The following is a 49,745-nucleotide window of genomic DNA, read 5'->3' as shown; positions in this document are numbered from 1 at the left end:
TCCTCCGCCTTGCAGCTCCACGCGCCAGGCCCCGCTCACCGGCGTTGAAAGAATCCGCCGATTCCCTGCGGCCTGATCCAAACGACAGGCCCTAGCTGCAGTACCCCGGAAGATGAACGCCGCGTGACCGGCTCCGGGCCGTATCCGGAGCGGGCGGCGACGCGCAGGGTAGTCCAAGATCCACGTTCGGTGATCGGCGCTGCGCGTTGCCGCCTCGTTCACGCCCAGGTCATTCCCGCTGCCAACGATCCAGTACGAGCGGGGTGTTCATCTCACGAACGCCCCGCGACCACTGCCGACGCGTTCGCACTCGGGGAGAGAAGCGCATGTCGCGCACACGCTCAGTCGCCGGCTCCGGCCAGGGCATCCACCGTCGTTCCGTCCTCGCCGCCACCGGCGCGGTCGCCCTGGCCGGGGGTGTCGGCTACGCGCTGCGGCCCAGCGACAGCCAGGCCGCCACGGGCGCTCAGCAGGCCACCGAGGCCGTCGCCGCCTCCTCGCGGCAGGCACCGGCCGCACCACTCGCCCCCTACACCAAGGGCACCACCGTGGCGTCCGTCGCCGCCCCGCGCGCCGGCTCCGGCTCCGGCTACCGGCGCCTGGGCGACGGACCCGGCTGGCAGCGGGTCGTCCGCTCCGACCTGGCCGCACCCAAGTCCGGCCGGGCCGGGCGCCGTACCGCGCTCGCCGCCTTCGTGCAGCTCACCGACCTGCACATCATCGACGCCCAGCACCCGCTGCGCCTGGAGTACCTGCGCTCGGCCGACATCCACGCCTGGCGGCCGCACGAGGCACTGACCGTGCAGGGCGCGATCGCGCTCGTGGAGCGGATCAACGCGCTGCGCGGCGCCCCCGTCACCGGCGCCCCGCTGCACTTCGCCATGACCACCGGCGACAACACCGACAACAACGCCAAGTCCGAGCTGGACTGGTTCCTGAAGATCATGAGCGGCGGGCGCATCACACCCAACACCGGGGACCCGCGCCGCTACGAGGGCGTCCAGAACAGCGGCCTCAAGCAGTACTGGCAGCCGGACGCCGCCGTCCGCGACAGCGACAAGCAGGCCGGCTTCCCCCACCTCGACGGCTTCCTGAAGGCCGCGATCCGCGAGGTGCGCAGCCCCGGCCTCAACCTGCCCTGGTACTCGACCGTCGGCAACCACGACTCCCTGCCGATGGGCTGCTACGCCTCGCACGGCGACTCGTACCTCACCGAACTCGCCGTCGGCGGCAAGAAGCTGATGGACGTGACCGCGGCCGAGGCGCAGCGGCTCCAGGCCCAGATCAAGAAGGCCCGGGACCCCCAGGGCGTCCGCTACCACGACTTCCTGAAGTCGCACGCCCGCTCCATGCGTTCGGTCACCCCCGACGAGAGGCGCGCCCCCTTCACACCGGCCGAGTACGTCGAGGCGCACCTGGACCCGGCCCACCGCGGCCTCGGTCCGGCCGGCCACGGCTACTCCTCCGCCAACCTGGACGCCGGCACCCAGTACTACGCCTTCCGCGTCTCCGACGACGTGATCGGCATCAGCCTTGACACCACCGACTCCGGCGGCCACTACGAGGGGTCGATCGGCACGGCCCAGCTGAAGTGGCTGGACAAGACACTGCGGGACAACAAGCACTCCTACGCGGTGATCTTCAGCCATCACACCAGCAAGACGATGACGAACCTGCGCAGCGACCCGGCCCGCCCCAACGAGCGCCGCCACAACGGCCAGGAGGTCCTCGCCCTGCTCGGCGGCCACCCCAGGGTGCTCGCCTGGGTGAACGGGCACATCCACAAGAACGTCATCACCCCGCACGCCCTGGCGAGCGGCGGCTCCTTCTGGGAGATCTCCACGGCCTCCCACGTCGACTTCCCGCAGCTCGCCCGGATCATCGAGCTGACCGACAACAAGGACGGCACGATCTCCCTGTTCACCACCCTCGTCGAGTCCTCCGCCCCGCACCGCACGGACTTCTCCGACCTCTCCCAGACCGGCCTCGCGGCCCTCTACCGCGAGCTGTCCCTCAACGCCCCCGGCGCGAGCACGACCCTCGGCGGCGACCCGGAGGACCGCAACACGGAGCTGGTGCTCAAGAAGAGCTGAAACCCGCTCAACCGTCCGGCGCCGGTCAACCCCCGCCGGGGCCGCCGCAGTCCCTCCTCCCGACACGACTCGACATGACGTGACAGGGGGAAACGGGGACATGAACAGACGCGCGCGTACGGCGGCCCTGACGGCGGCGACCGCGGTGGCACTGTCGGCGGCCCTGGCGGCTCCGGCGGTTGCGGCGGGCCCGGTCGCCGCACCCGGCGGCCATGACGCGACCCGGCAGGCCGTGCGGGCCGCCGTGGCCGACGGCGTCCCGGGGGTGACGCTGACGGTACGGCGGGGCCACGGCACCTGGGCGGCCACGGCCGGCGTCGGCGACCTGGAGACGGGCAAGCCGCGTTCGGCCCGCGACCACTACCGCATCGCCAGCATCACCAAGACGTTCGTCGCCACGGTCGTCCTCCAGCTGGAGGCGGAGGGGCGGCTGTCGCTCGACGACACGGTGGAGAAGTGGCTGCCGGGCGCGGTCCGTGGCAACGGCCACGACGGCGGCCGCGTCTCGATCCGGCAGCTCCTGAACCACACCAGCGGCATCTTCGACTACCTGGAGGACCCGGGGTTCCAGCAGACCTACATGACCCCGGACGGTTTCATGAAGCACCGCTTCGACGAGGCGGCCCCCGAGGACATGCTCGCCATCGCGATGAGGAACCGGCCGTACTTCGAGCCCGGCGCGTCGTTCGCGTACTCCAACACCAACTACCTCCTGGCCGCGCGGGTGATCGAGAAGGCCACCGGCAACGACTACGGCGACGAGATCGACCGCCGGATCATCGCCCCCCTGCACCTGACCTCCACGGCGGTCCCCACCACCCGGGTCACCCTGCCCCGGCCCGGCAGTCGCGCCTACTCCAAGCTCGCCAGAACGGACACGGGCCCGACCTACGACGTCACGGAACTGAACCCGCGCCTGGCCTACGGCTCCGGCCAGATGGTCTCCAGCTCGGCCGACCTGACCCGCTTCTACTCGGCCCTGCTCGGCGGCAGGCTGCTCCCGCCCGAGCAGCTGAAGCAGATGAAGACCACGGTCGAGTCCAGCCGGGAAACCAGCCGCTACGGCCTGGGTCTGGTCGACCGCAAGCTCAGCTGCGGCGTCCACGTCTGGGGCCATGACGGCGGGATCTACGGCTCGAACTCGGACGCGGTGACCACCGGGAACGGTCGCCACTCCCTCGCCGTCAACTTCAACGGCGACTGGTCGGGGAGCACCGACGCGGTCATCGAGGCGGAATTCTGCCGCACGTAGGGCGGTGCCGTCTGTTCGCATGATGAGAAACCCGCTCACCTTGCGAGAAGAACAGCCGGATGGTCCATCCCTCGGCTGCCCGGCTACGAATCCCTGGCGAAGGGCACGCGAGAGTCGCAGCCGAGGGGGTCCTCCCCATGACGGGACAGCAACTGGAAGAGGCGGCCAGGGGCGTCGTGAAGGGAGCCCGGCCCCGCGAAGCGCCGCCGCACACCGCGGTCGCCGCTGTGGCGCGGCAGCTCGCCGCCCTGCTGGCGGACGTCGCCCACCTGGACGAGGTGCCGCCCGACAGCGACTTCTTCGACGATCTCGGCGCCGACTCCCTGGTGATGGCGCACTTCTGCGCGCGGGTGAGGAACCGGCCGGATCTGCCGCCGGTGTCGATGCGCGACGTCTACCGGCATCCGACCGCCGGCAGCCTGGCCGCCGCACTGCTCGACAGCACCCCGCCACCACCCGCCTCCGAGACGCCCGGCCCGCCCGCACTGCCCACGAAACAGGCCCCGGCACCGGCACCGCCGACGGGCCGCCCCCACCGCGTGCTCTGCGGGGCACTCCAGCTCCTCGCCCTCCTCGTCTACGCACTGCTCCTCGCCGCCGTCACCGCCCAGGGCTACGAATGGATCTCCGCACAGGCGCACCTGCTCGACGCCTACCTGCGAAGCGTCGTGTTCGGTGCCGCGCTGCTCCTCGTGCTGTGCGCCCTGCCCGTGATCGCCAAGTGGCTGCTGTTCGGCCGGTTCAGACCACGCCGGTTTCGCGTATGGAGCCTGACCTACTTCCGGTTCTGGCTGGTCAAGACGCTGATCCGGTCCAGCCCGCTCGTCCTGTTCGCCGGGTCGCCGCTCTACCCTCTCTTCCTGAGGGCCCTGGGTGCGCGGGTCGGCACAGGAGTCACCATCCTGTCGCGCTCCGCACCCGTCTGCGCCGATCTGCTGACCGTCGGTGACGGCACGCTCGTCCGCAAGGACGCGCTGATCAGCTGTTACCACGCGGCCGACGGGGTGATCGAGACCGGGCCGGTCACCCTGGGCCGGGGCGCGGTCGTCAGCGAGGTGACCGTGCTGGACATCGGGACCCGGCTCGGCGACGGATCCCGGCTCGGACACGCCTCCTCCCTGCACACCGGCCAGGCGGTCCCCGACGGCGAGCACTGGCAGGGCTCTCCGGCCCAGCCCTCGGACGGCGACTTCCCGGAAGTGCAGCCCGCCCGGTGCGGCACCGCACGGCGAGCGGCCCACGGTGCCCTGCTGATGCTCACGGTGCTGCTGGTGTACCTGCCGCTGGCGGTGGGCTGCCTGGACGTGCTGCTCTCCCGGGTGCTGGAGGGCTCCGCGGTGGCGAAGGGCGGGGCGACGGTGGGCTACGTCGACCTGCTGGTGGTCACGGCCGTGGTCTTCTTCGGCGGCCTGCTCGCCGCTCTCGTGGTCCTGGCCACCGTCCCGCGGCTGCTGGGCAGGTGCCTCCGGCCCGGCCGGACGTACCCGCTCTTCGGCTTCCACTACTCCGTGCACCGGACGATCGTCCTGATGACGAACCGGAAATCCCTGACGCGCCTGTTCGGCGACAGCTCCTGCATCGCGCACTACCTGCGCTGGATCGGCTATCGCCTGACTCCCGTGGAGCAGACCGGCTCGAACTTCGGCACAGCGGTCAAGCACGAGAGCCCCTACCTGAGCAGGATCGGCACCGGGACCATGGTCGCGGACGGACTGTCCCTGATGAACGCCGAGTACTCCAGCACCTCCTTCCGGTTGTCGCCGACCGTGATCGGGGCGCACAACTTCCTGGGGAACCGGATCGCCTACCCCGCGGGCGGCCGGACCGGCGACAACTGCCTCCTCGCCACCAAGGTGGCGGTCCCGGTCAGCGGACCCCTCCGGCACGATGTGGGACTTCTCGGCTCCCCCTGCTTCGAGATCCCGCGGACTGTGGCCCGGGACAGCACCTTCGACGAACTCACGGACGCGAACGGCCTGCGCCACAGCCTCGCGGCCAAGAACCGGCACAACGCCGTCACCATGGCATGTCACCTGCTCACGGCATGGCTGTACTTCTTCTGCGTCGCCCTGCTCTTCGCGTTCGCCGCGAGCCGGTACCCCGCGTGGGGCACAGCGGTCCTCGCGCTCGCCAACGCCGTCCTGCTGCCGTTCACCCTCCTGTACTACGTCCTCCTCGAGCGGGCCGTGACGGCCGCGCACCCACCCGAGCCGTTGTTCTGCTCGATCTACGACCGCCGCTTCTGGATGCGTGAGCGGTACTGGAAGGTCCCGTCCGAGACCTATCTGCACGTCCTCGACGGCACCCCGTTCAAGAGCGTCGTCTGGCGCCTGCTGGGCGTCCGGATCGGGGCGCGGGTCTTCGACGACGGTTGCCATCTGACGGAACGCCCCATGGTCACCGTCGGGGACGACTGCACCCTCAACTCGGGCAGCGTCCTGCAGTGCCACTCCCAGGAGGACGGCACGTTCAAGTCGGACCGCAGCGCGCTCGGTGCCCGCTGCACCATCGGCGTCGGAGCGCTCGTGCACTACGGAGTGACGGTCGGCGACGGCGCCGTGCTGGCGGCGGACTCCTTCCTGATGAAGGGCGAGACGGTCCCCGGGCACACCCGCTGGGCGGGAAATCCGGCACACCCCCTCGACGAGAACGGAGGTGCGCGGTGATGGCGGCGACAGCGACCGACGCCCGCGTCCCCGGAAGCGACAGCCGGGTCGAGGGCGGCTTCACGGCCGTGCCCCGATGGGCGAAGCAGCCGGTGCCCGGCACCGGGGAGCACGTCAGGCGCGTCCCGGGCGACGTGACGGCGACCCTGCGCGTGCGGGCCCGAGAACTCGGCGTGCCGCTCACCGCGATCCTCCTCGCCGCACACGCGAAGGTGCTCGCCCTGCTCTCCGGCGATCCCGAGGTACGCAGCGGCTGTCTGCTCCCCGGCCGGACCGGGCCGCTGCCCTTCGAGCTGACGGTCGGGTCCGGCACCTGGCGCCGGCTGGTGCTCCGAGCCCGGCGGGCCGAGGCGGCGGTGCCGTCGTCCGGGACCGGCTCACCGTCCACGGCCGGCCCCGAAGCGGTGTTCGCCCCGGCCGGGCAGGAGGTCACCGTCCCGGCGGACGGCAGCGTGCTCCTCGGTGTCTCGGCGGACGACGAGGACGGCCGGCTCGTCCTGCGCCTGCGTCACCGCACGGACCTGCTGGACGCGGACTGCGCCGCCCGGATCGGGGGATACCACCTCGCCGCACTGGAAGCGATCGCCGCCGACCCCGACGCCCCCCATGACCGCCGTAGCCTGCTCTCCGCGGACGAACTCCGGTTCCAGATCGACGGGCTGGCCGGACCGCGCCGCGCTCTGCCGGACCGCCGGTTCCACGAACTGTTCGAGGAGCGGGCGCGCAAGGTTCCGGACGCCGTCGCCGTGGTCCACCGGGGCCGCAGCCGGACGTACGGGGACCTCAACACGCGGGCCAACCGGCTGGCCCGCGCCCTGCTGGCCGAGGGAGTCGGCCCCGAGGACACGGTCGCCGTGGCGACCGAACGCGACCTCCATTGGGCGGCCGCCGTGCTCGGCGTCCTCAAGGCCGGGGCCGTCTACCTGCCCGTCGACCCACGTCACCCGCCCGGCCGCATCGGCGCGATGCTCGCCCGCGCCGGCTGCTCGTACGTCCTCACCGAACCGGGCAGCACCGGGCAGCTGGACCGGGCGCTCGCGTCGCTCCCCGCAACCCGGCGGCTGCTCGTCCCGGACCTCACCGACCGGGCCGCCGACGGAACGGACCCCGGTCTGGACATACCGGCGGACCGGCTCGCGTACGTTTTCTTCACCTCCGGCTCCACCGGAGAGCCGAAGGGCGCGCTGTGCGAGCACGCCGGTCTGCTCAACCACCTGTACGCCAAGATCGGTGATCTGGGCATCGGCGAGGGCACCGTGGTGGCGCAGACGGCCTCGCAGTGCTTCGACATCTCGCTGTGGCAGTTGCTCGCGGGGCTGCTGACGGGCGGGCGGACCCTGCTGGTCGAGCAGGACGCCCTCCTCGACGCGGACCGGTTCCTGGACACGATCACCGAGGGCCGCGTCAACGTCATGCAACTGGTGCCGTCCTATCTCGACGTCATCCTGTCCGCGCTGGAACGCCGCCCCCGGGACCTGCCGGACCTGCGGTGCGTGTCCGTCACCGGCGAGGCGCTGCGCGGGGAACTGGTCCAGCGGTGGTTCACCACCGGTCCCGCCGTGCGACTGGTCAACGCCTACGGACTGACCGAGACGTCCGACGACACCAACCACGAGGTCATGGACCGGGCGCCCGGCGCCGATCGGATCCCGCTCGGCCGGCCCATCGCCAACGTCTACCAGTACGTCGTCGACGAGAACCTGCTGCCGGTTCCGCTCGGCGCGCCCGGCGCCATCGTCTTCTCCGGGGTGTGTGTCGGCCGCGGCTACGTCAACGACGCCGAACGCACCCGGCTCGCCTACCTGGCCGACCCCCACCGCCCCGGCCGACGGCTGTACCGGGGAGGGGACTTCGGCCGCTGGCGGCCCGACGGGAAACTGGAGTTCCTCGGCCGCCGGGACGCGCAGGTGAAGATCCGGGGGTTCCGGGTCGAGATCGGCGAGGTCGAGAACACGCTGCTGCGCGTACCGGGCGTCACGGACTGCGCGGTCGTGGTGACCGGCGCGCAGGAGTACGGCCGTCAGCTGGCCGCCTTCTGGACGAGCGAGTGCGCGGTGACCGCCGAGGAGCTGCGGGAGCGGCTCGCGGACCTGCTGCCGGCGTACATGATCCCGGCGTCCCTCCACCGGCTGGACCGCCTGCCGCTCACCGCCAACGGCAAGACCGACCGCAAGGCGCTGTCGGCGCTCGCCGAGGACCTCGGTCCGGCCCGGGATTCCCAGGGTGCCCCGCGGACGCCGGGCGAGCGGCGCCTCGCGGCGCGCTGGGAGGCGGAACTCGGCCTGCCGCCCGGGCGGATCAGCCGGGACGACAACTTCTTCGATCTGGGCGGCACTTCCCTGTCGGCGGTACGGCTCGCGGTCGCAGTGGACCGGGTGATCTCCCCGCGCGACCTCGCCGACCGCCCCGTACTGGCCGACCTGGCCCGGCTGATCGACAGCCGGACCGGCGCAGAACCGTGACGGACACCAGGAGCACGAGAGGAGATCGACATGCTGTCGGCACTCTTCCGCAAGAGCAGGGCCCCCACGACACCGGCTCCGGACGGCCTCGCGGTACTCGATGCCGCGGACACCCCGGACGTCGGGGACACGGCGGCCTGGGCGGCCGACCGGCGGGACACGCTGCGCGAACTCGTCGCCGAGCAGGGGGCGCTCGTCGTCCGGGGCCTCGGCCTGCGCACCCCGGCCGACGTCGGATCGGTCCTGCGCCAGGTGGCCGAGCACCCCGTGGTCGAACGCGAGGCGTTCGCCGCCCGTGACCGCCACGCGGACGGCGTGTACACGTCGTCGGCCTGGCCGCCCCACCAGCCCATGTGCATGCATCACGAACTCAGCTACGCCCTGGAGTGTCCCGGCCTGATGCTGTTCGCGTGCCTGGAGCCCCCCGTCGAGGGCGGTGCCACCGCGGTGGCCGACGCGACCGCCGTGCTGCACGCGCTGCCGGCCGACCTCGTCGAGCGTTTCGCCCGGGAGGGCTGGCTGCTCACCAGGGCCTACAACGAGGGGATCGGCGCGACACTCGGTCAGTCGTTCGGCACCGACGACCGGGGCGCCGTCGAGGCCTACTGCCGTGCCCACGCGATCGACTGGTCCTGGCAGCGAGACGGTTCGCTGCGGACGCGGCAGCACCGGCACGCCGTGGTGCGGCACCCGGTCTCCGGCCTGGACTGCTGGTTCAACCAGATCGCGTTCCTGAACGAGTGGACGATGACACCCGAGGTCCGGGAGTTCCTGGTCGACGAGTACGGACCGGACGGTCTGCCCTTCAACACCCGTTACGGCAACGGCGACCCGGTGCCCCCGGACGTCGTCGAGCAGATCAACAAGACCTACGAAGCCCTCACCGTACGCAGGCCCTGGCAGCGCGGTGACCTGATGCTCGTGGACAACATCCGCACCGCGCACAGCCGGGAGGCGTACCGGGGGCCGCGGGACATCGTGGTGGCGATGGCCGATCCGTTGCGTCCCGGCCTTCCCGGACCGCGGACGGGGAGGGAGGCGGCATGACCACCCTGCACACCGCCCCGCACACCGCCCGGACGGACACCCCGCTCGTGCCGTCCTTCGCCGTCGTCCCCGGAAGCCAGGTCAAGGAGGTGCTCCAGGGCAGGGAGAAGACCGTGGTGGAGGTCGTCGAGGCGGCCTACCGCCTGCACGGCGCCGGCCGTACGGTCAACCCGCCGTCCTCGTTCCTGCGCTTCCCCGACCGGCCGACGTCACGGATCATCGCCCTGCCCGCCTCGCTCGGCGGCGAGGGCCGGGTGGACGGCCTGAAGTGGATCTCCAGCTTCCCCGCCAACGTCGCCTCGGGCATCCCACGGGCGTCAGCCGTACTCATCCTCAACGACCCCGCCACGGGCTACCCCTTCGCCTGCATGGAGAGCTCGATCATCAGCGCCGCCAGGACCGCGGCGTCCGCCGCTTCGGCCGCCGACCGGCTCAGCAGGGGACGACCGCGCCCCGCCCGCCTGGGGTTCGTCGGGGCTGGTCTGATCGCCCGCTACATCCACACCTACCTGGAGGGCACCGGCTGGTCCTTCGACTCCATCGGTGTGCATGATCTGTCCCCCGAAAGCGCCGCCGGCTTCCGCACCTACCTGGAGCAGTCCGGAGCCTTCGGACGCGTCACCGTGCACCATGACGCCGAGGAAGTGATCCGCCTCAGCGATCTGATCGTCTTCGCCACGGTCGCCGACCGGCCGCACATCACCGAGCCGTCGTGGTTCCGGCACAACCCGGTGGTGCTGCACGTGTCGCTGCGCGACCTCGCGCCGCAGGTGCTGCTCAGTGCCACCAACGTCGTCGACGACATCGACCACTGCCTCAGGGCCGCCACCTCCCCGCACCTCACCGAACGCCTCACCGGCAACCGCGACTTCCTGCTCGGCACGCTCGACGACGTGATGGCCGGCCGCGTGACGGTCCCGGCCGAACGCCCGGCGATCTTCTCGCCGTTCGGCCTGGGGGTGCTGGACCTCGCGGTCGGCTCCTACGTCTACGACGAAGTGGCCCGCTCCGGCGAACTGCGGGTCATCGACCACTTCTTTCACGAACTGAGCCGGCACGGCTGAGGACGGCACCCGTCCACCGTCCGGCCCTGGACGAGGAGAACATCGTGCCAGTCATATCCGTACCTCACGCCTTCAACGAGGAGGACCTGTACGTCGACCTCGAGCCGATGGCGGGACACCGGCTCTTCCTCAAGTGCGAGGGCTTCAACTTCGCCGGTTCGATCAAGCTGAAGGCCGCGACCGAGATGGTGGAGTCCGCCGAGCGGAGCGGAACCCTCAGGCGGGACTCGATCCTGGTCGAGTCCTCCTCCGGCAACCTCGGTGTGGCGTTGAGCATGATCGCGGCGAGCAAGGGCTACCGCTTCGTCTGCGTGACGGACTCCCGGTGCAACCTGGCCACCCGGCTGATGATGGAGGCCCTGGGCAGCCAGGTCCACGTCGTCTCCGACGAGCACGCCACGGGCGGCCTGCTCGGCGCGCGGCTGGCGCACCTGCGCGATCTGTGCGCCTCGGACGCGCGTTATGTGTGGCTCAGCCAGTACACCAATCCCGACAACTGGAGGGCGCACTACCGCAGGACGGCACCGGCCATCGCCCGCTGGTTCCCGTTGCTGGACGTCCTGTTCATCGGTGTCGGCACGACCGGCACACTGATGGGCTGCGCCCGCTGGTTCCGCTCCTGGCACCGGCCGGTACGCATCGTCGCGGTGGACAGCGTCGGCTCCGCCATCTTCGGCGACCCGCCCGGACGGCGCATGATTCCCGGACTGGGCATGAGCGTCCGGCCTCCCCTGCTCGACGAGAGCTTCGTCGACGAGGCGGTCCGCGTCGAGGAGGCCGATGCCATCCGTACCTGTCAGAGCCTGGCGAGGCGGGGCTTCCTGTTCGGCGGCTCGACGGGCACGGTCGTCAGCGGGGCGACGAGCTGGCTCGCCCGGCACGGAACGCCGGGCCTCACCCCCGTCGCGATCGCCCCGGACCTGGGGGAGCGCTACCTCGACACGATCTACCAGGGCAACTGGGTGCAGGCTCTGTACGGTGACGACGTGCTCGCCCCGCCGGTGTCGCACGGCAGCTCGATCCAGGACGCCCGGGCCGCGCGAGCCCCCTCCGACTGAGGGCGGCCGTTGCCATGTGCCTCCTGCCCGCGAGGCCGCTCCAGCGTCCCGAACGGCTCACGCCCGCCGCCTGGGCCCGGCCCCCGCAGCCGCCCCGCCCCGGCCGGCCCCGACTGTGGCTGGCCCGCGTGGAGGACCTCCACGGTGCCGTGGCCCGGCTCGCGGACGTGGTGCTGGACAGCGGGGAAAGGGCGCGGGCCGCGGCACTTCACCGGGCGGCGGACAGGGACGGCTACCGGGTCGCCCACGTGTGCCTGCGCATGCTCCTCGGTGCCCACCTCGGCGTCGAGCCGTCCGACGTGCCGCTGGTACGGCAGCCCTGCCCCCTGTGTGGGGGCCCGCACGGCCGCCCCGACGTGCCCGGTGTGCCCTTGTGCTTCTCCGTCTCCCGTACCGCCGGGCTGTGCCTACTCGCCTTCGCGGACTCAGCGGTCGGCGCGGACATCGAGCGGCTGCCCGCCCCCGAGGTGGTCTCCGCCCTCACGGTGACGCTGCATCCCCGGGAGGCCGCCGAACTCGCCGCGTGTCCGCCGGACCGGCGCCCGGCCGCCTTCGCCCGTCTGTGGACCCGCAAGGAGGCGTATCTGAAAGGGCTCGGCACCGGACTGGGACGCGACCTGGGCCTGGACCACCTCGGCGGCTCCGCGGCCGGGCCCGGCCGGGTGCCGGGCTGGGCCGTCGACGACGTGGCGGTGGGTCAGGGGTGTGCGGCTGCCGTCGCGGTGGCCGAGCAGTGATCGTCATGAGCGGATGGGGATGACGCCGACCGGGTCGGTGGTGGGCTGGGTGGAGCCGCCGGCCGGTTCCACGGTGATGCAGACGGCAGTGGCCCCTGCGAGGGGCCCGTCCAGCACATGGGCCTGACGTCCGCCCGCCGAGGGCAGCAGTCCTGCCGGCCGGTACCGCCCCGATCGGGCGTACCAGAGTTCGTAGACCCGTTCGCCGGTGAGCGGCGGCAGTCCGGAGGCGATGAGCGCCGACCGGCCCTGCGCCCGGGAGGCGACCACGCTCGCTGTCCCGCCGCGCGCCAGCTCCCCGGTGCTGATCGTGGCATCGGGGGCGGTAAGGACATCGGCGAGATGCCGGTAGCCGGCACGGACCTGCGCGGACTGCTCGCGTGCGGTGTCGGCCTCGGAGCTCTGCCACCAGGCGACGCCTCCGAGAGCCGCGGCCGCCGCCACGGACGCCGCCAGCGCCGGCACCAGGCTCCGCTGAAGGCGGCGCCGGCGCCGGGACTCGACTGCGTCGGGCCGGTCCTGCCGGACGGTGCCGATCCGGTCGAGCACCCTGCGGCGCAGGTCCGCCGAAGGGGCGCTCGTCTCTGCCGCTCCCAGCCGAGCCGCCGCACCCGACAGCTGATCGACTTCCCGACGGCATGGGGCACAGACGGCCAGGTGCTGCTCGAAGACGGCTTCCTCACCGGCCGGAAGCGCGTGCAGTACGTACGCCCCGACTGCGAGGTGCGGGTCGTCGGCCAGGCTCACTCGGCGGCCTCCAGACAGTCGTGCAGGCGCCGCAGCCCCTGACGCATCCGCGACTTGATGGTTCCCGCCGGTGTCGAGAGCGCCTCGGCGACCTCCGCATACGTCAACCCCTCGTAGTAGGCCAGCACCAGGGGCAGCCTCAGCTCGCGGGCCAGCCGGGCCAGGCAGCGGAAGATCGCGCGCTGCTCCTCCCGCACCTCGACCTCTTCGGCGACGGCGTCGAAGGACCGTTCCTGCTCCATGACCGCGGCGCGCAGCTCGCGGGCGCGGCCCGCGGCGACGGACCGTACCCGGTCCACCGCGCGGCGGTGCGCGAGGGTGAGCACCCAGTTCCGGGCGGCTCCACGCGCCGGCTGGAAGCGGTCGGCGGTCCGCCACACCTCCACCATCACGTCCTGGGTCACCTCCTCCGCCTGGGCTTTGTCTCCCACCACCCGGCAGGCCAGTCCCAGCACCGTGTGCGCCAGGGCGTCGTAGAGTTCGGCGAAGGCCTGTTCGTCGCCGTGGGCGGCGCGAAGGAGCAACGTGTCCAGCCCGGGGTCGTCCGCCGGTCCCCCTCGCCGCCCTCGCTTGTCACCTTCCCTCCGAGCTCCGGCTTTTCGGTCCATCGCACCTCCTCGCCTCACCTAGACACTGGCCCGCTTCCGCGGGCGGCGCATCCGGTCCGAAGCCGTCCGTCTGACGGATTCACCTGCCTGCCGCAGCAGAGGGCCGGCCCCGCGGTGGGCGAGGCGGTGCGTCTCCCCCCACCTGTTGTTCGTAGCCACCGCCGCGACAGATCATGATCAGCCGCTGCCGGAGTGCGAGGAGGGGCCGCCGGTGCGTCCCGGCGGCCCCTCCTCTCCCCTCCTGGTCCTGCCCCGGTCCTTCACTACCGGGGCAGCACCACGACATACGCGGCCGGTTCCCGGTCGGCCGAGGCCATCAGGGCCGTGCGGATCACCGTCGCCTGCTGCTCCGGAAAGTCGCGGAGCTTCCTCGGCGTGATGTGGACGACCGTGATGCCCAGTCGCTCCAGGTGCTCGCGCTTGCGGGCGTACTCGGACCACAGGGCGTCGTCGTCCTGCCGGGGCGCCCGGGTGTCGAGCTCCACCGCCACCGCCTGGTCGGGCCAGTACGCGTCGAGGCCGCCGAGGTAGGGGCCGCCGGGCAGGCGCAGGTCGACGTTCCAGACCGGGTCGGGCAGGCCGTACTCGCCGATCATGCGGTACAGGCGGTCCTCCGCGCGGGCCCGGCCCTCGGCGAGCAGGGACTCCACCGCGTCCACGACGTGCGGGCGGCTCAGCAGCCGGGCCTGGTTCAGCTCGCGGACCACCGCCGTCGGGTCGCAGTGGGCGCCGCGGACCGCCTCCGTGAGCAGCCGGCGCACGGTGACGGCGTCGGCGAGTTCGGCCACCGCGTCGGCCAGCGCGCGGGCCACCGGCGCCACCGGCACCCCGGTGACCTGTTCCGGGTCGGGCATGACGGGCGTGCGGACGATGCGCGCGCAGCCCGTGGAGCGCAGCCGCCGCAGCCGCGGGACCAGGACGTCGATCGCGTCCAGGGACGGCAGCGGGGGAGTGGAGGAGAAGCCGTGCAGCGTCAGCGCGGCCAGGCCGGTGATCATCACCTCGGGGTAGGCGGGGGCGTGCGGCCGGCTCGCGCCGGGCTGCTCCGGCACGCCGGTGCCGCGCTCCCGCGCCGCGTACATCAGCACCGCGTGCAGCCGCTCCTCGCTCGTCGGCGGGCCCGGGTGGAGCAGGACGACGCCCGGGAGGAGTTGCTGCCAGGGGCCGCCCGCACGGCACTGCTCGTTCGTCTCGGCCGTGGAGACACCGTGCGAGCGGAGCTGGGCCGTCGTGAGCACGCGGGGGCGGCCACCGCCCGAGAGCTCGTGCAGGGGGCGGGGGGAGAGCGGGGTGTTGTGGGTCATGACCCGCAATTTCCCGCGTTCCGACCCACTTTGAACCGCTGTTACAGGGCCGTCGACAAATATGGACAACCCGGCACTAAAGGACGGATGTTCGGATGCCGAAAGCCCCTGGTCCGTTCGGGTGCGGGCCAGGGGTTACGGCTCGGGGGCACTCGTCTCGTAACGAAGGCGGAACGCCCCGATCTCAGGCCAAAGCTACTGGTCAGCGGCCTCGTCGCACGCCTGTCCACGCAACGCCCGTGCCAGGTCGTCACGGGCTTCCAGCACCAGCCGGCGCAGCGCCGGGGCCGCCTCCTTGTGGGCGTCCAGCCACGTGTCCGTGGCGTCCAGCGTCTCCCGCGACTGCTGGAGGGAGGGGAACAGGCCCTGCACCACGTGCATGCCGATCTGGATCGACCGCTCGGCCCACACCCGCTCGACAGCGGCGAAGTACTTCTCCGCGTACGGCGCGATCAGCTCCCGCTGCGAGCCCTGGGAGAAGCCCGCGATGGTCGCCTCGACCATGGCGTTGGACAGCGCGTCCGACTCCACGACCTGCGCCCACGCCTGCGCCTTGACCGCCTCGGACGGGCGGGCGGCCAGACAGCGCACCTGGTGGCGCTTGCCGGAGGCCGTGTCGTCCCGGGTCAGCTCCTCGGCCAGCGCCTTCTCGTCCACCACCCCGTGCGCGGCCAGCGGCTCCAGGAACACCCAGCGCAGCTCCTGGTCCAGGTCCAGGCCCTCGACCGTCGCCGTGCCCGCGAGCAGGTCCCGCAGCAGCTCGAAGTCGGCCTCGGCGGTGGCCGTCCGGGCGAAGAAGCGTGCCCAGGCGAGCTGGTGCTCGCTGCCCGGCCCGGCCGCGTACAGCTCGCGCCGGGCGCCCTCGGCGAGCAGCGCGGCGGCCGTCTCACGCCGGGCGGGCGCCGTGTAGTGCGTGATCGCCGACTCCGCCCACGCGTGCAGCATCTGCACGACGCCGATCTCGGACTCGCGTCCGCCGAACCGCAGCACCAGGTCCACGAAGTCCCGCGCCGGGAGCAGCGCGTCACGCGTCATGTTCCACAGCGCCGACCAGCACAGGGCGCGCGCGAGCGGGTCGGTGACCGCGCCCAGGTGCTCGCGCAGGGCCGCCAGCGAGGTCTCGTCGAAGCGGATCTTGCAGTAGGTCAGGTCGTCGTCGTTGACCAGGACCAGATCGGGCGCCTCGGCACCGGCCAGTTCCGCGACGACCGTCCGCGCGCCGTCGACGTCGGTCTCCACGCGCGCGTAGCGCTCCAGCGTCCCGCCGTCCGTCACCCGGTACAGGCCCACGGCCACCCGGTGCGGCCGCAGCTCCGGGTGCGACTCGGCCGCCTCCTGGACCACCGCCAGCTCCTCGACGCGGCCGTCCGCGTCCAGCAGCACCTGCGGGGTCAGCGAGTTCACCCCGGCCGTCTGCAGCCAGGACCGCGACCAGGCGCTCATGTCCCGGCCGCTGGTCTCCTCGAGCACCGACAGCAGGTCACCGAGGCGCGTGTTGCCGTACGCGTGCCGCTTGAAGTAGCGCCGGGCGCCCTCCAGGAACGCCTCCTCACCGACGTACGCCACGAGCTGCTTCAGCACCGACGCGCCCTTGGCGTACGTGATGCCGTCGAAGTTGAGCTTGGCGTCCTGCAGGTCGCGGATGTCCGCCGTGACCGGGTGCGTGGAGGGCAGCTGGTCGGCGCGGTAGGCCCAGGCCTTGCGGCGGTTGGCGAAGGTGATCCAGCCGTTGACGAATCGGGTCGCGCCGACGAGCGAGAACGCGCCCATGAAGTCCGCGAAGGACTCCTTCAGCCACAGGTCGTCCCACCACTCCATGGTGACCAGGTCGCCGAACCACATGTGCGCCATCTCGTGCAGGACGACATTGGCCCGGCCCTCGTAGGACGCCTGCGTCACCTTCCCGCGGAAGATGAACTCCTCCCGGAACGTCACCAGGCCCGGGTTCTCCATCGCACCCAGGTTGTACTCGGGCACGAACGCCTGGTCGTACTTCCCGAACGGGTACGGGAAGTCGAAGTGGTCGTGGAAGAAGTCCAGGCCCTGCTTGGTGACCAGGAACACGTCGTCGGAGTCGAAGTAGGGCGCGAGGCCCTTGCGGCACAGGGCGCCGAGCGGGATCTCCAGCGTCGTGCCGTCCGGGAACGTACGCGAGTAGGAGTCCGTCACGTAGTGGTACGGGCCCGCCACCACGCACGTGATGTACGTCGAGATCGGCTTGGTCTCGGCGAACCGCCACACCCCGTCGGTCTGCTCGCCGGCCCCGTTGCTCCACACCGTCCAGCCCTCGGGCGCCCGCACCTCGAAGCGGTAGGGGGCCTTCAGGTCGGGCTGCTCGAAGTTCGCGAAGACCCGGCGGGAGTCGGCCGGCTCGTACTGCGTGTACAGGTACACCTCGCCGTCCTCGGGGTCGACGAAGCGGTGCAGGCCCTCGCCGGTGCGGGAGTAGGCGCACTGGGCGTCGACCACCAGCTCGTTCTCCGCGGCGAGGTCCTCCAGCGTGATCCGGGAGCCGTCGAAGACCTCGCCGGGGTCCAGATCACGGCCGTTGAGCGATACGGCCGTCACACTCGGCGCGATCAGGTCCGCGAAGGTGCTCGCCCCGGGCTCGTTGCAGCGGAAGCGGACCACCGTGACGGAGCGGAAGGTGCGGGGCCCGTCCCCCCGGTCCTCCCCGACCGCGGACCGCAGGTCGAGGGACACCTCGTACCCGTCGACGCTCAGCAGGGCGGCCCGCTCCCGGGCCTCGTCGCGGGACAGATTCTCACCGGGCACGGGCGGCACTCCTCAGATGTCGTGGGGCACGGCTGAACAGGACCGATCCTGCCACGTGCACCTGACACGGGGCAGCCGGGAATGAGGCGAGCGCGCACCGGCGTTGCCGGAGAAACGGTTACCTTTCGAGGAGAGACATGTCGGACAAGACCCCCGTCGACTTCTGGTTCGACCCGCTGTGCCCCTGGGCCTGGATGACCTCCCGCTGGGTGCTGGAGGTGGAGAAGGTCAGGGACATAGAGGTCCGCTGGCACCTCATGAGCCTCGCCGTCCTGAACGAGAACAGGCTGGACGAGCTGCCCGAGGAGTACCGCGAGCTGCTGGAGACCAAGGCGTGGGGCCCCGTCCGGGTCGTCATCGCGGCGCAGCAGGAGCACGGCCCCGAGGTTCTCGGTGACTTCTACACCGCGCTCGGCACCCGCATCCACAACCGGGCCGAGGGTCCCGGCAAGGAGACGGTCGCCGCCGCCCTGAAGGACGTGGGCCTGCCCGAGTCCCTCCTGGAGCACTGGGACTCCACCCCGTACGAGGCCGAGCTGCGCGCCTCCCACAAGGAGGGCATCGACAAGGTCGGCCAGGACGTCGGCACCCCGGTCATCGCGGTGCCGGGCCCCGACGGCGAGCAGATCGCCTTCTTCGGCCCGGTCGTCACCCCCGCCCCGCAGGGCGAGGAGGCCGGCCGCCTCTGGGACGGCACCCTCGCCGTGGCCTCGGTCCCCGGTTTCTACGAGATCAAGCGCACCCGTACCAAGGGCCCGGACTTCTCCAACCTGTAGGCCTCATCCGGCGGGGGCGGGCTGGATCTTGAGTTCCTCGGGGAGCAGACCGTCCTCGCCGCGGTTGAGGTAGCGCTGGTACCACCGGCAGCCGACAGCGGTGCAACGCCAGTAGTCGTCCACGAAGTGCCCCGCCCCCCTCTCCGCCCGGACCGCCGCCCGCTCTGCGGCGTTGAACATCCGGAACTCCTGCATGGTGCCGCAGGTCCGGCACGCCCGGCTCACCGTCATCAGCTCCTCCTCGCGATCACCGCCAGGTCCGGGAAGTCGGTCACGACCGCATCGACCCCCATGCGGTAGTACAGCGCGTATTCGGCGAACGCGTCCCCGAAATCGTTCGCTCCGCTCCCGCGCCGGAACCGCTCCGGCAGGAACTGGTTCTCCGCGCGGAAGGTGTACGGCCCGATCCGCAGCCCCGCCGCGTGCGCGTCCACGACGAGGGTCGTCTCCGCGACCGAGGACTTGTCCGGCCCGATCCAGTCCGCGTACTCGGCGATCGCCGCCAGTCCCGCCGGCGTCATCATCTCCTTGTAGGTCCTCCCGGGCAGGTCGTACGGCCCGCCCGTCGTCCCCAGCGCCTGCCACAGCGGCACACCCAGGCCCGTCATGCGCTGCAGGCTCGTCGGCTCGAAGGACTGCACCACGCACTCGCGCCGGCCGAGCCGGTTGCGCCGGATCGCGGCCGCCAGTTTCGGCTCCAACGGCAGTCCGATCGAGCGGAAGTACGTGGGGTGCTTGGTCTCCGGGAAGACCGCGATCGTCCGGCCGTGCTCCCGCGACAGCCGCCGCGCGAGATCCACGACCTCCTGGAAGGTCATGACCCGCGCACGCCCGTCGAAGACGGTGTTGCGGTTGCGGACCGCGGGCAGCCGCTCCACCGCCCGCAGCGTCTTCAGCTCGGCCAGCGTGAAGTCCTCGGTGAACCATCCGGTCACCTGCCGCCCGTCGACCGTCTTCGTCGTACGGCGGTCCGCGAACTCCGGGTGCCGGGCCACGTCGGTCGTCTGGGAGATCTCGTTCTCGTGCCGGACCACCAGCACATGGTCCTTTGTCGGCACCAGATCCGGTTCGATCCAGTCGGCGCCCGTCTGCACGGCGTACGTGTACGAGGGCGCCGTGTGCTCCGGGCGCCAGCCGGCCGCGCCGCGGTGACCGATGACGACCGGGCCGCCGCCCTCGCGGGGCTCGGCCGCCGCCGCGGTGGCCGTCGCGGCCGTGGCGCCTCCCGCGGCCGCCGCCAGCAGGAGGGATCTCCGTCCGAGTCGCATCCGACTCCCCTTCGTCGATGGCAGGTTCACTTCCGTGCCCGGGCCCGTGCCCCGGCCAGCCGGTCCAGGTGCTCCTCGTAGCCCCTCGCGTAGAACGCGGCCCGCTCCGGGTCCGGCTCGACGACCGCCGTCGGTTTCGTCCACGCCTCGGCGTCCAGCGGCGCCCCGCACCGCTCGGCGGCCGCCAGGACCGCGCCCCGCGCGCCCACCTCGCCCTCGACGACCCGCAGCGGCCGCCCGAGCACATCGGCCAGCAGCCGCATCCAGGCGGAGCTGCGGGTGCCGCCGCCGCAGACCGCCAGGTTCCCGGTGAGGCCCGCCGCCGCCAGGCAGTGCCGGGCCGCGTACCCGATGCCCTCGCAGGTGGCGCGGACCAGATCACCCCGGGTCGACTCCAGACAGACGCCCGTGAGTTCGGCGCGCAGACGCGGTTCCACGAAGGGCGCGCGTTCGCCGGAGGGCGCGAAGTACGGCAGCACGCGCACGCCGTGCGCGCCCGGCGGGGTCCCGGCCAGCAGACCGTCCACCTCGTCGTGCCGTACCCCGGTCGTCGACAGCACCCAGTCCAGCGCCGCCGTGCCGACCATGGCGGGCATGGCGCGCAGCCAGTGCCCGGGCCGGTCCGTGGAGATGTACAGGCCGGCCGGCTCCCCGGTCAGGTCGAGCTCGGTGGTGGCGACCAGACTGGCCAGACAGGTGCCGACGATCAGCAGACCGTCCCCCGGGGACGTCACCCCGGCGCCCAGCGCGCAGGCCGGCAGGTCGTAGGGCCCGTTCGCGATCCGGGTCCCGGGCGGCAGGCCCTCGCCCCGCGCCTCGGCCGTCGCGACCGGGTCGCTGACCGGGGCGAGCAGACCCCTGCGGTGCGCCAGCCCCAGCAGTTCGACGACCCGGTCGTCGTAGGTCCGGGTCCGCGGGTCCAGGAACGGCATCGACGCGTCCGACACATCCGTCGTCGCAGCCGCTCCCGTCAGCCGCTGGAACACCATGTCCTTGCAGTACAGGGCGGCCTTCGCGGCGTCCAGCGCCTTCGGTTCGTGCCGGTCCAGCCAGGCCAGCAGCGGCCCCGGGCAGCCGGGGAACATGGCACTGCCCGTGCGCCGGAACACCGTCTCGAACGTGCCGTCCGCCAGCCAGCCGTCGACCAGTTGGTGCGCTCGCCCGTCCATCCAGGAGGCGGCGGGCCGCACCGGCCGGCCCTCGCCGTCGACCAGCCACACCCCGTCGCCCTGTCCGGTGAGCCCGGCCAGCTCGACGGGCTCGTCCACGGCGGAGGTCAGCGCTTCGAGCACCGCGACGACCGCCCCGTACACCTCCTCCATGTCCTGCTCGACGATCCCGTCGTGCAGGTCCAGACCCACCGGCCGGGATTGCGCGGACAGTTGACGGCCCGTGGCGTCGAAGGCCGCCGCCTTGACCATGGACGTCCCCACATCGATACCGACGTACATGCGGCTCTCCTCCCGGTCCTCAGGTCAGACAGTGCGCGAGCGGCTCCCCGCGCACCCAGCGGCCCACCTCTTCGGCGGCGATCCGGGCGGCCTTCTCCGCGACCGGCTGTGACGCCCCGCCCAGGTGGGGGGTGAGGACCACGCGGTCGGCGAGTCCCAGCAGCCGGGACCGCGCCGGCAGGGGCTCCCGCTCGTAGGTGTCCAGCGCCGCCGCCGACACCCGGCCGCTCTCCAGCGCGTCGCACAGCGCACCCTCGTCCAGCAGCGGGCCCCGGGCCACGTTCACCACCACCGCGCCGGACGGCAGCAGCCCCAGCTCCCGGGCGCCGATCAGCCCCCGCGTCTCGGGGGTGAGCCGGGCGTGCAGGGTGATCACCCGCGATCGGCGCAGGAGGTCGTCGAGCGATGTCACGCGCAGACCGTGGATCTCGCCGTGCACATACGGGTCGTGCACCATCACCCGCGCCCCGAACGCGCACAGCACGCGCGCGACCCGGCTGCCGACGGCCCCGTACCCGATCAGCCCGACGGGCAGGTCCTCCAGTTCCAGTCCGCTCTGCTCGTACGTGTAGTACGTCGCCCCCTCCCAGCTGCCCCGCCGGGCGAGCGGCTCGTGGGCCTGGGGGATGCGGCGCAGGGCCGCCAGCATCATGCCGACGGTGAACTCGGCGGTGGCGGCGGCGTTGCGGCCCGGCGCGAAACACACCCGCACGTCACGGTCCTTGGCCGCGTCCAGGTTGACGTTGACCGGCCCGCCCCGGCAGACCACGACCAGCCTCAGATCCGGGCAGGCGGCGAGCACCTTCTCGGTGACCGGCCCCATCTGCGTGACCAGCACCTCGGCCCCGGCCAGCGCCTCGATCATCTCGTCCTCGGCGTCACTGGCCTCCTGCACCTCGGCGACCGGCCCGAACGGCTCCAGCGGCCAGCCGAGCCGCAGTTCCGTCACGTCGGCCCGCTCCACCTCGTGCTCCACCGCCCGCGTGATCAGCGACGGCAGGACGAAGTGGTCACCGGCGGCCACGACACGCACGCTGTTCGAGTCACTCATCGCAGGGCCTCTCCTGTCTCGGCGTCGAAGACATGGGTGTGCTCGGGGTCGGCGGCGACCCGGACCCGCTCGTCGTGGGCGAGCCGCACCTCGGGGTCGGTGAGGACGACCAGATGCCGTTCGACCCCGTCCAGGGCGAGGGTCGCCAGGCCCGACTCCAGGAGCGGCTCGTGGGCCACGACCCGGGCGGGCAGTCCGCCCTCTCCGGTGAGCCGGACGTCCTCGGGGCGGATCCCGACCACCACCTCCCGCCCCCGGTCCACCGGCACGGGCAGCGCGATGCGCACGGAGTCGGAGAGGCGGGCGTGCCCGTCGCCGCCGGAGATGCCGGGCAGCAGGGTGATCGCGGGCTCGCCGACGAAGTCCGCGACGAACACATTGGCCGGACTGTCGTAGATCTCGTAGGGGGTGCCGAGCTGCTGGATGACGCCGTCCTTCATCACGGCGATCCGGTCGGCGAGGGAGAGGGCCTCCTCCTGGTCGTGGGTGACCAGGATCGTCGTGTGCCCCAAGTCCTTCTGGATGCGCTTGAGCTCACGGCGGGTGGTGTCGCGCTGGGCCGCGTCCAGGTGGGAGAGCGGCTCGTCGAGGAGCAGCACGTCCGGTTCGCGGATCAGGGCCCGGGCCAGCGACACACGCTGCTTCTGGCCGCTGGACAGGCCCGCCGGTCGGGCGTCGAGAAGCTCGGTCAGACCGACCCGCTCGGCGATCTCCTGCACCTTGCGTTCGACATCGCCCCGGGCGGCCCTCCTGCGGGCCTTCAGCCCGAACGCCAGGTTCTCCGCGACCGACAGCGGCGGGTACAGCGCGTAGTTCTCGAACGCGACGCCGATGTTCCGCTCCTGCGCGGGCCGTTCGACGACCGACGCCCCACCGACGAGGATGTCCCCGCCGGTGACGGACTCCAGCCCGGCGATCATCCGCAGGGTCGTCGACTTGCCGCAGCCGGACGGCCCGAGCAGTCCGAGCAGCTCCCCGGACCGCAGATTCAGGTCGATGCCGCGGACGGCGTCCACCGAGGGCCGCCCGCGCGACCGGTACGTCTTGCGCAGCTCACGTAGCTCCAGTCCCGTTCCGCTCGCCATGGCCGCCCTTCATCGCACAAACCTCGTAACGGACCTTGTGCTCGTCCAGATCCCGCAGTGCCTCCGCCGTCGCCCCGTCGTCCACGAGGACCGTGTCGAAGCGGGACAGCGGGACGACCCGGTGCAGGGCGACCCGGCCGAGCTTGGTGTGGTCGATCAGCAGGACGTTGCGTGCCGCCGCGTCGAGCATCGCCCGCTTCACCGACACGATGTGCTGCTCCTGGTGGTAGGCGTACCCCCCGTGCACGGCCGACGTCGACGCGAAGCACACGTCCACCCGCAGCTGCTCGACGGCCTCCACGCACGACACTCCGAGGAACGAGGAGTGCAGCGGGTCGTAATCGCCGCCGAGTGCCATCAGATGGATGCCCCGCTGGTCGGACAGGAGGTTGATGGCCTCCAGGAAGTTGGTCACGACCGTCAGCGGCGTGACCTCGGCCGTGCGCAGCCGCCTGGCTATCTCCAGCGTGGACGTGGAGTCGTCCAGCAGGATCGCCATCCCCGGCTCCACCATGCGCAGCGCGTGCTCGGCGACGGCGGCCTTCTCGGCCCGCATGGTCTTCAGCCGGTACTGCACGTTCGACTCGAAGACCCCCGACGGCTGCGCGGTCACCCCGCCCCGGAACTTCCGTACGATGCCCTGCCGTTCGAGCTCGTCGAGGTCCCGGTGGATGGTCATCAGGCTCACCCCGAACCGCTCGGCGAGCTCCGCCGCCGTCGCCGAGCCGTCGGCGAGCACCTGCTCGGCCATGGCGGCCTGGCGTGCCGCGGGCCCCTGCTGTCCACCACTGCTGTTGCTGCTCATGACTCGGTCTCTATCCGTCGTCCCGGTCGCTCCGGCCGGTCGGCCTCGAACAGCAGCAGGTTCTCAGGCCGGACCACGAGCCGTACGGGATCGTCGGTACGAAGGCGCGCCGCGTCCGCCCGGGGGGCCACCAGCGACACCCGCTGCTCCCCGGTCCCGAGCCGGACGGTGACCTCGACGGACCGGCCGAGCACCTCGGTGACGTACACGGTCCCGGTCACTTCGTGGCCCTCGCCGTGCAGGGCGAGGTCCCGGGGCCGCAGACCGACCAGGACGTCCGTGCCGGGGGCGGCCCGCGCGCGGAGCGGCAGCTCGACCCCGCCGTCCGCGCGCACGCCGCTCTCCGTCACCACGCCCGGCAGCAGATTGATCCGGGGCCGGCCGAAGGCCCGCGCGACCTCGGTGTCGTACGGCTCGTACCAGATCTCCTCCCGGGTGCCCGTCTGCACGATCCGGCCCTCCCGGATGACCCCGATCCGGTCGCCGAGCGCCAGCGCCTCGACGGAGTCGTGGGTGACGTAGAGGGTGGTGGTGCGCTGCACGGCCCCGATCGCCTTCAACTCGGCCCGCATCTGCTGGCGGAGCTTGGCGTCGAGGTGCGAGAGCGGCTCGTCCAGCAGGAAGGCCCGGGCGGGGCGGACCAGCACCCGGCCGAGGGCGACGCGCTGCCGCTGGCCGTTGGACAGCCGGCCCACGGGCCGGTCCAGCAGCCCGGAGATGCCCAGCAGTTCGGCGATGGCGCCGATCCGCTGCCGGGCCTCGGCGGCGGGCAGCCGGTGCCGGGGCGAGCGCAGCGGCGAGGCCAGGTTGTCGTAGGCCGAGCGGTGCGGGTAGAGGGCGTAGCTCTCGAAGCACATCGCCACGCCCCGGTCGTAGGGCTCCACGCCCCGCATGTCCTCGCCGTCGAGCAGGACGGTCCCGGAGTCGGGCTGTTCGAGTCCGGCGACGGTCTTCAGGGTGGTGGTCTTGCCCGCGCCGGACGGTCCGAGCAGGCAGAAGAACTCACCTTCCCGCACGTCCAGTTCGAGCCCGTCGAGCGCGAGCGTCTTCCCGTACGCCTTGCTTATCCCGCTCAGCCGGATCATGACTTCACCGCCCCGAACGACAGGCCCCGCACCAGATACCGCTGGATCGTCAGCGCCAGCAGCAGCGGCGGTACGACGGAGACGAGCGCTGCGGCGGCCGTGAGGTTGTACTTGGGCCGGTCACCGCCGAGGAAGGACAGGGCGCCCACGGTCACCGTCTGGGCCTCGTTGGAGGTGAGGATCAGCGGGAAGACGAAGTTGTTCCAGGCGAAGATGAACGCCAGCAGCGACACGGCCGCGATGCCCGGCTTGACAAGCGGCAGAGCCACCTTGAAGAAGGCCTGCTTGCGGGTGTAGCCGTCGAGCAGGGCCGCCTGTTCCAGCTCCGGGGTCAGATCGGCGAAGTAGGACCGCATGATCCACACGATCAGCGGCAGGGTGACGAGTTGCAGCACCCACACCATGCCGACGTACGTGTCGAACAGCCCGAGCTTCTGGTACAGCACGAACAGCGGGATGATCACGGTCAGTTCTGGCGCGAAGCGGAACGACAGCAGCGTGAACATCAGGTTCTCGGAGCCCTTGAACCGCCACCGCGCCGAGGCGTAGGCGGCCGGCAGTCCGACCACCAGCGACAGCGCGACCGCGCCCACCGACACCACCAGGCTGTTGACGAAGAACCGCACGAACGGGATGCCCTCGCTGTCGCCGAGGACCGTCCGGTAGCCGTCGAGGGTGGGGGAGAAGGAGAAGTAGGTGGAGAAGAGCTGGTCGGCCGGCTTCAGGGACAGGATCACCATCCAGGCGATCGGGAACAGCGCGAAGACGAAGTAGAGGATCAGGGCGGCGTCGCCCAGCCACCCCAGGACGCGTTTGTTCATGAGGTGACCTCCGCGGCCTTCCGCTGGATCTTCCCCAGGTGCTTCACCAGCACCATCGCGGCCAGGTACACCACGGCCCACAGCACGATCGTGTAGCTGATCCCGAAGGAGTAGCGCTGGAAGCGGATGGCCTCCAGATACGCCCGGATCTGCAGGACGACGGTCGAGTCACCCGGCCCGCCCTCGGTCAGGGCGTAGATGATGTCGAACACCTTCAGCGAGTCCATGAACCGGAAGATCACCGCGACCAGGACGTACGGCCACAGCATCGGCAAGGTGAGCCGCCGGAAGGTGTACCACCACCCCGCGCCGTCCACGGCCGCCGCCTCGAACGGGGAGGTGGGCAGCGACCGCAGACCGGCCAGGGCGAGGATCGCCACGAACGGGGTGTAGACCCACACGTCCACGGCGATCGACGACAGCAGGGCGCCCGTCGGGGTGTCGGTCCACTGCACGCCGCCCAGCCCGAAGGGGCGCAGCAGGTGGTTGATCACCCCGACCGAGGGCTGGAGCATCAATTTCCAGATGATCGCCGCGATCACCGGGGCGATCATCAGCGGCAGGATCAGGATCTTCTCCAGGATCCGTCCCAGCAGGGTCGAGCGGTGCAGCAGCAGGGCGACGGCCACGCCCAGCACGGTCTCGGCGAGGGCCGCCCCGACCGCGTACAGCACCGTCACCCACGCCGAGTTCCAGAAGGCCTCCTGGGAGAAGACCGTCGTGTAGTTCTCGAACCGCACCATGTCCGGCTGCGGTTTGCTCGCCGAGAAGTCGAACAGCGTGTAGTACAGGCCGAGTCCGAACGGGTAGAGGATCCCGCAGGTCAGCAGCAGTGCGGGCACGATCAGGAGGTACGGGCGCAGGGCGAGCCGCCACCCCATGGGCTAGCCCACCTTGCCGGCGAGGTCGTCCGCCAGCCCGTCCAGCACCGACTTCGCGCCCTTGCCGCCGTAGATCTCCTGGAGGGCCGAGGCCCAGCTGGTCGTCGCGTCGAAGAACTGGGCCTGCGGGGTGAACTGGATCTTCGTCTGGTCGACGACCGTCTCGAAGGTCTCGAGGAAGCCCGGCAGGTGCCGCATCTTGTCCTTGTACGCGGCGTCGTCGGCGACGGACTTGCGCACCGGGTCGATGTGGTTGTGCGTGATCGCGCTCTTGCGCAGGTGCTCCTTGCCGGTGGCCCACTGGAGGAACAGCCAACTGGCGCTCTTCTTCTTGCTCTTGGCGTTCATGCCGAGCGACCAGATCCACATGTTGGTGGCGAGCGACCCGTCCGGCCCCTTCGGCCCCGGGTGGAAGGCGATCTTCCCGGAGGCGGGGCTGGCGCCCTTCACCGCCTGGAAGTACGCGGCCGTGTCGGCGTCGAACAGCATCCCCGCCTTCTTCGCGCCCAGGTCGCTGGAGCACTGGTACCAGGTGTACGACGTCCAGGACGGCGGCCCGCCCCGCTTGACCATGCGGGCCCAGTCCTCGGTGAAGGCGACGGCCTCGGGGCTGTTCATGGCGGGGGTGAGCTTTCCGCCGTCGACCGTGAAGTCCTTCAGCCCGTTGCGGGCGTACATCGTCATGAAGCCCGGGTGGATGGTGGCCCAGCTTCTCGACCCGCGCACGGCGATCCCGTACATGCCGTCGAAACCCGCGCCCGGCGCCTTCTGCTTGATGGTCCCGGCGAGTTCGGTCAGCTCGTCGAAGGTCTCGGCCGGTTGCACGCCGAGCTTCCTGAACAGCTCGGTGTTGTAGGCGACGACATTGGTCTCCCAGCCCCAGGGCAGCGCGTACTGTCCGCCCCGGCCCAGCGGCGCCCCCGCCTTCAGCGACCACTGGTCGGCCTGGAGCAGGTTCGGGAAGAAGTCCGCCTGGTCCCAATCGGAGCCCGTCGCGGAGGAGTTGCGCATCCAGGGCCCGAGGTCCTCCAGCCAGCCCGGCGGCCCGTACTGCCACACCATGTACGCGCCGAGCATGAAGACGTCGTAGGAGGCACGCCCGCTGGAGAGGTCCACCGTGAGCTTGTCGAAGTAGTTGTCCTCGGGGAAGACGTCGTACTCGACCTCGATGCCGGTCTTCGCGGTGAACGACTTGAGGTCGGCGATGAGGGCGTCGGTGTACGGGTGCTTGTTGAGCAGCGCCTTGACGGTGGTGCCCTTCTCCCGCTTCCAGTCGAAGGATCCGGTGACGTCGTCCGCCGCCGAGCCGTCGCTCTTGGCGTCGTTCCCGCCGAAACCGGCGCCGCAGGCCGTCAGTAACGGGGCTGCCGCCGCCCCGGCGGCGAGGGCGAGGAAGCGTCGGCGGTCGTGCACGTGCGTGTCCATCCGTACCTCCGGCGTGGAGCCTGGTTAACACGTCGAGTCGACTCGTTAACAGAGGGTGGAACGGCTGAAGTTGGGCGTCAATCCCTCGCGCACGGGAAAATATCGGGGCACAGTGAGAAGTTCACAGATCCGGCTGCGACGGCCTGGGAGGTTCCGGATGGTGAACGACGGTGCGGACGAGGGCGCGGACACGGGTGCGGGCTGGCTGGGCGTCGACCTCGGCACACAGAGCGTCCGCGTGCTGCTCGTCACCGCCGACGGCACGGTCCTCGGCAGCGGCTCGGCCCCGCTCACGGGGCGGCGGGACGGCGTGCGGCACGAGCAGGACCCGCTGCGCTGGTGGGCGGCGCTGTGTGACGCGTCGCGGGCGGCCCTGCGCTCCGCGCCCCCGGGCCTGCCGATCGGCGGACTCGCGGTGTGCGGCACCTCCGGGACGGTCCTGCTGACGGACGGCTCGGGCCGCCCGGTGAGCCCCGCCCTGATGTACGACGACGGGCGGGCGAAGGCCCAGGCCGCGCGGGCCCGGGAGGCGGGCCTCGCGGTCCAGGACACCTGGGCGCTGCCGAAGGCGCTGTGGCTGCTGGACGAGTACGGCGGAACCTCGCTGCGCCTGACGCACCAGCCCGACCTGATCGTCTCCCGGCTCACGGGCGAGCCGACCCCGGCCGACTCCAGCCATGCCCTGAAGACGGGCTACGACCTGGAGCGCGACCGCTGGCCGGACGCCGCCCTGGCCGAACTGGGCCTGCCCGATGGCCTGTTGCCGAATGTCGTCCGCCCGGGGACGCGCCTCGGCGAGGTCGGCCCGGCCGCCACCGAAGCCACCGGCATCCCCGCCGGCACGCCGGTGCTCGCCGGGATGACCGACGGCTGCGCGGCCCAGATCGCCTCCGGCGCGCTGCGGCCCGGCTCCTGGAACTCCGTGCTCGGCACCACACTGGTGCTGAAGGGCGCCGCCCGCGACCCGGTCCGCGACCCCACCGGCGTGGTCTACAACCACCGTGCCCCGGACGGCACCTGGCTGCCCGGCGGGGCGTCGAGCGTCGGGGCCGGGGCGCTCGCGGCGCACTTCCCGGGAGCCGACCCCTCCGAGCTGGACGCACCGGCCAGGGCGTACGAACCGTCGAACGTGATCGCCTACCCCCTCGTCTCGCCGGGGGAGCGGTTCCCGTTCCGGGCACCCCAGGCGACCCCGTTCGTCCTGGGCGACCCCGTGGAGAACGCCGACCTGTGGGCGGCGCTGCTCCAGGGCGTCGGCCTCGTCGAACGCCTCTGCCTGGACTACCTGCACCACCTCGGCGCACCCCTGGACGGCCCGCTCACCTTCACCGGCGGCGGCGCCCGCAGCCCGTACTGGAACCAGCTGCGCGCCGACATCCTGGGCCGCCCGGCCCGCGTCCCCGAGCAGACGGAACCGGCCCTTGGCATGGCGGCGCTGGCCGCGTACGGGGCGTCGGGGACCGGCCCGCTCGCGGATGTCGCCGAACGCATGGTCCGCGTCCGGACCGTCGTCGAACCCCGCCCCGGGCTCACGGCCGCGTTCGCCGAGCCGTACGCGCGTCTCGTCGACGCCCTGCGGGACCGCGGCTGGCTGCCCGGCCCGGTCGCCGCGCACGCGCACAGCCGGCTGAACCGGGATACTTCCGCCTCATGAGTACGACCCTCCTGCTGGTCCGCCACGGACAGACCGTCTGGCACGCCGAGAACCGCTACGCCGGCATCAGCGACATCGACCTCACCGACACCGGCCGCACCCAGGCCGACGCCCTCGGCCGCTGGGCCGCCGCCCATCCCGTCGACGCGATCTGGACGTCCCCGCTGTCCCGGGCCGTCGCCACCGCCGAGCCCGCCTGCCGCGCCCTCGGCCTCACCCCCCAGAGCGAACCCCACCTGCGCGAATGCGACTTCGGCGTGCTGGAGGGCCGTACACTCGCCGAGTTCGAGGCGGAGGACCCCGAGTGGGCCGCGGCCTACCGGGCCGACCCGGTGGAGCACTCCTTCCCCGGCGCCGAGGACCCGCTGGCCGCGGCGGCCCGTGGCGTGCGAGCCCTGCGGGACATCGCCGCCGCCCACCCCGGCGAACGCGTCCTGGTCGTCGCCCACAACACCCTGCTGCGGCTGGTGCTGTGCACCCTGCTGTCGATCCCGGTGAGCGAGTACCGCAGAGTGCTCCCGCGGTTGCGGAACGCGGCGATCAGCGAACTGCGCATGAACCCCGACGGATCCGCCGCACTCCTCTCACTCAATGTGCCGTGCGAGGCTCATGTGCCGTAGCACTATGGGCACATGACGCAGATCGACACATCGGTGCCGCACTCGGCCCGGATCTGGAACTACTGGCTGGGCGGCAAGGACAACTACCCGGTGGACGAGGCGGCCGGTGACGCGTACACCGCCGTCTTCCCCGGCATCGTCACCATCGCCCGCAGCAGCCGCGCCTTCCTGGGACGCAGTATCCGGTACCTCGTCCAGGAGGCCGGCGTGCGGCAGTTCCTCGACGTCGGCACCGGCCTGCCGACCGTCGACAACACCCACGAGGTCGCCCAGCGGCTCGCCCCGGACGCGCGGATCGTCTACGTGGACAACGACCCGCTGGTCCTCGCGCACGCCCGCGCCCTGCTCACCTCCACCTCCGAGGGTGCGACGGCCTACGAGCCCATCAGCCTCTTCGAGCCCGAGGAGATCCTCGCGGCCGCCGGCAAGACCCTCGACCTCACCCGCCCCACCGCACTGATACTCAGCGGCATCCTGGGGCACGTGGCCGACTACGACCAGGCCCGCGACCTGGTCCGCCGCCTCCTGGCCGGGCTTGCCCCGGGCAGTCATCTCTCCCTCAACGAGGGCTCCCGCGGCACGGATCCGGCCTACGAACAGGCCCAGGACGCCTACAACGAGACGGGCGCGGTCCCGTACTTCCTGCGGCCGGTGGAGCAGATCGAGGCGTTCTTCGAGGGCTTGGAGCTGGTGGAACCCGGCGTGGTCTCGGTGCCGCTGTGGCACCCCGAGCCGGGCGCGTCGACCGAGCCGATAGGCCAGCACGGCGGCCTGGGCCGCAAGCCGTAGCGTGCCCATGGGAAACCCCCGCGAGTCACGTCCTCGCGGGGGCTTCCTTCCATCCGCCTGCCGTTCGTGAAGGGTGAGAAGACGATCACGAGGCAGGACGCTTCACGGCCTCAGGGGGCCATCAGCAGCACATCCGCCCGGGACTTGGCGGCCTCGTAACGCCGGGCCACGTCCTGCCAGTTGACGACCTGCCACATGGCCTCGATGAAGTCGACCTTCTGGTTGCGGTACTGCAGGTAGAAGGCGTGCTCCCAGGCGTCGAAGACGAGGATCGGGGTGGCGCCCTGGCCGACGTTGCCCTGGTGGTCGTAGACCTGCTCCACGATCAGCCGCCCGCTCAGCGGCTCGTAGGCGAGCACGCCCCAGCCCGAACCCTGCGTGGTGGCCGATGCCTTGGACAACTGGGTCTTGAAGTTCGCGAAGGACCCGAAGGACTCGGTGATCGCGTCCGCCAGCTCGCCCACCCCGTCCTGCGCCAGCGGCTCGCCGCCGCCGTCCTTCGGGCCGGTCATGTTCTGCCAGTAGATGCTGTGCAGGATGTGCCCGGACAGGTGGAAGGCCAGGTTCTTCTCCAGCCCGTTGATCGACCCCCACGTCTCCTTGTCCCGCGCCTCGGCGAGCTGCTCCAGCGTGTCGTTGGCGCCCTTCACATAGGCGGCGTGGTGCTTGTCGTGGTGCAGCTCGATGATCTCGGGGCTGATCACGGGGGCGAGCGCGGAGTAGTCGTAAGGCAGTTCGGGCAACGTGTAGACGGGCATGGGCGGGATCCCCTCCGGACCTTATTGCAACTGGCTTGCAGGTACAAGCTAACAGCAAGAAGGGGGCCGGGCTGGGCAGACGCGCGGATCGGCGGTGTGCGGCCGGTGGAGCGCGACCTACTATCGGTCCTCGTAGGAAAAGGGGGGCGACCATGGGGCCCGAGATCGCCGAACTCGCCAGAATCGCGGGAACGACGATGGTGACGCTGATGACCGGCCAGGCCTGGGAATCGGCCCGCGAGGGCCTCGTCTCCCTCTGGCAGCGCTTCCAGCCCGACCGCGCGGAGGCCGTCGGCGGCGAACTGGAGGCCACCCGCGAGGACCTCCTGCTCGCCCGGCGGACCGGTGACGACGACACCGAGTCCGAACTCACCGCCGAGTGGCAGGCGAGGGTCCGACGGCTCCTGGTCGCCCGGCCCGAGGTCGCCGACGAACTGCGCAGGATCCTCGCGGAATTGAGCCCCCAGCCCCCGGAGGCGCAGTCCGTGGTGGAGGTCCGGCTGCGCGCCGAGGTCTCCGGCAGCGGCCGGGTCTACCAGGCCGGACGCGACCAGAACATCACCGAGCGATGAGCGAGCTCGGCGCCCGGGCCTCCGGGCAGGGACGGATCTTCCAGACCTCCGGCGACCAGTACATCGAGGAACACCACCATCACTACGGTGCCGGTGCGGGCGGCCCGCTGTTCGGACGGGCGGCCGGGCCCCCGGCGGGTGCCGGGCCGACCGCTCCCGACTCCGTACGGATGCCGCTGGTCGGCCGGGCGCCGGGCATCCTGCGCGACCGTGAGCAACTCCGCGAGACGCTCGGCGCGGCCGTCGCCGGGTCCGGCGGTGAGGTGCACGTCGTGCACGGCATGGGCGGCTGCGGCAAGACCGCGCTGGCGTACTGGCTCTTCAACGAGGCGGTACGCGAGCACGGGCGGGTGGGCTTCTGGGTCAACGCGTCCGAGCGGATGTCCCTGCGGGCAGGGATGCTGGCGGTGGCGGGGGACCGCGGTGCCGAAGCAGGTGAGCTCGCAGCCGCCGCAGCGGGCCGGCGCGCCGCCGCCGACCTCGTCTGGCACTACCTCGACCACTCCAGCGACCCCTGGCTTCTCGTCCTCGACAACGCCGACGACCCGACGGTCCTGGAGAGCGGTGCGTGGCTCCGGCCCAGTGACCGCGGCACGGTGCTGGTCACGACCCGCCACGCCACGTCGCCGCTGTGGCGCGGACCGGGCGTTCACCGACACGCCCTCGGCCTCCTGCCGTTGGAGGACGCGGCCCAGGTGCTGTGCGACCTGGCGCCGGAAGCGGGCGACCTGGAGGCGGCCCGGAAGGTCGCCGCGCGCCTCGGCCGCCTGCCGCTCGCCCTCACGCTGGCCGGGTCCCACCTTGCCCACCAACTCCTGGAGTCGTGGTCCATGGACGAGTACGACCGCAAGCTCGGCGAGGAGTCGACGTTGATCGTCGACCAGGGTGCCGCCGGGCGGGGTGGCAGCCAGTCCCGTCATCTGGTGGGCCGGACGTGGCAGTTGTCGCTGGACGCCCTGGCGCAGCAGGGGCTCCCCGAGGCGACGACGCTGTTGCGGTTGCTGTCGTTCCTGGCCGCGGATCCCGTGCCGTTGAGCGTGCTGGTGCCGGTGGCCCGGGGAGAGTTGACCGTCGACGGACTCGAACCCGCCCTTCGCCCCGAGCAGTTGGAACCGGCGCTGAAGGGTCTGATCGACCACTCGCTGGCCGAACTGGTCACTGTGGACGGGGTGCGCTGCGTGCGGGCCCACGGGGTGCTGCTCGACAGCGTCGCCGGGGGAGTGCCCGAGGACCGGCGGGCGATCGTCGAGACAGCTGCCGCCTCGCTCCTGGAGGCCGCCCTGCCCGGCGAGGGCTCCGACTCTCCCGCGGCGCGCAGCAGGCTCGCTCTGCTGACACCGCACGTGACGAGACTGCTCGGGGTGGCTGCTGACGAACGGACCGCGACCCTCGCGGTGCGGGTCCTGCGGCAGGTCTACGAGTCGGGGGACTACGCGGGGGCACTGGCGCTCGCGCCCACGGTCGTCGAGGCGGTCCGGGGCGTCCTGGGCGCCGAGCACCGGCTGGCCCTGGAGGCCGAACACCTGCAGGGCACGGCGTTGTTCCGGATGGGTCGGTTCGCCGAATCGGAGAAGCTGCACCGCCGGGTACTGGAACGCCGGGAGACCCTGCTCGGGGCCGATGACGTGGATACGCTCCACAGCTGCGCCGCTCTGTCACAACCGCTGGATCTCCTCGACCGCGACGAGGAGTCGGAACGCTGGAAGCGACGAGCCCTCGACGGCTACCGGCGGGTGCTGGGGGAAGACAGCCGGGAGGCGTTGTTCATCTGGTGCGGGCTGATCGAGGTCCTGCCGCAACTGCGCAAGGAACAGGAACTGGAGGAGGAAGGCCCCGCACTCCTGAGGGCCTGCGAGCGTGCCCTGCCGCCGGACCACCCCACGACGATTCTCGCCCGTCACAACTACGCCTACGGCCTGTTCGAGTTCGGCCGCCACGAAGAAGCCGAACCGATGGCCCGCCAGGTGCTGGCCGACCGGATCCGGCTCCAGGGCCCGGACCACCCCCTCACCCTGTCGGCCACATCCCTCAACGCCCGGATCACCCATGGCCTGGGCAGGACCGACGAGGCCATCAGGATGATGAAGGAACTGTCCGAACACCGGGCACGGGTGCTCGGACGCGAGCACCCGTTCGCCGCGCACGACCGGGCCTGGGTCGCCACCTGGCAGGCCGAGGCCCGGGGCTGAGTCAGGCCTCGGCCCTGGCGCGCGCCCGCTGCCACCCGTACCCGACCCCCGCCAGAACCAGGATCATCCCGCCGGTCGAGTACAGCTGCACCCGCGTGTCCGGCTCCCGGGCCATCAGGACGAAGACCGCGGCCATGCCGGCCAGGGCGACCCAGGTCAGCCACGGGAACGCCCACATGCGCACGGCCAGCTTCTCGGGCGCCTCGCGCTCCAGGCGGCGACGCAGGCGCAGCTGAGAGACGGCGATGAAGATCCAGACGGCCAGGATCACCGCACCGATCATGTTCAGCAGCCAGGCGAAGACGTCGTTCGGCCGCCAGTAGCTCAGCAGCACGCACAGGAACCCGAACACCGAGGACGCCAGCACGGCGATCCGCGGCACCCCGCCCGAGACCCGGCCAAGAGCCTTCGGGCCCTGCCCACGCTCCACCAGCGAGTAGGCGATGCGGGAGGCACCGTAGATGTTGGCGTTCATCGCGGACAGCAGCGCGACCAGCACGACCACGTTCATCAGCTGACCGGCGCCCGGGATGCCGAGCTGGTCGAGGGCGGCGACGTACGGGCCCTTCTCGACGACCTCCTTGGAGTCCCAGGGGACGAGCGTGACGATGACGGCCATCGAGCCGATGTAGAACAGCGCGATGCGCCACATCGCCGTACGGACCGCGCTCGCGACGCCCTTCACGGGGTTCTCCGACTCGGCGGCCGCGATGGTGACCGTCTCCAGGCCGCCGTAGGCGAAGACCGAGGCGAGCAGGCCGATGACCAGGCCCTCACCGCCGTTGGGCAGGAAGTCGGTGAGGTGGCTCGCGCCCGGCGAGTCCGTGCCCGGCAGGACACCCGCGATCGCCAGGACGCCGAGCACCAGGAACAGGCTGATCGCGCCGACCTTCAGCGCCGCGAACCAGAACTCGAACTCGCCGAAGTTCTTCACGGCGGCCAGGTTCGTGCCGCAGAAGACGACCATGAACAGCGCCACCCACGCCCACTCCGGCGTACCCGGCAGCCAGCCACTGACGATCTTCGCGGCGCCGATGCCCTCCAGGCCGACGGCCGTGCAGAGCAGCACCCAGAAGGACCAGCCGGCGGTGAATCCCGCCCAGGGTCCGATCGCCCGCTCGGCGTGCGCCGAGAACGACCCCGACGACGGATACGCGGCCGACATCTCGCCGAGCATCCGCATCACCAGCATCACGAGGACACCGGACAGGGCGTAGGCGACCACGATCGACGGACCGGCCGCGGCGATACCGGCACCGGAGCCGACGAACAGACCGGCCCCGATCACCCCGCCGAGGGCGATCATCGACAGGTGGCGCTGCTTCAGGCCATGGGAGAGGGAGACGTCGTCCGCGCTGGGCGGCGTCCCCGTGGTGGTGCTGCTGGGCATGGGCGCGGCTCGTCCTATGCGTGAGAGGCGTACGAGGGCAAAACGCCGCCAGTCTCGGATGCCTCTCCGCCTGACGAAGAGGCATCCCACCATGTGGACGGTCCTGTCGCTCTGTGTGGCTAGGCGGCGACCGGCGTGTAATGCGAGGCGTCGCCCTCGATGGCGTAGCTCTCCTTGCCCTCGATGCCCACGGGGACGTCCCCGGCGACGGTCACCCGGTGCAGGCGCCGGGGCCGGCCGTCGTAGTTGTCGACGGCGTAGTGCTGGGTGATGCGGTTGTCGAACAGGACGAGCTGGTTCGGCGACCAGCGGTGGCGCAGGATGTTCTCCGGCCGGGTGACGTACGCCTGGAGCAGGTCGAGGATCTTGCGGGACTCGCCGGCCGACAGGCCCACGATCCGCTGGGCGAAACCGCCGATGAACAGCCCGCGCTCGCCGGTCAGCGGATGGACGCGGACCACCGGGTGGACCGTGCGGTACTTGATCGAGGTGAACTGGGCGCGCCGGGCGGACTGCTCCTCGTCGACGTCCTCCTCCGGGACGGCGTAGTCGTAGTCGTTGGTGTGCTCGGCCCACAGGCTGTCGGCGAGGCCGCGCAGCGACTCGGGCAGGTTGCGGTAGGCGGCCGCCGAGCTGGCGATCAGGGTCTCGCCGCCGTAGGGCGGGACGGTGATGCTGCGCAGGCTGGTGGCCTGCGGCGGGTTGAGGACGAAGGTGACGTCGGTGTGCCAGTGGTTGGCGGCCCGGCCGCCCTCGCTGTCGACGGGCAGCACGTTCGGGGCGCCGTCGACGGCGGACACCGTCGGGTGGGCGGTGGTGATGTCGCCGAAGTGGCGGACGAACGCCTGCTGGCCCGCGTCGTCCAGGCCCTCCGCGTCGAAGACCAGGGCCTTGTGGGCGTTGAGCGCCTCACGCAGGGCCGTGTAGGTCTCCTGGTCGAGGGGCTTGGTGATGTCCACGCCCTCGACGCGGGCGCCGATGTTCGCGGTGACCTTGTGGATCTCGATGGCCATGACGGGTTCCTTCCGGACGAGGGGGATCAGACGAGGGCGGGGGCGGTGACGTGCTGGTTGACGGGACGTGGGAGGCCGTAGCGCTCCCGCAGGGTGCGGCGGGCGCTGCCGTACTCGGTGCGGAGCAGTCCGCGGGCGCGCAGGATCGGGACGACGTGGTCGACGAAGGCCTCCAGGCCGGACGGCAGCACCGCGGGCATGATGTTGAAGCCGTCCGCGGCGCCCGACTCGAACCAGAGCTGGATCGTCTCGGCGACCTGCTCGGGCGTCCCGGCGAAGGTGAGATGCCCGCGGCCGCCGCCGAGCCGCCCGATCAGCTGCCGCACGGTGAGCCGGTCGCGCCGGGCCAGCCCCACGACGAGCGTGTAGCGGCTCTTGGCGCCCTCGATGGCGCTCTCCGGGGGCAGGTCGGAGGGGAGGGGGCCGTCCAGCTCCAGGGTGCCCGGGTCCAGGTGCAGCAGCCGCTCCAGGTGGCTGACGCCGTGCGCGTGCACGATGTGATCCTCCAGGACCCGCTCGTGTGCCCGCGCCTCGGCCTCCGTGGAGCCGATCACCGGGACGATGCCCGGCAGCACCTTGATGTGGTCGGCGTCCCGGCCTGCCGCTACGGTCCGGGCCTTGAGGTCGGCGTAGAAGGCCCGGGCGTCCTCGATGGTCTGCTGGGCGGTGAACACCGCCTCCGCGTACCGCGCGGCGAACCGCTTGCCGTCCTCGGAGGAGCCGGCCTGCACGAGCAGGGGGTAACCCTGGGGCGTGCGCGGCACGTTGAGCGCACCCTCGACGCTGAAGTAGCGGCCCTGGTGCCGGGGCGGGTGGATCTTCGCGTCGTCGCCCCACACGCCCGCCGCCTTGTCGGCGACGATCGCGTCGTCCTCCCAGCTGTCCCACAGCTTCAGCGCCACGTCGAGGAACTCGGCGGCCCGCGCGTACCGCTCGGCGTGCGCCGGCTCGGCGTCCAGACCGAAGTTGCGGGCGGCCTCGGCACCGGCGGTCGTGACGATGTTCCAGCCCGCACGGCCGCCGCTGAGGTGGTCCAGCGTGGCGAACTTCCGGGCCAGGTTGTACGGCGAGTTGTACGACGTGGAGGCCGTGGCGATCAGGCCGATGTGCTCGGTCGCCGTCGCCAGGGCGGTCAGCAGCGTGATCGGTTCCAGTGCCCCGGCGGGCCGCTGGCCGACACTGCTCCACAGTTGCGGGCCGTCGGCGAGGAACAGCGAGTCGAAGGTTCCGCGCTCGGCGATCCGGGCGAGCCGCACGTAGTGGGCCAGGTCCACATGCGCGTACGGGTCGCTCTCCGGCAGCCGCCACGATGCCTCGTGGTGACCGGTGTTCATCAGGAACGCGTTGAGGTGCAGCTGTCTGCGGGTCATCGGTGGTCCTCCGTGACACCGAGCGCGGCCAGCAGCCGCTCCCGGTACTCGCCGAGCAGGGGGTCGCGGTACGACCGCGGGTGCACGCGGTCGATGGTGAGGTCGAGGCCGATCCGGCCCTTCTCCAGGACGAGCACCCGGTCGGCGAGCACGATCGCCTCGTCCACGTCGTGGGTGACCAGCAGCACGGAGGGCCGGTGGCGCTCCCAGAGCTCCCGGAGCAGACCGTGCATCCGGATCCGGGTGAGCGCGTCCAGCGCCCCGAACGGCTCGTCGGCCAGCAGCAGTTCCGGCTCCCCTACGAGCGACCGGGCCAGGGCGGCGCGCTGGGCCTCACCGCCGGACAGCTGGCCCGGCCAGGCCCGCTCGCGGCCCTTCAGCCCCACCTCTTCCAGGGCTTCCCGGCCCTTGCGACCGGCGTCCTTGCCCTCCGCCCCGAGCAGCACGTTGTCGAGCACCCGCCGCCAGGGCAGCAGCCGGGAGTCCTGGAAGACCACCGACACCCGCTCGGGCGCGGTGAGCTGCCCGCTGCCGGTGACGCCGTGGTCGAGTCCGGCGATCGCCCGCAGCAGGGTGCTCTTGCCGGAGCCGCTGTGCCCGAGCAGGGCCGTCAGCTGTCCGGCGGGCAGATCGAGGTCGATGCCGTCGAGGACCGTGCGCCCGTCGAACGACCGGGTCAGGCCGCGCAGTTGGACGGCGGGCCGGGTCAGCTGCTCAGTGTGCGGCGCCATGACAGCACCCTCCGTTCGACGATACGGACCGCGCTGTCGGAGAGGAGGCCGAAGACGCCGTAGACGACCAGGCCGACGAGGATGACGTCCGTCTGGCCGTAGTTCTGCGCCTGGAACATCATGTAGCCGAGGCCGCTGGTGGCGTTGATCTGCTCCAGCACCACCAGGCCCAGCCAGGACCCGGTCACGCCGAGCCGCAGCCCGACGAAGAAGCCGGGCAGGGCACCGGGGACGACGACCTGCCGGATGAACTGGTACTTCGACAGGCCCTGGACCTCGGCGAGTTCCACGAAGCGGCTGTCGATGCCGGACAGCGCGGCGTGCGTGTTGAGGTAGATCGGGATGTAGACGACGATCGCGATGATGGCGATCTTGAAGGTCTCCCCGATGCCCAGCCACAGGATGAACAGCGGGATCAGACCGAGGGTGGGGATCGCCCGGTTGAGGTTGACCGTCCCGTCGATCAGGGCCTCACCGGTCCGGGTCAGCCCGGACGCCAGCGCCAGCAGGATCCCCACGGCCAGACCGATCGAGAAACCGGTGGCCGCGCGCTGCAACGACGTCAGGATGTCGTCCGGCAGCGTGCCCGCGGTCCACAGCCGGCTGCCCGTCTCCAGCACCGTCCACGGGGCCGGGATCGCGCCCGGGTCGAGCAGCCCGGCGGCGGAGGCGGCGCTCCACAACACGAGGACGGCCGCCGGCCCGACGAGCCGGGTGGCGGGCAGCCGCTTGCCGGGAGCCAGCCGCCGGCGCCTGCGCACCTGGTGCGTCCCCTCCACCGGGGTGAGCGCCGCGGGAACCTTCGCGGTCGTGTGCGTCGTCGTGGTCACGGCGGTCACCTCCGGTACTCCGCGGGCACGGCCTTGGCCGCGAGGGACTCGAAGCGGTGGTCGAAGAGCTCGGAGACGTCGAACTTCTTCACGAAGCCGCCCTCCGCGAGCAGATCGGCGGTCTCCTGCTCCCACCTGATGGCCTCGTCCCAGCGGGGCGGGAACAGCGGCTTGTTGGCCAACGCGGTGATGGCCTTCGCCTGGGGAAGCGTCAGGTTCTGCGTCCCGACGTAGAACTGCTTGTTCCACTCGTCGGGGTGCTCGTAGGTCCACACCTGGCCCTTCGCCCAGTACGGGATGTACGCGGCGATCGCGGCGGCCTTCGCCTTGTCGTTCAGCACCGAGACCGGCGCCCACAACAGGTTGAGCAGGTCCACCACGTCCGTGGTGATGGTGCGGGCCGACTTGTACTGCGCCAGATACGCGGGCGCCTGGGTGTTGGCGAGCGGGGCGATGTCCACCTGCCCGGACTGCAGGGCGGTGAGGAACTGGTTGCTGGTCAGCGGCACCAGCTCCACGTCGTCGTACGCCAGCCCGGCCTTCTTCAGCGCCCGCAGCAGGACGACGCCCTGTGCCTGGCCCTGGGAGAAGGCGAGCCGCTTGCCCTTGAAACCGGCGACCGTACGGATGTCGCTGCCCGGCTTGGTGGCGAAGAGGTAGTTGGGTTTCCGGGTGATGTTGATCGCCACGATCTTGGCGTCGAAGCCCTGATAGTGCGCCTGGATCGGCGGAATGCCCGCGTTGTTGGCGACCTCGAGGGACTTCGCGCGGAAGGCGTTGATGACATCGGGACCCGCGCCGATGTTCAGCCAGTTGGCCACCTTGAACGGCAGATCCCGGAACCCGGCCAGTTCGAACTGGAGTTGCTGCGCGTTCTGGTACGAGGCGATCTTCAGGCTCGTACCGGCGGGAACCTTGGAGGCGAGGGGAGCGTCGGAGGCCTCTTCGGCGGCGGCACTGCTGTCCGCGCAGCCGCTCAGTCCGGCCGCCGCGGCCGTCACGCCGAGCAGCGAGGTCAGGAACAGACGCCGGTCGAGACCGGGCAGGGGAGGAGAGGACATGGGAGGACTCCCTGGGTATGGAAGGCGGCGGCACGGCACGCGGAATTCCGGACAGGAAAAGCCGGGCAGGGGAATTCACGTGAATTTCACACGGGAAGAAGAAGGCGCTCCGTGAACGGGCGCCTGGGCGCGTCAACGGGTCAGCAACAGAGAGTGCGACAGCTCGTGAGCGGGGTCATGAACAGGATGTTCCTGGTCAACAGCCCGTCCTGTCAACATTCCGAGTTTCTGAATTAAATAGCCTCAGGTGACGCGGCCAGCGGATCCCGATAGAGAACGTCGAGCGCCACCGAACCGCCGGCCACAGCCAGTACGGAATCCGTGAAACTGATCGGTGAGACGGTCGCGGCACGATCCGCTCCGACCTCTTCCCGCAGCGCGGCGAGACAGTCCGCCCGGTGCATGGCCCCGATCTCCGTCACGACCACCCGCTCGGGGTTGAGTACGTCCTGCAGCAGCCCGACCGCACGGCCCACCCGCCGCGACCGCTCCCGCAGCAGCCGCCCGGCCACCGGGTCACCGGCCGCCGCGGCGGAGACCACATGCATCGGGTTCACCCCGTCGACGATCCCCGCCTCCCGGGCCAGCCGGCACAGCGTCCGCTCGCTCAGCTCCACCTGGAGGCAGCCCACCCGGCCGCACGCGCAGGGCTCCGTGCCGCCCGGCACCGGCAGATGGGCGATCGTCCCCGCCTGCGAGCGCGGTCCGTGGTGCACCTCGTCATGGGTGGCGAACGCCGAGTCGACCACATTGCCCGCGAACAGATGCAGCACACTGCGGCTGCCCCGCGCCCGCCCGAACAACCGCTCCGCGTTCACCAACGCCCGCGCGTGCCCGTCGACATGCACCGGCAGCCCGGTGCGCGCCCCGAGTACCTTGCGCACCTGCACCTCGCGCCAGCCGAGCAGTTGATGCTCCACGACGGTGCCCGAGTCCCGGTCCACCCAGCCGCCCGCCGCGAACCCGACCCCCAGCGCCCTGCTGCGGGGAGCCCCGGCGAGCAGCGCCGCCAGCGCGTGGGCGGCCCGGCCCAGCACCCGTGCGGGCTCGGTGCCCACGTGCTTCACCTCGCTGCGGGCCACCACCCGCCCACGCAGATCCAGCAACGCGACCGTGGTGTACGGCACCGCCACGTGCACGCCGCCCACCACGAACCGGGAGTCGTCCAGATCGACCGGCAGATGCGGCCGGCCCACGCCCTTGGAGCGCCGCAGCTCGGCGGACTCGCGGATGAGCCCCAACTCGGCGAAGCGGGCGCAGTAGTCGGTCACCGACGCCGGCGACAGGCCGGTCAGCCGGGCGATGGTGCTGCGCGCGACCGGCCCGTGCTCCAGCACGGACCGCAGGACGACGCTCGCGCTGGTGCGACGCCGGTCGCTGTCGGCGACACGGGGGATGGGGGACGTCAGAAGGGGAGCCGCGGTACGGGGCATGGGAATCTTCCTGGAGGCCGGTCCGACACTGCGCCGTTTCGATCGGCGAGCCGGATTCCTCCGCCTCGCCTCACCGAGGGCGGCGACAGGTGGCCGTGCCCTGGCGTCGCAGGTCGACGTAGCGACGCGACGAGAAGTACCGGGCCTGGGCAACCATGTCCGCGACGCTAGCAAAACGGCCCCGGGCTGCCCAGACGGCGACCGACGGGCGAGACGGCGCTGTCGGCGGCTTTGGCGGAAACCTACAGACGCCCCGATGTCCCGCTCCCGTGGCACACGGCACCCCATCACCGTGACCGGCATCACGCCGTACTCGCTGTAACCCGCATCCTTTGTTCGAAGCCGACCAACGGCCTGTCCGCGCCTTTGTCGAGCGCTGACGGTGATCGGGGCGAGGGCGCTGGGATAGCGTCACGGTGTCCCGACCGGCCCTCACTCTCGCGGAGTCCCCATGAGCACCGCTGCCGCCACACCCGCCAGCACCGGACAGGTCCTCGCCGACCTGCTCCCCTCCTCCAGAGTCCGGGACGCGGCCCTCGTGCTCGGCGGCGCCGCGCTCACCGGCCTCGCCGCCCAGATCTCCGTGCCCGTGCCGGGCTCTCCGGTCCCGGTGACCGGCCAGACGTTCGCCGCGCTGCTCGTCGGCACGTCCCTCGGCGCCGGCCGCGGCTTCCTCGCGCTCGCGCTGTACGCCCTGGCCGGCATCGCCGGTGTGCCGTGGTTCGCCGGCGCCTCCTCCGGTGTCGCGCCCTCCTTCGGCTACATCCTCGGCATGATCCTCGCCTCCACCGTCGTCGGCGCCCTGGCCCGCCGCGGCGCCGACCGCTCGGTGCTGCGCATGGCCGGCACGATGCTGGTGGGTGAGGCGATCATCTACGCCATCGGCGTGCCCTACCTGGCCCTCGCCACCGGCATGTCCGCCACCGCCGCGATCGCGGCCGGCCTCACGCCGTTCCTCATCGGCGACGCGCTGAAGGCGGCGCTGGCCATGGGCGCCCTGCCGACGGCCTGGAAGTTCGCGAACAAGCGCTGACACCGTAGGCGTTGCCGAGAGGCCCGCCGGGAGCACGATGCCCCCGGCGGGCCTCTCTGCGTACGCGGTGACGCAACAGACGGCCGATTCAGCCCTCCTGGGCCCCCGGCCGCCGCCGTTGCGACCACCACATTCCGGCCACGCCCGCCGCGAGCAGCGACGCGCCGGCCGCGCCCAGCGGCAGCAGATCACGGGCCGGACCGGTCTTCGGCAGTTCCTTGCCGCCCGGGCCCGCCGGTTCGTTGTCGGTGCCGAGCAGCAGGGGCGTGGCAGGGGCGTCCGGGGACGGGTTGCTCGTGCCGAACGGCACCGGGCCCTGCTGCCAGAACGTCTTCTTCCCGTCGCTCGTCTGCACGGGCAGGCAGATCTTCCCGGTTTTTCCGAGGTCGAACGTCGCGTCGACGGCGTACGACTTCGCCTTTCCGGCCGCGAGATTGTCGATCGGGCATGCGAATCCGCTGTTCGAACCCTCCGGAAGTCCCTTCTCGGGTATCGCCGAACACCCCTCGACACCCTTGACGACAAGCCCGTCGAAACCGACGACCAACAGCCTGATCTTCCCGCTGTCCTTGCTCCCCTCGTTCTTCACCGTGGCGGTAATCGCCGTCTTTTCGGAACTGTTGTCGACCGAGATCTTCCCGGGCAGCAGCGTGGTGAGCTTCACCCCCGCCGGTGCCTCGTCGACCGCCTTTCCCCCCTTGGCACTTGCGGGTCCTTCGTCCTCCGCGCCGGCCGTACCGGAAAGGATCATCACCGCCGAGAAAGATGCCATGACCAGCGATCCCGCGACCGCTGTCGTGTGACGAGAACTCATGTTCGTCCCCCCTTGCGTCCCCCTGGGCTGCGCCTGAATTCGCAGCACTGAAAGAGGTACCACAAGATTTCCCCGCACTATCCTGGTACGGCACGAAGTGTGACCGTTGTGTTTCACTGGAGTCGGTCACGGCGTCGTGGAGGGGGTGCAGCGAATTGCCGGGGAATGCGAACAGCGGCGGTGTTCCAGGGGCATTGGTGGCGGGACGCTATCGGTTGGTCGAGAGTATCGGCCAGGGGGGAATGGGGCGGGTGTGGCGAGCCGCCGACGAAATACTCGACCGGCCGGTCGCCGTCAAGGAAATGCGGATCGACGGACATGACGCGGAGGACAGCAGGACCCGCCGTGAACGCACCCTGCGCGAGGCCAGGGCCACAGCCCGGATCGACCACCCCAACGTCGTACGGGTCTACGACGTGGTCGACGAGGGCGAACGCCTGTGGATCGTCATGGAGTTGGTGGCGGGCCGCTCCCTCGAACGGATCCTCGCGGAGACAGGCCCGCTGAGCCCCGGCGGGACGGCCCGCATCGGACTCGGTCTGGTCGCGGCGCTGCGGCAGGTGCACGAACGGGGCGTACTGCACCGCGACATCAAGCCCGGAAACGTCCTCGTGGAGCACGCGGACGGCGTGGCCGGGTCCGGACGCGGCAACGGCACCGGTTCCGGCCGCGGAGGGCGGATCGTCCTCACGGACTTCGGGATCGCCGCGATCCAGGACGCCAAGGCGCTCACCATGGTCGGCATGCTCGTCGGCTCGCCCGACTACATGGCCCCGGAGCGCATCTCCGGCCGCCCCCAGGGCCCGCCGTCCGACATCTGGTCCCTCGGCGCGACCCTCTGCGCGGCCCTGGGCGGCCGCTCCCCGTTCTCCCGCGACACCACACTGGCGACCCTGCACGCGGTCCTGTACGAGGAGCCGGAACTGCCCGCCGCGTCGGGCCCGTTGCGGGACATCCTGACGTCCCTGCTGGCCAAGGACCCGTCGGCCCGCCCGGACCTGGAGGCTCTGCAGACGGCACTGGAGCCGGTGGCGTTCCCAACTCCGACGCCGACGGTGGCCGTGGGGGTGGGGGACTCGGAGCGGGAGCCGGGGACGAAGACTGCGGCGGGGGAGGGGACTGCGCCGCGCCGGGAGCCGGGGCCTGTGGCGGACGAGGAGTCCGCGCCGCGTCGGGAGCAGGGCTCTGTGGCGGCGGAGGAGTCTGCGTCGCGTCGGGCGCCGGAGTCCGCGGCGGGGGAGGGGGCTGCGTCGCGTCGGGAGCCGGAGCGTGTGGCGGGCGAGGAGCCCGCGCCCCGTCCGAAGCCCGCCCCCGGCCTCCCGACCACCCTCGGCGGACGACAAGCAGCCCCGGAGCCGCAGTCGCGGACACCCCTTCCCGCACCCGCGCCCGAATCACCCACTCCCGCCTACCTCCCCGCCCCCGGCTCACCCACGCCCGCCCACCTCCCCGCGCCCCCGGACCCCCGCAGCCCCGCCCCCGTCCGGGAGCCGCATCACCACCCACACCCCACACCCACGAAGACGCCCGCGACTTCTCAGGCCCCCGTCTCCCTCCCTCGCGCACAGGCACAGGCGGAGACCGAGTGCCGTCCCCACCCCACCCCCCTGCCGATGCCGCCGGGCGAACTCCCCGGGCCGGCCGTCCCGGCCACTCCCCGCCCGCACCCGCACCCCCGTCGCCGTCGCCGTACGGCGCTCACCGCCGCGGCGGCCACCCTCGCCACCGCCGGCACCGTCGCGGCGATCCTGCTGGCGACGTCATCCGGCTCACCCGGCGACGGCGACGAGACTCCCCGCGCGGGTTCCTCGGCGTCCGCGCCGGCCACCACCGGGGACACCACCGGCAACACCAGCCCCTCGGCCACCGTCGAGGGCACGGCCAGGCCGCAGACCCTCCCGCCCGGCACGCACCGGGAGGCCGGTGGGTTCGCCTGGGCGACACCCGACGGCTGGCGACGGGACGTGAAGACGGGCGCGGAGGTGCACTACACCTCCCCGGAAGGCTCCCAGGAGCTGGTCGGCAAGTCCTCCCTGGCCCGCGGCGACCTGCTGGAGACCTGGCAGACCTCGGAGCGCAACGCCCACCAGGGCCAGGACTACCGCAAGATCCGCCTGGAGGAGACGACGTTCCGCGGCCACCCGGCGGTGGTGTGGGAGTACACGTTCACGCTGAAGGGCGTCCACTGGCACGCCCGCCTGCTCGGCTTCAATGTGACGGGCAAGTCGTACCAGGTCAACACGTGGTACGAGGCCGGGATCGAGCAGGAGGCACTCGCCACCTACGAGAAGGTCAGGGACAGCTTCACGGTGCTGTAGGCCGCTTCAGGCAGGCGTGGGGAAACGAGAAGGGGCCCGCGGCGCGCGCGACAGCACGCACCACGGGCCCCCGTTCACGACGAACGGCGAGCGGCAGGAGGATCAGCCGGCCGACACCTCGTTGCGCTCCTCACCCTGGACCTGCGGGGCATCGGCGGCCGGACGCCCCCCGCGCACCCCCTTCTTCACGAAGGCGATGACGAGCACCACCGCCGCGACGAGCAGCGACAGCAGGATGGTCTGGCGCCCGTCGTGCTCGGTGTCGGTGAGCATGTAACCGAGGATGAACACGATCAGCGCGGCAGTCGCCCAGGTCAGGTACGGGTACAGCCACATCTTCACGACGAGCTTCTCGGGTGCCTCGGCCTTGATGATCTTCCGCATGCGCAGCTGGGAGAAGCAGATCACCAGCCACACGAACAGGGCGACCGCACCACTGGAGTTCACCAGGAACAGGAAGACCGAGTCCGGGAACTTGTAGTTGAAGAACACGGCCACGAAGCCGAAGGCGACCGACGCGAGGATCGCCGTGCGCGGCACGCCGTTGGAGGTCGTGCGGGCGAAGGCCTTCGGCGCGTCACCGCGCTGGCCGAGGGAGAAGGCCATGCGGGAGGCGGTGTAGAGACCGGAGTTCAGACAGGACAGCACCGAGGTCAGCACGATGAAGTTCATGATCTGACCGGCGTGCGCGATGCCGAGGGAGTCCAGCGCGGCGACGTAGGAGCCGTCCTTGGTGATGGACTTGCTGTCCCACGGCAGCAGGCACACGACGACGGCGATCGAGCCGAGGTAGAAGACGGCGACACGCCAGATGATGCTGTTGGTGGCCTTGGTGACGGCCTGCCGGGGGTTCTCGGACTCACCGGCGGCCAGGGTGGCGATCTCGCTGCCCATGAAGGAGAAGACGACGAGCAGCACACCGGTGAGGATGGCGCCGGCCCCGTTGGGCAGGAAGCCGCCGTGCGCGGTCAGGTTGCTCACCCCGGCCTGCTCACTGTCCACGCCGGGCAGCAGCCCGAACACGGCCAGTCCGCCGATGACGATGAACGCGGCGATGGCGACGACCTTGATGCCCGCGAACCAGAACTCGAACTCGCCGTAGGAGCCGACGGAGACCAGGTTGGTGGCGGTCAGCACCAGCATCACGATCAGGGCCCAGCCCCACTGGGGCACGGCCGGTATCCAGCCCTCCAGGATCACCGCACCGGCGGTCGCCTCGACCGCCAGCACGACGACCCAGAAGAACCAGTACAGCCAGCCGATGGAGAAACCGGCCCAGGACCCGAGGGCCCGGTCGGCGTGCGCGGAGAAGGAACCCGAGGTGGGGTTGGCGGCCGACATCTCACCGAGCATCCGCATCACCAGCACCACGAGCGTGCCGACGAGGGCGTACGACAGCAGGATGCCGGGTCCGGCGGTGGCGATACCGGAGCTGGACCCCACGAAGAGGCCGGCGCCGATGACACCGCCGATGGCGATCATCGAAAGATGCCGGTTCTTGAGCCCGGCCTGCAGCCCGGAGCCCTCGGCTCCGGGTTCTCCGGGCCCTCCGGGGTCGTTTCCGGTCTCGTTCAGAGTCGGCTGCGAGGTCATGGAACGGATTTCCTTTGCGCCGGGGAGCTGTACTTCCGTACGAACGCACGAGCCGCACGAACGGGGTGTTTCGCGGCATGGCGGTGTACGGGGGGGCTCGTACGAGCGGTGTACGAGCCGGTCCAGTGAATCGGAGGCGAACGGCTAGGAGAACCTCTGAATCCAGATTGTTACTTGAGGTTTTCCTGAGCTTCCGTAATGCGGCTCACATTCGCCCAGGGTTTTCATGAGCGCCACCCCGCGCGCCTTCCCCGAAACACCCGTGTCACACTCGTCCCATGCGCGTGTACCTCGGCTCGGACCATGCGGGCTACGAACTCAAGAACCACCTCGTCGAGTGGCTGAAGGCGGCGGGTCACGACCCCGTCGACTGCGGCCCGCACATCTACGACGCCCAGGACGACTACCCGCCCTTCTGCCTCCGCGCAGCGGAGCGCACGGCCGCGGACCCCGAGGCCCTCGGCGTCGTCATCGGCGGCTCGGGCAACGGCGAGCAGATCGCCGCGAACAAGGTCAAGGGCGTCCGTGCGGCCCTCGCCTGGAGTGAGGAGACGGCGTCCCTGGGCCGCCAGCACAACAACGCGAACGTCGTCGCGGTGGGCGCGCGCATGCACTCGCAGGACGAGGCGACGAAGTTCGTGGAGATCTTCCTCGGCACGCCGTTCTCGGGTGACGAACGCCACATTCGCCGGATCGACATGCTGTCGGCCTACGAAACGACCGGCGACCTCCCCCCGATCCCGCCGCACCACCCGCAGCAGTAACCCACCGGCCCCTGCGCCCCACCCCGGAGAGACCGGGCGGACGCTCCTGAGGGGGTGGCGAGGAAGCCCCTGAGGGGGTGGCGACGAAGCCCCTGAGGGGGGCGACGAAGCCCCCGAGGGGTGGGGACGAAGCCCGCGAGGGGTGGGGACGAAAGCCCCCGAGGGGGCCGCACTGATGCTCGACACGACAGTTGCCTCGGTAGGACCGTAGGCGTTGAACATCTTTCTGCCCGGAGCCCAGCGGGCCACCAATTCCGGCGGACCAGGTGGTAGCCGACGGGCGCGCCCTCGCCGGGACTTTGCCGGGCGAGAGTGAGTATCTCCGGATAGCTGGCGCGAGAGGCTGCTGCGG

General features: G+C 71.4%; 41 protein-coding genes. 17 read left to right on the top strand and 24 right to left on the bottom strand.

All coding sequences use genetic code 11. The annotated features are described in order from the left end of the window. Positions 1-326 precede the first annotated feature (326 nt). The 8 genes from ABT116_RS07740 to ABT116_RS07705 all read left to right on the top strand — a co-directional run bounded on the left by ABT116_RS07740 (position 327) and on the right by ABT116_RS07705 (position 12,379). On the top strand, positions 327-2,093 hold the full coding sequence (locus tag ABT116_RS07740; RefSeq protein ID WP_351629338.1) for a TIGR03767 family metallophosphoesterase: 1,767 nt from the start codon (positions 327-329) through the stop codon (positions 2,091-2,093). 100 nt (positions 2,094-2,193) lie between these two features. Further along, positions 2,194-3,345 (top strand): serine hydrolase domain-containing protein, encoded by a 1,152-nt coding sequence (locus tag ABT116_RS07735; protein ID WP_351629335.1) that lies wholly within the window; start codon positions 2,194-2,196, stop codon positions 3,343-3,345. A 137-nt stretch (positions 3,346-3,482) separates the two neighbouring features. Then, positions 3,483-6,011 carry a Pls/PosA family non-ribosomal peptide synthetase gene (locus ABT116_RS07730; protein ID WP_351629332.1) on the top strand — a complete coding sequence of 843 codons (2,529 nt, stop codon included), beginning with the start codon at positions 3,483-3,485 and terminating at the stop codon, positions 6,009-6,011. After that, positions 6,011-8,473 carry a non-ribosomal peptide synthetase gene (locus ABT116_RS07725; protein WP_351629330.1) on the top strand — a complete coding sequence of 821 codons (2,463 nt, stop codon included), beginning with the start codon at positions 6,011-6,013 and terminating at the stop codon, positions 8,471-8,473. The genes ABT116_RS07730 and ABT116_RS07725 overlap by 1 nt, the downstream gene beginning before the upstream one ends. A gap of 30 nt (positions 8,474-8,503) precedes the next feature. Continuing rightward, positions 8,504-9,520 carry a TauD/TfdA family dioxygenase gene (locus ABT116_RS07720; protein ID WP_351629323.1) on the top strand — a complete coding sequence of 339 codons (1,017 nt, stop codon included), beginning with the start codon at positions 8,504-8,506 and terminating at the stop codon, positions 9,518-9,520. After that, positions 9,517-10,584, top strand: a complete 1,068-nt coding sequence (gene sbnB / locus ABT116_RS07715) for a 2,3-diaminopropionate biosynthesis protein SbnB (RefSeq protein WP_351629320.1) — start codon at positions 9,517-9,519, stop codon at positions 10,582-10,584. Before ABT116_RS07720 ends, sbnB begins: the two co-directional genes overlap by 4 nt. Positions 10,585-10,628: 44 nt before the next feature. Next, positions 10,629-11,642, top strand: coding sequence for a 2,3-diaminopropionate biosynthesis protein SbnA (gene sbnA / locus ABT116_RS07710; RefSeq protein ID WP_351629318.1), 1,014 nt, complete (start codon positions 10,629-10,631; stop codon positions 11,640-11,642). A 14-nt stretch (positions 11,643-11,656) separates the two neighbouring features. Further along, positions 11,657-12,379, top strand: coding sequence for a 4'-phosphopantetheinyl transferase family protein (locus tag ABT116_RS07705; protein WP_351629316.1), 723 nt, complete (start codon positions 11,657-11,659; stop codon positions 12,377-12,379). Between the two features lie 3 nt (positions 12,380-12,382). Here the strand turns inward: ABT116_RS07705 and ABT116_RS07700 are convergent, their stop codons facing one another. From ABT116_RS07700 to pepN, 4 genes are all read right to left on the bottom strand, one after another. After that, complete coding sequence (locus ABT116_RS07700; RefSeq protein ID WP_351629313.1) at positions 12,383-13,126, bottom strand: anti-sigma factor; 744 nt, start codon at positions 13,124-13,126, stop codon at positions 12,383-12,385. Next, positions 13,123-13,734: an ECF RNA polymerase sigma factor SigK gene (sigK, locus tag ABT116_RS07695; RefSeq protein WP_351629310.1), complete on the bottom strand. Its 612-nt coding sequence runs from the start codon at positions 13,732-13,734 to the stop codon at positions 13,123-13,125. Before sigK ends, ABT116_RS07700 begins: the two co-directional genes overlap by 4 nt. A gap of 263 nt (positions 13,735-13,997) precedes the next feature. Beyond that, positions 13,998-15,038, bottom strand: coding sequence for a hypothetical protein (locus tag ABT116_RS07690; protein WP_351629308.1), 1,041 nt, complete (start codon positions 15,036-15,038; stop codon positions 13,998-14,000). Between the two features lie 195 nt (positions 15,039-15,233). Then, complete coding sequence (gene pepN / locus ABT116_RS07685; protein ID WP_351629305.1) at positions 15,234-17,813, bottom strand: aminopeptidase N; 2,580 nt, start codon at positions 17,811-17,813, stop codon at positions 15,234-15,236. A 137-nt stretch (positions 17,814-17,950) separates the two neighbouring features. On the opposite strand from pepN, the gene ABT116_RS07680 reads away from it, so the two are divergent. Then, entirely contained in the window at positions 17,951-18,589 is a 639-nt protein-coding gene (locus tag ABT116_RS07680) for a mycothiol-dependent nitroreductase Rv2466c family protein (protein ID WP_351629269.1), read from the top strand. 3 nt (positions 18,590-18,592) lie between these two features. On the opposite strand, the gene ABT116_RS07675 is transcribed toward ABT116_RS07680, so the two are convergent. The 10 genes from ABT116_RS07675 to ABT116_RS07630 are packed head-to-tail and all read right to left on the bottom strand — an operon-like array spanning position 18,593 to position 28,461. Further along, the gene (locus tag ABT116_RS07675; protein WP_351629267.1) at positions 18,593-18,820 is read right to left on the bottom strand and encodes a hypothetical protein; all 228 of its coding nucleotides are present in this window, start codon (positions 18,818-18,820) and stop codon (positions 18,593-18,595) included. Further along, positions 18,820-19,857, bottom strand: coding sequence for a glycerophosphodiester phosphodiesterase family protein (locus ABT116_RS07670; RefSeq protein WP_351629264.1), 1,038 nt, complete (start codon positions 19,855-19,857; stop codon positions 18,820-18,822). The genes ABT116_RS07675 and ABT116_RS07670 overlap by 1 nt, the downstream gene beginning before the upstream one ends. A 26-nt stretch (positions 19,858-19,883) precedes the next feature. Further along, positions 19,884-21,308 (bottom strand): FGGY family carbohydrate kinase, encoded by a 1,425-nt coding sequence (locus ABT116_RS07665; RefSeq protein WP_351629261.1) that lies wholly within the window; start codon positions 21,306-21,308, stop codon positions 19,884-19,886. A 19-nt stretch (positions 21,309-21,327) separates the two neighbouring features. Further along, a complete protein-coding gene (locus ABT116_RS07660; protein ID WP_351629259.1) occupies positions 21,328-22,359 on the bottom strand; it encodes a 2-hydroxyacid dehydrogenase in 1,032 nt (343 codons plus the stop codon). Further along, positions 22,356-23,444, bottom strand: coding sequence for an ABC transporter ATP-binding protein (locus ABT116_RS07655; protein WP_351629257.1), 1,089 nt, complete (start codon positions 23,442-23,444; stop codon positions 22,356-22,358). The genes ABT116_RS07660 and ABT116_RS07655 overlap by 4 nt, the downstream gene beginning before the upstream one ends. Further along, complete coding sequence (locus tag ABT116_RS07650; RefSeq protein ID WP_351629254.1) at positions 23,413-24,249, bottom strand: DeoR/GlpR family DNA-binding transcription regulator; 837 nt, start codon at positions 24,247-24,249, stop codon at positions 23,413-23,415. Before ABT116_RS07650 ends, ABT116_RS07655 begins: the two co-directional genes overlap by 32 nt. Beyond that, on the bottom strand, positions 24,246-25,334 hold the full coding sequence (locus ABT116_RS07645) for an ABC transporter ATP-binding protein (RefSeq protein WP_351629247.1): 1,089 nt from the start codon (positions 25,332-25,334) through the stop codon (positions 24,246-24,248). Before ABT116_RS07645 ends, ABT116_RS07650 begins: the two co-directional genes overlap by 4 nt. After that, positions 25,331-26,155, bottom strand: a complete 825-nt coding sequence (locus ABT116_RS07640) for a carbohydrate ABC transporter permease (RefSeq protein WP_344453584.1) — start codon at positions 26,153-26,155, stop codon at positions 25,331-25,333. The genes ABT116_RS07645 and ABT116_RS07640 overlap by 4 nt, the downstream gene beginning before the upstream one ends. Further along, on the bottom strand, positions 26,152-27,036 hold the full coding sequence (locus ABT116_RS07635; RefSeq protein WP_351629242.1) for a carbohydrate ABC transporter permease: 885 nt from the start codon (positions 27,034-27,036) through the stop codon (positions 26,152-26,154). The genes ABT116_RS07640 and ABT116_RS07635 overlap by 4 nt, the downstream gene beginning before the upstream one ends. 3 nt (positions 27,037-27,039) lie before the next feature. After that, positions 27,040-28,461 carry an ABC transporter substrate-binding protein gene (locus ABT116_RS07630; RefSeq protein WP_351629239.1) on the bottom strand — a complete coding sequence of 474 codons (1,422 nt, stop codon included), beginning with the start codon at positions 28,459-28,461 and terminating at the stop codon, positions 27,040-27,042. 157 nt (positions 28,462-28,618) lie between these two features. On the opposite strand from ABT116_RS07630, the gene ABT116_RS07625 reads away from it, so the two are divergent. From ABT116_RS07625 to ABT116_RS07615, 3 genes are read left to right on the top strand one after another with little or no spacing between them, the layout of a single operon-like run. Then, positions 28,619-30,115: an FGGY-family carbohydrate kinase gene (locus ABT116_RS07625; RefSeq protein ID WP_351629236.1), complete on the top strand. Its 1,497-nt coding sequence runs from the start codon at positions 28,619-28,621 to the stop codon at positions 30,113-30,115. Continuing rightward, positions 30,112-30,735: a histidine phosphatase family protein gene (locus ABT116_RS07620; protein ID WP_351629233.1), complete on the top strand. Its 624-nt coding sequence runs from the start codon at positions 30,112-30,114 to the stop codon at positions 30,733-30,735. Before ABT116_RS07625 ends, ABT116_RS07620 begins: the two co-directional genes overlap by 4 nt. 12 nt (positions 30,736-30,747) lie before the next feature. Continuing rightward, positions 30,748-31,524, top strand: a complete 777-nt coding sequence (locus ABT116_RS07615) for an SAM-dependent methyltransferase (RefSeq protein WP_351629231.1) — start codon at positions 30,748-30,750, stop codon at positions 31,522-31,524. Between the two features lie 110 nt (positions 31,525-31,634). Here ABT116_RS07615 and ABT116_RS07610 read toward each other — a convergent pair whose 3' ends face one another. Further along, positions 31,635-32,282: a superoxide dismutase gene (locus tag ABT116_RS07610; protein WP_351629229.1), complete on the bottom strand. Its 648-nt coding sequence runs from the start codon at positions 32,280-32,282 to the stop codon at positions 31,635-31,637. 152 nt (positions 32,283-32,434) lie between these two features. Between ABT116_RS07610 and ABT116_RS07605 the strand changes: the two genes are divergently transcribed. After that, on the top strand, positions 32,435-32,854 hold the full coding sequence (locus tag ABT116_RS07605) for a hypothetical protein (protein WP_351629226.1): 420 nt from the start codon (positions 32,435-32,437) through the stop codon (positions 32,852-32,854). Further along, on the top strand, positions 32,851-35,043 hold the full coding sequence (locus tag ABT116_RS07600; protein ID WP_351629223.1) for a tetratricopeptide repeat protein: 2,193 nt from the start codon (positions 32,851-32,853) through the stop codon (positions 35,041-35,043). Before ABT116_RS07605 ends, ABT116_RS07600 begins: the two co-directional genes overlap by 4 nt. 1 nt (position 35,044) lies before the next feature. Here the strand turns inward: ABT116_RS07600 and ABT116_RS07595 are convergent, their stop codons facing one another. The 7 genes from ABT116_RS07595 to ABT116_RS07565 form a co-directional block, all read right to left on the bottom strand. Then, positions 35,045-36,433 (bottom strand): amino acid permease, encoded by a 1,389-nt coding sequence (locus tag ABT116_RS07595; protein ID WP_351629221.1) that lies wholly within the window; start codon positions 36,431-36,433, stop codon positions 35,045-35,047. A gap of 119 nt (positions 36,434-36,552) precedes the next feature. Continuing rightward, positions 36,553-37,446 (bottom strand): TauD/TfdA dioxygenase family protein, encoded by an 894-nt coding sequence (locus ABT116_RS07590; protein WP_351629219.1) that lies wholly within the window; start codon positions 37,444-37,446, stop codon positions 36,553-36,555. A gap of 26 nt (positions 37,447-37,472) precedes the next feature. Next, positions 37,473-38,816, bottom strand: coding sequence for an LLM class flavin-dependent oxidoreductase (locus ABT116_RS07585; protein WP_351629217.1), 1,344 nt, complete (start codon positions 38,814-38,816; stop codon positions 37,473-37,475). Beyond that, the gene (locus tag ABT116_RS07580) at positions 38,813-39,547 is read right to left on the bottom strand and encodes an ABC transporter ATP-binding protein (RefSeq protein WP_351629214.1); all 735 of its coding nucleotides are present in this window, start codon (positions 39,545-39,547) and stop codon (positions 38,813-38,815) included. The genes ABT116_RS07585 and ABT116_RS07580 overlap by 4 nt, the downstream gene beginning before the upstream one ends. Then, on the bottom strand, positions 39,523-40,386 hold the full coding sequence (locus ABT116_RS07575) for an ABC transporter permease (RefSeq protein ID WP_502983836.1): 864 nt from the start codon (positions 40,384-40,386) through the stop codon (positions 39,523-39,525). Before ABT116_RS07575 ends, ABT116_RS07580 begins: the two co-directional genes overlap by 25 nt. Further along, complete coding sequence (locus tag ABT116_RS07570) at positions 40,383-41,438, bottom strand: ABC transporter substrate-binding protein (protein ID WP_351629211.1); 1,056 nt, start codon at positions 41,436-41,438, stop codon at positions 40,383-40,385. The genes ABT116_RS07575 and ABT116_RS07570 overlap by 4 nt, the downstream gene beginning before the upstream one ends. A gap of 233 nt (positions 41,439-41,671) precedes the next feature. Further along, positions 41,672-42,871 (bottom strand): ROK family protein, encoded by a 1,200-nt coding sequence (locus ABT116_RS07565; protein ID WP_351629209.1) that lies wholly within the window; start codon positions 42,869-42,871, stop codon positions 41,672-41,674. Positions 42,872-43,322: 451 nt separating this feature from the next. Between ABT116_RS07565 and ABT116_RS07560 the strand changes: the two genes are divergently transcribed. Further along, complete coding sequence (locus tag ABT116_RS07560) at positions 43,323-43,904, top strand: biotin transporter BioY (protein ID WP_351629207.1); 582 nt, start codon at positions 43,323-43,325, stop codon at positions 43,902-43,904. Positions 43,905-43,992: 88 nt separating this feature from the next. Here ABT116_RS07560 and ABT116_RS07555 read toward each other — a convergent pair whose 3' ends face one another. Further along, complete coding sequence (locus tag ABT116_RS07555; RefSeq protein ID WP_351629204.1) at positions 43,993-44,718, bottom strand: hypothetical protein; 726 nt, start codon at positions 44,716-44,718, stop codon at positions 43,993-43,995. Between the two features lie 215 nt (positions 44,719-44,933). Between ABT116_RS07555 and ABT116_RS07550 the strand changes: the two genes are divergently transcribed. Further along, positions 44,934-47,036 (top strand): serine/threonine-protein kinase, encoded by a 2,103-nt coding sequence (locus ABT116_RS07550; RefSeq protein WP_351629201.1) that lies wholly within the window; start codon positions 44,934-44,936, stop codon positions 47,034-47,036. Positions 47,037-47,138: 102 nt separating this feature from the next. On the opposite strand, the gene ABT116_RS07545 is transcribed toward ABT116_RS07550, so the two are convergent. Further along, the gene (locus ABT116_RS07545; RefSeq protein WP_351629199.1) at positions 47,139-48,629 is read right to left on the bottom strand and encodes an amino acid permease; all 1,491 of its coding nucleotides are present in this window, start codon (positions 48,627-48,629) and stop codon (positions 47,139-47,141) included. A gap of 278 nt (positions 48,630-48,907) precedes the next feature. Here ABT116_RS07545 and ABT116_RS07540 point away from each other — a divergent pair, with 278 nt between their 5' ends. Then, positions 48,908-49,393 carry a ribose-5-phosphate isomerase gene (locus tag ABT116_RS07540; RefSeq protein WP_351629196.1) on the top strand — a complete coding sequence of 162 codons (486 nt, stop codon included), beginning with the start codon at positions 48,908-48,910 and terminating at the stop codon, positions 49,391-49,393. Positions 49,394-49,745: the final 352 nt, after the last annotated feature.

This window comes from Streptomyces sp. NPDC002130, from assembly GCF_040296465.1.
Taxonomy (GTDB): Bacteria; Actinomycetota; Actinomycetes; order Streptomycetales; family Streptomycetaceae; genus Streptomyces.
Note: the sequence above shows the minus strand (reverse complement) of the source record. Positions and strands in the feature narration are given on the sequence as shown.

Excerpts from the sequence above, each read along its gene's own strand:
- ABT116_RS07725 (WP_351629330.1), top strand. The coding sequence starts at position 6,011 with ATGGCGGCGACAGCGACCGACGCCCGCGTCCCCGGAAGCGACAGCCGG.
- ABT116_RS07690 (WP_351629308.1), bottom strand. The coding sequence starts at position 15,038 with ATGACCCACAACACCCCGCTCTCCCCCCGCCCCCTGCACGAGCTCTCG.
- ABT116_RS07675 (WP_351629267.1), bottom strand. The coding sequence starts at position 18,820 with ATGACGGTGAGCCGGGCGTGCCGGACCTGCGGCACCATGCAGGAGTTC.
- ABT116_RS07590 (WP_351629219.1), bottom strand. The coding sequence starts at position 37,446 with ATGGCCATCGAGATCCACAAGGTCACCGCGAACATCGGCGCCCGCGTC.
- ABT116_RS07640 (WP_344453584.1), bottom strand. The coding sequence starts at position 26,155 with ATGAACAAACGCGTCCTGGGGTGGCTGGGCGACGCCGCCCTGATCCTC.
- ABT116_RS07735 (WP_351629335.1), top strand. The coding sequence starts at position 2,194 with ATGAACAGACGCGCGCGTACGGCGGCCCTGACGGCGGCGACCGCGGTG.
- ABT116_RS07670 (WP_351629264.1), bottom strand. The coding sequence starts at position 19,857 with ATGCGACTCGGACGGAGATCCCTCCTGCTGGCGGCGGCCGCGGGAGGC.
- ABT116_RS07650 (WP_351629254.1), bottom strand. The coding sequence starts at position 24,249 with ATGAGCAGCAACAGCAGTGGTGGACAGCAGGGGCCCGCGGCACGCCAG.
- ABT116_RS07625 (WP_351629236.1), top strand. The coding sequence starts at position 28,619 with ATGGTGAACGACGGTGCGGACGAGGGCGCGGACACGGGTGCGGGCTGG.
- ABT116_RS07565 (WP_351629209.1), bottom strand. The coding sequence starts at position 42,871 with ATGCCCCGTACCGCGGCTCCCCTTCTGACGTCCCCCATCCCCCGTGTC.
- ABT116_RS07645 (WP_351629247.1), bottom strand. The coding sequence starts at position 25,334 with ATGATCCGGCTGAGCGGGATAAGCAAGGCGTACGGGAAGACGCTCGCG.
- sbnB (WP_351629320.1), top strand. The coding sequence starts at position 9,517 with ATGACCACCCTGCACACCGCCCCGCACACCGCCCGGACGGACACCCCG.
- ABT116_RS07655 (WP_351629257.1), bottom strand. The coding sequence starts at position 23,444 with ATGGCGAGCGGAACGGGACTGGAGCTACGTGAGCTGCGCAAGACGTAC.
- ABT116_RS07635 (WP_351629242.1), bottom strand. The coding sequence starts at position 27,036 with ATGGGGTGGCGGCTCGCCCTGCGCCCGTACCTCCTGATCGTGCCCGCA.
- ABT116_RS07630 (WP_351629239.1), bottom strand. The coding sequence starts at position 28,461 with ATGGACACGCACGTGCACGACCGCCGACGCTTCCTCGCCCTCGCCGCC.
- ABT116_RS07555 (WP_351629204.1), bottom strand. The coding sequence starts at position 44,718 with ATGAGTTCTCGTCACACGACAGCGGTCGCGGGATCGCTGGTCATGGCA.
- ABT116_RS07610 (WP_351629229.1), bottom strand. The coding sequence starts at position 32,282 with ATGCCCGTCTACACGTTGCCCGAACTGCCTTACGACTACTCCGCGCTC.
- ABT116_RS07615 (WP_351629231.1), top strand. The coding sequence starts at position 30,748 with ATGACGCAGATCGACACATCGGTGCCGCACTCGGCCCGGATCTGGAAC.
- ABT116_RS07585 (WP_351629217.1), bottom strand. The coding sequence starts at position 38,816 with ATGACCCGCAGACAGCTGCACCTCAACGCGTTCCTGATGAACACCGGT.
- sigK (WP_351629310.1), bottom strand. The coding sequence starts at position 13,734 with ATGGACCGAAAAGCCGGAGCTCGGAGGGAAGGTGACAAGCGAGGGCGG.
- ABT116_RS07545 (WP_351629199.1), bottom strand. The coding sequence starts at position 48,629 with ATGACCTCGCAGCCGACTCTGAACGAGACCGGAAACGACCCCGGAGGG.
- ABT116_RS07600 (WP_351629223.1), top strand. The coding sequence starts at position 32,851 with ATGAGCGAGCTCGGCGCCCGGGCCTCCGGGCAGGGACGGATCTTCCAG.
- ABT116_RS07705 (WP_351629316.1), top strand. The coding sequence starts at position 11,657 with ATGTGCCTCCTGCCCGCGAGGCCGCTCCAGCGTCCCGAACGGCTCACG.
- ABT116_RS07665 (WP_351629261.1), bottom strand. The coding sequence starts at position 21,308 with ATGTACGTCGGTATCGATGTGGGGACGTCCATGGTCAAGGCGGCGGCC.
- ABT116_RS07540 (WP_351629196.1), top strand. The coding sequence starts at position 48,908 with ATGCGCGTGTACCTCGGCTCGGACCATGCGGGCTACGAACTCAAGAAC.
- ABT116_RS07740 (WP_351629338.1), top strand. The coding sequence starts at position 327 with ATGTCGCGCACACGCTCAGTCGCCGGCTCCGGCCAGGGCATCCACCGT.
- ABT116_RS07660 (WP_351629259.1), bottom strand. The coding sequence starts at position 22,359 with ATGAGTGACTCGAACAGCGTGCGTGTCGTGGCCGCCGGTGACCACTTC.
- ABT116_RS07580 (WP_351629214.1), bottom strand. The coding sequence starts at position 39,547 with ATGGCGCCGCACACTGAGCAGCTGACCCGGCCCGCCGTCCAACTGCGC.
- ABT116_RS07560 (WP_351629207.1), top strand. The coding sequence starts at position 43,323 with ATGAGCACCGCTGCCGCCACACCCGCCAGCACCGGACAGGTCCTCGCC.
- ABT116_RS07680 (WP_351629269.1), top strand. The coding sequence starts at position 17,951 with ATGTCGGACAAGACCCCCGTCGACTTCTGGTTCGACCCGCTGTGCCCC.
- ABT116_RS07595 (WP_351629221.1), bottom strand. The coding sequence starts at position 36,433 with ATGCCCAGCAGCACCACCACGGGGACGCCGCCCAGCGCGGACGACGTC.
- ABT116_RS07620 (WP_351629233.1), top strand. The coding sequence starts at position 30,112 with ATGAGTACGACCCTCCTGCTGGTCCGCCACGGACAGACCGTCTGGCAC.
- ABT116_RS07720 (WP_351629323.1), top strand. The coding sequence starts at position 8,504 with ATGCTGTCGGCACTCTTCCGCAAGAGCAGGGCCCCCACGACACCGGCT.
- ABT116_RS07605 (WP_351629226.1), top strand. The coding sequence starts at position 32,435 with ATGGGGCCCGAGATCGCCGAACTCGCCAGAATCGCGGGAACGACGATG.
- ABT116_RS07570 (WP_351629211.1), bottom strand. The coding sequence starts at position 41,438 with ATGTCCTCTCCTCCCCTGCCCGGTCTCGACCGGCGTCTGTTCCTGACC.
- ABT116_RS07730 (WP_351629332.1), top strand. The coding sequence starts at position 3,483 with ATGACGGGACAGCAACTGGAAGAGGCGGCCAGGGGCGTCGTGAAGGGA.